The 56832-nt window shown below is 27.6% G+C and carries 77 protein-coding genes and 1 CRISPR repeat array (1 of these 78 only partly in view); of the genes, 61 read left to right on the top strand and 16 right to left on the bottom strand.

Annotated elements, in window-relative coordinates:
* Together ACTG45_RS21635 and ACTG45_RS21630 are read left to right on the top strand one after the other, a co-directional pair.
* Positions 1-289: the 3' portion of a hypothetical protein gene (locus ACTG45_RS21635; RefSeq protein WP_479920415.1), read on the top strand. 359 nt of this gene lie to the left of the window's left edge; the window shows 289 of its 648 coding nt (coding positions 360-648); its start codon lies beyond the left edge, outside the window; it ends in the stop codon at positions 287-289.
* Positions 290-420: 131 nt separating this feature from the next.
* Positions 421-1479 carry a toxic anion resistance protein gene (locus ACTG45_RS21630; protein WP_479920414.1) on the top strand — a complete coding sequence of 353 codons (1059 nt, stop codon included), beginning with the start codon at positions 421-423 and terminating at the stop codon, positions 1477-1479.
* Positions 1480-1715: 236 nt separating this feature from the next.
* Here ACTG45_RS21630 and ACTG45_RS21625 read toward each other — a convergent pair whose 3' ends face one another.
* Positions 1716-1916 (bottom strand): hypothetical protein, encoded by a 201-nt coding sequence (locus ACTG45_RS21625; protein ID WP_479920413.1) that lies wholly within the window; start codon positions 1914-1916, stop codon positions 1716-1718.
* A 421-nt stretch (positions 1917-2337) separates the two neighbouring features.
* Here ACTG45_RS21625 and ACTG45_RS21620 point away from each other — a divergent pair, with 421 nt between their 5' ends.
* From ACTG45_RS21620 to ACTG45_RS21590, 7 genes are all read left to right on the top strand, one after another.
* Positions 2338-2856 carry an FxLYD domain-containing protein gene (locus ACTG45_RS21620; protein WP_227831825.1) on the top strand — a complete coding sequence of 173 codons (519 nt, stop codon included), beginning with the start codon at positions 2338-2340 and terminating at the stop codon, positions 2854-2856.
* A gap of 157 nt (positions 2857-3013) precedes the next feature.
* Complete coding sequence (locus tag ACTG45_RS21615) at positions 3014-3409, top strand: hypothetical protein (protein ID WP_479920412.1); 396 nt, start codon at positions 3014-3016, stop codon at positions 3407-3409.
* 305 nt (positions 3410-3714) lie between these two features.
* A complete protein-coding gene (locus ACTG45_RS21610) occupies positions 3715-5076 on the top strand; it encodes a jacalin-like lectin (protein ID WP_479920411.1) in 1362 nt (453 codons plus the stop codon).
* Positions 5077-5426: 350 nt separating this feature from the next.
* The gene (locus tag ACTG45_RS21605; RefSeq protein ID WP_479920410.1) at positions 5427-6236 is read left to right on the top strand and encodes a LytR/AlgR family response regulator transcription factor; all 810 of its coding nucleotides are present in this window, start codon (positions 5427-5429) and stop codon (positions 6234-6236) included.
* Between the two features lie 291 nt (positions 6237-6527).
* Positions 6528-7151, top strand: a complete 624-nt coding sequence (locus ACTG45_RS21600) for a TetR/AcrR family transcriptional regulator (protein WP_479920409.1) — start codon at positions 6528-6530, stop codon at positions 7149-7151.
* 6 nt (positions 7152-7157) lie between these two features.
* Positions 7158-7526 carry a hypothetical protein gene (locus ACTG45_RS21595; protein ID WP_479920408.1) on the top strand — a complete coding sequence of 123 codons (369 nt, stop codon included), beginning with the start codon at positions 7158-7160 and terminating at the stop codon, positions 7524-7526.
* Positions 7527-7958: 432 nt separating this feature from the next.
* Positions 7959-8251: a CRISPR direct-repeat array (repeat unit 32 nt; unit sequence ATCGTTTTATATTAACTAAGTGGTATGTAAAG).
* Positions 8252-8654: 403 nt separating this feature from the next.
* The gene (locus ACTG45_RS21590) at positions 8655-8810 is read left to right on the top strand and encodes a hypothetical protein (protein WP_021382811.1); all 156 of its coding nucleotides are present in this window, start codon (positions 8655-8657) and stop codon (positions 8808-8810) included.
* Positions 8811-8835: 25 nt separating this feature from the next.
* Here ACTG45_RS21590 and ACTG45_RS21585 read toward each other — a convergent pair whose 3' ends face one another.
* A complete protein-coding gene (locus ACTG45_RS21585; RefSeq protein ID WP_021382769.1) occupies positions 8836-9204 on the bottom strand; it encodes a helix-turn-helix domain-containing protein in 369 nt (122 codons plus the stop codon).
* A gap of 171 nt (positions 9205-9375) precedes the next feature.
* Between ACTG45_RS21585 and ACTG45_RS21580 the strand changes: the two genes are divergently transcribed.
* From ACTG45_RS21580 to ACTG45_RS21565, 4 genes are read left to right on the top strand one after another with little or no spacing between them, the layout of a single operon-like run.
* A complete protein-coding gene (locus tag ACTG45_RS21580; protein WP_021382755.1) occupies positions 9376-9537 on the top strand; it encodes a hypothetical protein in 162 nt (53 codons plus the stop codon).
* Positions 9538-9568: 31 nt separating this feature from the next.
* Entirely contained in the window at positions 9569-9784 is a 216-nt protein-coding gene (locus ACTG45_RS21575; protein ID WP_479920407.1) for a hypothetical protein, read from the top strand.
* Positions 9785-9813: 29 nt separating this feature from the next.
* The gene (locus tag ACTG45_RS21570) at positions 9814-10815 is read left to right on the top strand and encodes a conserved phage C-terminal domain-containing protein (protein ID WP_479920406.1); all 1002 of its coding nucleotides are present in this window, start codon (positions 9814-9816) and stop codon (positions 10813-10815) included.
* 12 nt (positions 10816-10827) lie between these two features.
* Positions 10828-11061 carry a hypothetical protein gene (locus tag ACTG45_RS21565; RefSeq protein WP_479920405.1) on the top strand — a complete coding sequence of 78 codons (234 nt, stop codon included), beginning with the start codon at positions 10828-10830 and terminating at the stop codon, positions 11059-11061.
* A gap of 11 nt (positions 11062-11072) precedes the next feature.
* On the opposite strand, the gene ACTG45_RS21560 is transcribed toward ACTG45_RS21565, so the two are convergent.
* Complete coding sequence (locus tag ACTG45_RS21560) at positions 11073-11261, bottom strand: hypothetical protein (protein WP_223195725.1); 189 nt, start codon at positions 11259-11261, stop codon at positions 11073-11075.
* A 584-nt stretch (positions 11262-11845) separates the two neighbouring features.
* Between ACTG45_RS21560 and ACTG45_RS21555 the strand changes: the two genes are divergently transcribed.
* The 10 genes from ACTG45_RS21555 to ACTG45_RS21510 all read left to right on the top strand — a co-directional run bounded on the left by ACTG45_RS21555 (position 11846) and on the right by ACTG45_RS21510 (position 15373).
* Complete coding sequence (locus tag ACTG45_RS21555) at positions 11846-12160, top strand: hypothetical protein (protein ID WP_074179536.1); 315 nt, start codon at positions 11846-11848, stop codon at positions 12158-12160.
* Positions 12147-12362: a hypothetical protein gene (locus ACTG45_RS21550; RefSeq protein WP_407963950.1), complete on the top strand. Its 216-nt coding sequence runs from the start codon at positions 12147-12149 to the stop codon at positions 12360-12362. The genes ACTG45_RS21555 and ACTG45_RS21550 overlap by 14 nt, the downstream gene beginning before the upstream one ends.
* Positions 12363-12387: 25 nt before the next feature.
* On the top strand, positions 12388-12663 hold the full coding sequence (locus ACTG45_RS21545) for a hypothetical protein (protein ID WP_407963949.1): 276 nt from the start codon (positions 12388-12390) through the stop codon (positions 12661-12663).
* A gap of 15 nt (positions 12664-12678) precedes the next feature.
* The gene (locus tag ACTG45_RS21540; RefSeq protein WP_407963948.1) at positions 12679-12849 is read left to right on the top strand and encodes a hypothetical protein; all 171 of its coding nucleotides are present in this window, start codon (positions 12679-12681) and stop codon (positions 12847-12849) included.
* A 30-nt stretch (positions 12850-12879) separates the two neighbouring features.
* Positions 12880-13017 carry a hypothetical protein gene (locus ACTG45_RS21535; protein ID WP_407963947.1) on the top strand — a complete coding sequence of 46 codons (138 nt, stop codon included), beginning with the start codon at positions 12880-12882 and terminating at the stop codon, positions 13015-13017.
* 11 nt (positions 13018-13028) lie between these two features.
* Complete coding sequence (locus ACTG45_RS21530; RefSeq protein WP_407963946.1) at positions 13029-13574, top strand: sigma-70 family RNA polymerase sigma factor; 546 nt, start codon at positions 13029-13031, stop codon at positions 13572-13574.
* Positions 13575-13603: 29 nt separating this feature from the next.
* Positions 13604-13750, top strand: a complete 147-nt coding sequence (locus ACTG45_RS21525) for a hypothetical protein (RefSeq protein ID WP_407963945.1) — start codon at positions 13604-13606, stop codon at positions 13748-13750.
* Positions 13751-13760: 10 nt separating this feature from the next.
* Positions 13761-14000, top strand: coding sequence for a hypothetical protein (locus ACTG45_RS21520; RefSeq protein ID WP_407963944.1), 240 nt, complete (start codon positions 13761-13763; stop codon positions 13998-14000).
* 107 nt (positions 14001-14107) lie between these two features.
* Positions 14108-14548, top strand: a complete 441-nt coding sequence (locus ACTG45_RS21515; RefSeq protein WP_479920404.1) for an RNA polymerase subunit sigma — start codon at positions 14108-14110, stop codon at positions 14546-14548.
* Positions 14549-14740: 192 nt separating this feature from the next.
* The gene (locus ACTG45_RS21510; RefSeq protein WP_479920403.1) at positions 14741-15373 is read left to right on the top strand and encodes a hypothetical protein; all 633 of its coding nucleotides are present in this window, start codon (positions 14741-14743) and stop codon (positions 15371-15373) included.
* A 228-nt stretch (positions 15374-15601) separates the two neighbouring features.
* Here ACTG45_RS21510 and ACTG45_RS21505 read toward each other — a convergent pair whose 3' ends face one another.
* On the bottom strand, positions 15602-16333 hold the full coding sequence (locus ACTG45_RS21505) for a hypothetical protein (protein WP_479920402.1): 732 nt from the start codon (positions 16331-16333) through the stop codon (positions 15602-15604).
* A 203-nt stretch (positions 16334-16536) separates the two neighbouring features.
* Between ACTG45_RS21505 and ACTG45_RS21500 the strand changes: the two genes are divergently transcribed.
* The 38 genes from ACTG45_RS21500 (at position 16537) to ACTG45_RS21315 (ending at position 48075) form a co-directional block, all read left to right on the top strand.
* Positions 16537-17676 (top strand): Fic family protein, encoded by a 1140-nt coding sequence (locus ACTG45_RS21500; RefSeq protein WP_479920401.1) that lies wholly within the window; start codon positions 16537-16539, stop codon positions 17674-17676.
* A 25-nt stretch (positions 17677-17701) separates the two neighbouring features.
* Positions 17702-17890, top strand: a complete 189-nt coding sequence (locus ACTG45_RS21495; protein WP_223195814.1) for a hypothetical protein — start codon at positions 17702-17704, stop codon at positions 17888-17890.
* Positions 17891-18143: 253 nt separating this feature from the next.
* On the top strand, positions 18144-18824 hold the full coding sequence (locus ACTG45_RS21490; RefSeq protein WP_479920400.1) for a BRO family protein: 681 nt from the start codon (positions 18144-18146) through the stop codon (positions 18822-18824).
* A gap of 14 nt (positions 18825-18838) precedes the next feature.
* The gene (locus ACTG45_RS21485) at positions 18839-19381 is read left to right on the top strand and encodes a hypothetical protein (RefSeq protein WP_223195816.1); all 543 of its coding nucleotides are present in this window, start codon (positions 18839-18841) and stop codon (positions 19379-19381) included.
* Between the two features lie 3 nt (positions 19382-19384).
* The gene (locus tag ACTG45_RS21480) at positions 19385-20029 is read left to right on the top strand and encodes a tyrosine-type recombinase/integrase (RefSeq protein ID WP_169470307.1); all 645 of its coding nucleotides are present in this window, start codon (positions 19385-19387) and stop codon (positions 20027-20029) included.
* A 203-nt stretch (positions 20030-20232) separates the two neighbouring features.
* Entirely contained in the window at positions 20233-20685 is a 453-nt protein-coding gene (locus ACTG45_RS21475) for a helix-turn-helix domain-containing protein (RefSeq protein WP_479920399.1), read from the top strand.
* A 219-nt stretch (positions 20686-20904) separates the two neighbouring features.
* Positions 20905-21462, top strand: coding sequence for a recombinase family protein (locus tag ACTG45_RS21470; RefSeq protein WP_021382804.1), 558 nt, complete (start codon positions 20905-20907; stop codon positions 21460-21462).
* Positions 21463-21470: 8 nt separating this feature from the next.
* Positions 21471-22208 (top strand): HNH endonuclease, encoded by a 738-nt coding sequence (locus ACTG45_RS21465; RefSeq protein WP_479920398.1) that lies wholly within the window; start codon positions 21471-21473, stop codon positions 22206-22208.
* Positions 22209-22439: 231 nt separating this feature from the next.
* Positions 22440-24179 carry a hypothetical protein gene (locus ACTG45_RS21460; RefSeq protein ID WP_479920397.1) on the top strand — a complete coding sequence of 580 codons (1740 nt, stop codon included), beginning with the start codon at positions 22440-22442 and terminating at the stop codon, positions 24177-24179.
* 22 nt (positions 24180-24201) lie between these two features.
* Positions 24202-25479 (top strand): phage portal protein, encoded by a 1278-nt coding sequence (locus tag ACTG45_RS21455; protein WP_479920396.1) that lies wholly within the window; start codon positions 24202-24204, stop codon positions 25477-25479.
* Positions 25457-26221, top strand: coding sequence for a minor capsid protein (locus tag ACTG45_RS21450; protein ID WP_231301563.1), 765 nt, complete (start codon positions 25457-25459; stop codon positions 26219-26221). Before ACTG45_RS21455 ends, ACTG45_RS21450 begins: the two co-directional genes overlap by 23 nt.
* Before the next feature lie 58 nt (positions 26222-26279).
* Positions 26280-26882 (top strand): DUF4355 domain-containing protein, encoded by a 603-nt coding sequence (locus ACTG45_RS21445; RefSeq protein ID WP_021382802.1) that lies wholly within the window; start codon positions 26280-26282, stop codon positions 26880-26882.
* Positions 26883-26902: 20 nt separating this feature from the next.
* Positions 26903-27826, top strand: coding sequence for a hypothetical protein (locus ACTG45_RS21440; protein ID WP_479920395.1), 924 nt, complete (start codon positions 26903-26905; stop codon positions 27824-27826).
* A gap of 11 nt (positions 27827-27837) precedes the next feature.
* Positions 27838-28119 carry a Rho termination factor N-terminal domain-containing protein gene (locus ACTG45_RS21435; protein WP_169470313.1) on the top strand — a complete coding sequence of 94 codons (282 nt, stop codon included), beginning with the start codon at positions 27838-27840 and terminating at the stop codon, positions 28117-28119.
* Positions 28112-28483: a phage head-tail connector protein gene (locus ACTG45_RS21430; protein WP_479920394.1), complete on the top strand. Its 372-nt coding sequence runs from the start codon at positions 28112-28114 to the stop codon at positions 28481-28483. The genes ACTG45_RS21435 and ACTG45_RS21430 overlap by 8 nt, the downstream gene beginning before the upstream one ends.
* A gap of 11 nt (positions 28484-28494) precedes the next feature.
* The gene (locus ACTG45_RS21425; RefSeq protein ID WP_021382798.1) at positions 28495-28842 is read left to right on the top strand and encodes a hypothetical protein; all 348 of its coding nucleotides are present in this window, start codon (positions 28495-28497) and stop codon (positions 28840-28842) included.
* Complete coding sequence (locus ACTG45_RS21420) at positions 28842-29198, top strand: HK97 gp10 family phage protein (RefSeq protein WP_479920393.1); 357 nt, start codon at positions 28842-28844, stop codon at positions 29196-29198. The genes ACTG45_RS21425 and ACTG45_RS21420 overlap by 1 nt, the downstream gene beginning before the upstream one ends.
* Before the next feature lie 8 nt (positions 29199-29206).
* Complete coding sequence (locus ACTG45_RS21415) at positions 29207-29656, top strand: phage tail terminator family protein (RefSeq protein ID WP_479920392.1); 450 nt, start codon at positions 29207-29209, stop codon at positions 29654-29656.
* Complete coding sequence (locus ACTG45_RS21410; RefSeq protein ID WP_479920391.1) at positions 29657-30712, top strand: phage tail sheath subtilisin-like domain-containing protein; 1056 nt, start codon at positions 29657-29659, stop codon at positions 30710-30712.
* Between the two features lie 19 nt (positions 30713-30731).
* On the top strand, positions 30732-31172 hold the full coding sequence (locus ACTG45_RS21405; protein WP_479920390.1) for a phage tail tube protein: 441 nt from the start codon (positions 30732-30734) through the stop codon (positions 31170-31172).
* Between the two features lie 15 nt (positions 31173-31187).
* Complete coding sequence (locus ACTG45_RS21400; protein WP_479920389.1) at positions 31188-31604, top strand: phage tail assembly chaperone; 417 nt, start codon at positions 31188-31190, stop codon at positions 31602-31604.
* 26 nt (positions 31605-31630) lie between these two features.
* Positions 31631-31780: a hypothetical protein gene (locus ACTG45_RS21395; protein WP_227483663.1), complete on the top strand. Its 150-nt coding sequence runs from the start codon at positions 31631-31633 to the stop codon at positions 31778-31780.
* Positions 31781-31783: 3 nt separating this feature from the next.
* Positions 31784-35170, top strand: a complete 3387-nt coding sequence (locus ACTG45_RS21390; protein WP_479920388.1) for a phage tail tape measure protein — start codon at positions 31784-31786, stop codon at positions 35168-35170.
* Positions 35171-35180: 10 nt separating this feature from the next.
* Positions 35181-35813 (top strand): LysM peptidoglycan-binding domain-containing protein, encoded by a 633-nt coding sequence (locus ACTG45_RS21385; RefSeq protein WP_479920387.1) that lies wholly within the window; start codon positions 35181-35183, stop codon positions 35811-35813.
* Positions 35814-35827: 14 nt separating this feature from the next.
* Positions 35828-37582, top strand: a complete 1755-nt coding sequence (locus ACTG45_RS21380; protein WP_479920417.1) for an XkdQ/YqbQ family protein — start codon at positions 35828-35830, stop codon at positions 37580-37582.
* Between the two features lie 14 nt (positions 37583-37596).
* Positions 37597-37929, top strand: coding sequence for a DUF2577 family protein (locus ACTG45_RS21375; RefSeq protein ID WP_223195831.1), 333 nt, complete (start codon positions 37597-37599; stop codon positions 37927-37929).
* Positions 37922-38356, top strand: a complete 435-nt coding sequence (locus tag ACTG45_RS21370; protein WP_479920386.1) for a DUF2634 domain-containing protein — start codon at positions 37922-37924, stop codon at positions 38354-38356. The genes ACTG45_RS21375 and ACTG45_RS21370 overlap by 8 nt, the downstream gene beginning before the upstream one ends.
* Positions 38349-39401, top strand: a complete 1053-nt coding sequence (locus tag ACTG45_RS21365; protein WP_479920385.1) for a baseplate J/gp47 family protein — start codon at positions 38349-38351, stop codon at positions 39399-39401. Before ACTG45_RS21370 ends, ACTG45_RS21365 begins: the two co-directional genes overlap by 8 nt.
* Position 39402: 1 nt before the next feature.
* A complete protein-coding gene (locus tag ACTG45_RS21360) occupies positions 39403-40020 on the top strand; it encodes a putative phage tail protein (protein ID WP_479920384.1) in 618 nt (205 codons plus the stop codon).
* Positions 40021-40803, top strand: a complete 783-nt coding sequence (locus ACTG45_RS21355) for a phage tail protein (protein ID WP_479920383.1) — start codon at positions 40021-40023, stop codon at positions 40801-40803.
* A gap of 17 nt (positions 40804-40820) precedes the next feature.
* Entirely contained in the window at positions 40821-42236 is a 1416-nt protein-coding gene (locus ACTG45_RS21350; RefSeq protein ID WP_479920382.1) for a hypothetical protein, read from the top strand.
* An 18-nt stretch (positions 42237-42254) separates the two neighbouring features.
* The gene (locus ACTG45_RS21345) at positions 42255-42602 is read left to right on the top strand and encodes a hypothetical protein (protein WP_479920381.1); all 348 of its coding nucleotides are present in this window, start codon (positions 42255-42257) and stop codon (positions 42600-42602) included.
* An 11-nt stretch (positions 42603-42613) separates the two neighbouring features.
* On the top strand, positions 42614-42784 hold the full coding sequence (locus ACTG45_RS21340) for a hypothetical protein (RefSeq protein WP_479920380.1): 171 nt from the start codon (positions 42614-42616) through the stop codon (positions 42782-42784).
* 133 nt (positions 42785-42917) lie between these two features.
* Complete coding sequence (locus ACTG45_RS21335; protein WP_479920379.1) at positions 42918-44564, top strand: glycine-rich protein; 1647 nt, start codon at positions 42918-42920, stop codon at positions 44562-44564.
* A 152-nt stretch (positions 44565-44716) separates the two neighbouring features.
* Positions 44717-46648 carry a glycine rich domain-containing protein gene (locus tag ACTG45_RS21330; RefSeq protein WP_479920378.1) on the top strand — a complete coding sequence of 644 codons (1932 nt, stop codon included), beginning with the start codon at positions 44717-44719 and terminating at the stop codon, positions 46646-46648.
* Between the two features lie 81 nt (positions 46649-46729).
* Complete coding sequence (locus ACTG45_RS21325; RefSeq protein ID WP_479920377.1) at positions 46730-47020, top strand: hypothetical protein; 291 nt, start codon at positions 46730-46732, stop codon at positions 47018-47020.
* Positions 47021-47278 (top strand): phage holin family protein, encoded by a 258-nt coding sequence (locus tag ACTG45_RS21320; protein WP_479920376.1) that lies wholly within the window; start codon positions 47021-47023, stop codon positions 47276-47278.
* Positions 47278-48075: an N-acetylmuramoyl-L-alanine amidase gene (locus ACTG45_RS21315; protein ID WP_479920375.1), complete on the top strand. Its 798-nt coding sequence runs from the start codon at positions 47278-47280 to the stop codon at positions 48073-48075. Before ACTG45_RS21320 ends, ACTG45_RS21315 begins: the two co-directional genes overlap by 1 nt.
* A 118-nt stretch (positions 48076-48193) precedes the next feature.
* Here ACTG45_RS21315 and ACTG45_RS21310 read toward each other — a convergent pair whose 3' ends face one another.
* The 12 genes from ACTG45_RS21310 to ACTG45_RS21255 form a co-directional block, all read right to left on the bottom strand.
* Positions 48194-48559 (bottom strand): hypothetical protein, encoded by a 366-nt coding sequence (locus ACTG45_RS21310; RefSeq protein ID WP_479920374.1) that lies wholly within the window; start codon positions 48557-48559, stop codon positions 48194-48196.
* Complete coding sequence (locus ACTG45_RS21305) at positions 48559-49365, bottom strand: ParA family protein (RefSeq protein ID WP_169470166.1); 807 nt, start codon at positions 49363-49365, stop codon at positions 48559-48561. Before ACTG45_RS21305 ends, ACTG45_RS21310 begins: the two co-directional genes overlap by 1 nt.
* 365 nt (positions 49366-49730) lie before the next feature.
* Positions 49731-50174, bottom strand: coding sequence for a hypothetical protein (locus tag ACTG45_RS21300; RefSeq protein ID WP_169470167.1), 444 nt, complete (start codon positions 50172-50174; stop codon positions 49731-49733).
* 464 nt (positions 50175-50638) lie between these two features.
* Positions 50639-51343 (bottom strand): DUF4367 domain-containing protein, encoded by a 705-nt coding sequence (locus ACTG45_RS21295; protein WP_479920373.1) that lies wholly within the window; start codon positions 51341-51343, stop codon positions 50639-50641.
* A complete protein-coding gene (locus ACTG45_RS21290; RefSeq protein WP_169470168.1) occupies positions 51336-51878 on the bottom strand; it encodes a sigma-70 family RNA polymerase sigma factor in 543 nt (180 codons plus the stop codon). Before ACTG45_RS21290 ends, ACTG45_RS21295 begins: the two co-directional genes overlap by 8 nt.
* A gap of 239 nt (positions 51879-52117) precedes the next feature.
* Positions 52118-52300 (bottom strand): hypothetical protein, encoded by a 183-nt coding sequence (locus ACTG45_RS21285; RefSeq protein ID WP_169470169.1) that lies wholly within the window; start codon positions 52298-52300, stop codon positions 52118-52120.
* Between the two features lie 27 nt (positions 52301-52327).
* On the bottom strand, positions 52328-52939 hold the full coding sequence (locus tag ACTG45_RS21280; RefSeq protein ID WP_479920372.1) for a hypothetical protein: 612 nt from the start codon (positions 52937-52939) through the stop codon (positions 52328-52330).
* 385 nt (positions 52940-53324) lie between these two features.
* Entirely contained in the window at positions 53325-53714 is a 390-nt protein-coding gene (locus ACTG45_RS21275) for a hypothetical protein (protein ID WP_479920371.1), read from the bottom strand.
* A 254-nt stretch (positions 53715-53968) separates the two neighbouring features.
* Positions 53969-54118 carry a type I toxin-antitoxin system toxin gene (locus tag ACTG45_RS21270; protein ID WP_479920370.1) on the bottom strand — a complete coding sequence of 50 codons (150 nt, stop codon included), beginning with the start codon at positions 54116-54118 and terminating at the stop codon, positions 53969-53971.
* Positions 54119-54239: 121 nt separating this feature from the next.
* On the bottom strand, positions 54240-54974 hold the full coding sequence (locus ACTG45_RS21265) for a GIY-YIG nuclease family protein (RefSeq protein ID WP_479920369.1): 735 nt from the start codon (positions 54972-54974) through the stop codon (positions 54240-54242).
* A gap of 18 nt (positions 54975-54992) precedes the next feature.
* Entirely contained in the window at positions 54993-55793 is an 801-nt protein-coding gene (locus tag ACTG45_RS21260; RefSeq protein WP_479920368.1) for a GIY-YIG nuclease family protein, read from the bottom strand.
* A 19-nt stretch (positions 55794-55812) separates the two neighbouring features.
* Positions 55813-56832, bottom strand: a 1020-nt coding sequence (locus ACTG45_RS21255) for a RepB family plasmid replication initiator protein (RefSeq protein ID WP_479920367.1), incomplete at its 5' end; no start/stop codon positions are given.

The raw sequence follows: 56832 nt of genomic DNA, 5'->3' as shown, positions 1-56832 counted from the left end.
AAGTATTTTATCTGACATTAAAAATCCTTACCACAGAATAGTCGTAGAAAATGCAGTTATCCTTGACTCATTTGTGAATGAATACAACAATATAAAAGACTATTTTAAAACTGAAAAAGAAGAACTTGATATATATAACGAAATAAAAATATCTTTAATTAATCTTTTAAAATTTACTGATAATATGGCTAATCGCTCTAAAAGAGAAATGGTTTTAGATGAAAAAGAAATATTATTAAAAGATATTAAAAAATACAATAGTATGTTAAAAGAATATACAAAGCTATAATATATATAAGTGATATTTTAAACTTGAATAGTATTAATGTTTCAAAGGATGTTAAACAAACATATAAAAAATAGTATCAGTAATGAAGATTTTTTCTCATTTAAAGAAATTATTAAGGGGTTGTTATTTTAGTGGATTGTTTAGAAAAAATAAAAGAAGAGTATGATTATATATCTATAAAAGGCAAGGATAAAATAAATTTTAATGATAAATATGAAATAGATTTAAGAGAAAGTGAAGAAGTAAAAACTATATTAAAAGAAATAAATATAAATAATATAGATAATATACTTAAATTTGGAAGTGCATCTTCAAAGAGTGTTACAGAAATATCTGATGGACTGTTATATTCATTGAAAAATTATTATGAAATTGACATAAATGAAGTATTAAATAAATTAGACAAAGTAATAAATGAATTTGATTTTGATGAACTAAAAGAATCTAAGAAATCAAATTTTTTTAAGCAAATATTTAAAAAAAATAAATATAAATTAGATAAACAAATAAGTAAATATACAGTGATAGTAGATGAAGTTGATAAAAGCTATTTTATATTAAAAAAATATGAAATAGATTTAAGAGATCAATTAAAAAAAATGAACATGTTATACGAATCAAACTTTGAATATTGTAGTAGCTTGGAAAATTATATATCAGCAAGTGGAATTATTTTAGAGGATTTAGACAAAGAATTGTCCCTAGAAGTAGAAAAAACACAGTCTTATGAAAAAGTGGGATTTTTAAAGGAGAATAAAGAAATCTTAGAACAAAGAGTTTATGATCTAAAGATAACTCGAAATATATCTTTGCAGAATATAACATTAATGGAGCAAATTCAAAATTATAATTTCGAGTTAATAAATTTAATAAAATCTTCTCTTATAATTACACTACCTATTTTTAAGCAATGCTTAACGAATTCAATATTATTAAAAAAACAGGAAATTTTGTCAATAGGAATAAATAGCGTGCAGAAGTCAACAAACAAATTTTTTATGAAGAATAAAGTAAGCACATCTAAGAATAATTTAAAAATAATTGAGAATCAAACTGACTTATATTCACTATATAAAAAAATAATGTGTGGCATAGAAGAATATAAGAAAATAAAAGTTGAAAATAAAACTAATATTGAAGATGGCTTTTTTAAATTAGAGAATTTAAAAGAAGAAATGAAGTCCCAGTAATTTTGTAGTAATAAAAATAATAGTAGAATAAAAAATTGGTATAAATATAATTTATAAATAACATATATTTTAAAGTTATTATATAAGTTTTAAAATAATTTATAAATAACTTTATATTTTTATCTAAGCAATTAAATATCTATGGTAAAAATGTCCTCATAATCTGAATAAACAGATTGAAAGGACATTTTTTATATAGGAAAAATGGCTAAATTTAAAAACTAATACAAATAAATTTAATTATTTTGTTTCTGGAAGTATCTTAACAAGTTAATAACTACAATTACAAATGAAAAACCAATATATGCTTTAACTAAAATCGTTAAAATCGGTTGTATTGAAATATTTTTTATTCCTATAATCCAAATCAAAAGCAAAAGAATAATTGCCACAATATACATATATATATTTATAATTTTTAATGAATTCTTTTTCATAAATATCATCTCCTGTATACTAATCTTATATATTTCAACGTACTTAGGATAGGTTTTTGGACAGAAATTTAAAAAGATTTATATGTTTTTCATTAAAAATTATGTAAGCACGAAAAATGTCTAAATAAGTATTTATAAAATTTCCAATTTTATGTAAATAAGATTTGATTTAAAAAAATAATTTAGATAAATATGGATACAGAAAAATTTAAAAAAATAATAAAATTTTCTAAATAATAAAGCTTAAAAAAGAACAGTACAAAAGTCAGTCAATTAAGGACAAGCATCTATTAAATATAACAAAATATATAAGACATACCTAAAAAAAAGTCTTTAGTAGCATGATATTACAGCTTTAGACATTAGATATATACTATAATATGATTGAGGTTATCATAAAATAATTAGAGGGGGAATTAAAATGTCAAAGATGATCAAATGTAAAGCATGTTCAAAAGAGATAGCATCTAATGCTAAATCATGTCCTAATTGTGGGGCTAAAAACAAAAAACCATTTTATAAAAGAGGTTGGTTTATAGTTATAGTAGTATTTGTTTTATTATATGCTATTGGTACTAGTGGAAGTGGTGGAAATGATGATACTGCTAAAGGAAATGATGATGGAACAAATAAAACAGCTAGTGTAGATAAGCCAGAAGAACCTAAGAAAGAAAAATATGAAATAGTTGGAGATATAACATCAGAAACTGATAGTATGGCAACATATATAAAAGGCGTTATTAAAAATAACAGTGGTAATGATATATCATATGCACAAGTAACATTTACTTTATATGATAAAGATGGAAACCAATTAGGTACTGCAATGGATAATATAAATGATCTTAAAAAAGATGGTACTTGGAAATTTAAAGCTATGGGAATGAATACAGATGGAGAAATTGCATCTTATGAGTTATCAGAAATAACTGGTTTCTAGATTAATAAAAAAGATAATTAGAGTAAAATTGTTTTATATTTCTCTACTTAAGTAGAAATGATGGAAAGCTATGAACTATAGAAATGAAACTCTATTTTTCATAGCTTTTTATTAGATAAATAGGTTGTAAATAAGATAATAATAGGAGTGATTTTCAATGCTGATAAATTATTACGATAGGGGTTATTTCAAACAAATTTATATTACAAGTATTCTTGTGATAATATTTTCGATAATATGTGCATTTAAGGTAACTTTTTTATTCTTATTACTTGCAGGTTTTTATCTTGAACAAACATATAAATTTTTAATAAAATATAAAAATAAACTTTATATTTCAATTACAGATTATGATATTTTGATCCATAATAAGTATATTTTTAGAGGTAAAAATGCTAAAAATCATATCAAATTTAAAGACATAGTAGGTATAGATAAACAAGATAATATTATTGAAATTTTTACGAATGAAAACTCTTATTGTATATATTTGAAAGCTTTAAGCATTGAGAGTGAAGAATATCTAATAAGTAGACTAAAATCATTTTTTTAATACCATATTCTATATAAAAAATAATATTAATATATTTCATATTAACTAAATAAAAAGGAGCTGTTGCATGAACAATTATAAATTGATGTGTAACAGCTTTCTTTCTTGTGTAGATTAGCTTATTTTTAAGAAATAAGTTTCATTATAAGTGTAACAGATAATGAGGCGCACGTAATTGATTTGAATTGTATTTGTCTGACCCCATATTCGCTGTTTATTCCGCCAAATAGGTCATCTGTTCCAAACAATTGAATTTGATTGATGGATTTAATAAAATTATAAAAAAGAAAAGGAGGATACTTTATATGCCAGATTTGAATTTGAAAAAAACTGTTTTAATTGATGCCAAGGCATCGGGCGCTATTGAATTTGATGACTTCCGTGAGTACGAGGAACTCAGATGTACATTTCCTAATGCAATTTTTATTTGCTATGGAGAAGCTATTGATCTTATAGGTACTTGTTATGCCCAGGTTGACTTTCCTATGCATGGAAAATACCGCGGAAATGAAGCACACTTTGAATTTTTGCCTGGAGAACATATTATTAAAATTACAGGAATGATAGCAATGTATTGGAATAAATCGTTTATTTTCAATCTGACTTTTCATACTGATATGGGGCGTGACGTCGGAATAAAAAATCAACAGAACGGGCGAACAGTTCAGGGGAAGCCTTTTACAATTGAATTTGACAAAGGGTATGCTTTGGCGTGTCTATTTGGAAAGACAGCATCACCAATAGAAGGTGGTAAGACTTTACCTAATTACTCATTTTTATCTGCAATAGGAGCCTATCAAAGACGTATAGAATGTATCACACAAGCGGAATTTACTGTCTATGCACAAGGAGTAAAAGCCCCTGTGGCGGAGTGGATGATGGATCACACTGGAGTATGTGCAACAGTCGGTCATTATACACCATCAGGACAATGGGTTGCTGATACTGATACTTATCGTTTTGGTTGTCATGGCAGTGTTCCAGCACCAGAGGCAAGGTATATTGAAACAGGACATGGAAGTTTGGAGGCCGCCATTATACTTGCTTGCGGTGAACCTAATGCGAAAAGAGCTAATAATGATTTTATTACACCAAGTGACGATTGTGGAATTGTTTACTTAAAGGATGGTGTATGCCATCAAATGACGAATCGCCTGATGTCAGTTACCGGAAAGGTTTTTCCTGCTGATAAAGTTTGGTGTTCCAAGTATAGCATTTGGAAATTCGGTTTATTCGGATATGGATGGACTGAATGGAGAAATTCCTGTTATTCTAAATTTGATGAAGTGTATCTTGCTGAGAAGTTTGAAGAAAATGTAAGTGCCGCTAATTTGATGTCTTCAACTGACGATCCATTGACTCAAAAACTGATATCTTTAGAGGACAAGGGTCATCAACTGGATATTGCGATTATAGAGCGTACCAAAGTGATGTTGGAAGACTGCTTTGGAAGTAATCTGAGTAAAGAAAAGACAAATTCATTGATTCAAGTTGCTTCTCAGCAAAATAAAAGTATAGATTTATTAGAAGAAATGGACGAAGAAGAAAAGAGTAAAGTCTTTGTAGAAGAAATGAAGAGTACACTTCGAGCTTTCAATGAAATTTTAGGTGCAGAGGATTTCAAAAAATTCTTTTATGTATCTCTGGATGAAATTTTAAATAAGTAGAATCAAATAAAAATGGACTAGATAAGAATCTGGTTACACAGTATACTTTCAAGGTTCGGGAACAAAAAAAACAGAGTGTATCCCGTTTGAGGTTTGGGTGAGCTACACTCTGTTTTTAACAAAATTATAATTACGATATTGAATTCGATAGAGGCTATTCAAGCTAAAGACTGTAAAAGCCTTCCAGTAGGAATGAGGATTCTTCTATGAAAGATATCTTCTTGCCCCAAAGATGATGAGTGACATTTCTTACGAGTTTCAAAGTAGCAAAAATATTTAAACTATTTGCAAAGAAATCTAATCTGCGACAAAATAGTAATTGAAATATTTAATCAGAAGGAGGGTGTTCAATGGAATTGACAATGGAAAATGTGGCGGAGTACACTGAGTATATGCTTCGTGAATATTATCACCTCAACACAGAGCCGTTCTTTTCTGCATTGGATACTGATGTCATGTGGATTGGTCCAGGCAATTTGTTCGTGTTTGGTGAGGCGGCAGTAAAAAGTTACTTCAAAGATGGATTTATCATGCCGAATATAGAGATGGAGAATACTGAATTTTATGAGCTACAGCCCGAAAAAGACAGCAGTATCGTAGTCGGGCGTTTTTCCTGCCACACCGAACAGGACGCTGATAAAGTGGCAGCGGCCAATCAAAGAGTGACGATTCATTTTAGACAGTACAGCGAAAAAAAGAGTGTAAAAATAACACATATGCATGTATCAAACGAGTGGAACGAGTTGGTGGATGACGAGGTCTTTCCTTTCAAGGTCAGCGTACAAACGTATCGCTATGTACAAAAGCTGGTGACGGAAAGTGGTGTGAAAAAGTGGTACAAAAAAATAGAACTGCGCAACGACATGGGTCTACAGTATATTGATCCAAATATGGTAGTATATGCGGAAGCGATTGGTAAGTATACAGTTGTTCATTTTGTGGACAAGATAGTAACGATTAAACGGCTTATAGGCGAAGTAGCGCTATTATTCCCGGAAATCTTTTGTAGGCCACACAGGGGGTATCTGGTTAACTGTGAATTCATTGTCTCTGTGGAACGCTATAGAATTACCATGGTTACAGGCACAATGATTCCCATCCCAGAAAAAAGATATTTTAAGGTGCGGGAGGAAATTGCTGCGATTATGCATAAGGTATGACACTTTAAAGAGGGCATTTGGAATAAAAAATAACATATAAAAATCCAAAAAGGAGTTGAATTTAAAATTTGATTAGAAAAAAATCAATTTTAAGGCAACCCCTTTTTTACAATTAAAATTTAAAAATAACTTATTAATCGAATCATATTGTATTTATGTGGATTTGTTTGATGCTGGTTTTTGTTTTCGGCATTTCAATGTGATAACCTAGTGCTCTTCTTGACAAGTGAGCAGTTGTTAACTATAATTATAGTTAACGATTGCTCACTACATTTATTTATGGAGGTTATTATGCCAAAAAATGAAAAACGTGATACAAAGAAAGTTATTTTAACAGTTGCACTAAGATTATTTTCTGAACGAGGCTATGATGGGGTTGGTATTCGAGACATATCAAAAGAAATAGGAATACGAGAGAGTGCTCTTTATAAACACTATAGTGGAAAGCAAGATATTTTTGATTCAATTCTAAAAGACATTGAGCGTCGTTACCAAGAAGAAGTTTCTACTATCCTACCTGAAAACATGACCAATATTTTCTCAGAAGAAAATGATGTAAGAGAGGAATTATTTCGTATTAGCATTACAATGTTTAATTTCTATCTCAAAACGGAGTATGGTTCTCAACTGCGTAGAATGTTGACATTAGAACAGTATAGAACTTCTGAAGCAGGTAAGTTTTTTAGGGAATTAATAATAGATAAAGGTTTAGATTATATATCAAATGTGTTCACTAGTTTAATAAATGATGGAGTTTATATTCATGCTGATCCAATGGTAATGGCCTTGCAGTTTTATTCACCTTTATATTTGCTGTTATCAAAATACGACAATCAGCCTGAAAAATACGAAGAAGCGATATCCTTTTTAGAAAGACACATTACGATATTCAATAAAATCTATTTGAAGGAGTGATAAACGATGAAAGGAATTGGAATATTGGTAGCAGAGTGGTTTATAACTGGTTTAATTGTTTATGCAGGACTATCTGGTAAGCAAATATTATTTATTAATGGACCTAGATCAGCTGTTATTACTTTGGGAGCAATCGGATTTGCAATGTGCATGATTATGCCAACAATCGGTAAATTTATCAGCAATTCACCTGCTCACCCACTCACAATTATGGGGTATATTTTTGGTGCAATAGCATTACTAACCACAGTAACTCAAATATTCAAATGGAATATTCCTATCATCTATGACCCAAAAACTGCACTTTTTGTAGTTGCTGGATGCATTGTCATAAAGTCAATTATTGGCAGGTTTGCACTGTTTATAGTTAAATAAATGGCTGTAACGCTTTTAAATAATAATCTTAAAGATTTACTGTTTTATATTAACTAAGTGGAAAACAGAGTGGTTTTAAACTACTCTGTTTTTATATAAAGTAAAAATAGAAATATAAATTAAGAAAGAAGTGCATATATAAGTTATAAAATAAATTAAATAATAAGTTTTATAAAATGTATAGATAAACTTAAATAATTTTGTTTTTCTATATTTAGTTTAATTAACAAACTAAAATTTTTATTAAATAAACTATGATATAATAAATATATAAATATGTAGTGTGCGATATTTCGAAAATAAATGTTGTAATGATTGTAAACACTGAGTTGTAATGTGTTTTTGAAAAATATCAAAAAGCACTACTTGTGGCTCACTGCAATTTTTAATATTTAGTCTTGCTGAAAGTATTGAAAATGACAGATTTATTTTGGGGTTTTATATTAACTAAGTGGTATGTAAAGAAACTTAAATAATCGACAGTATATCCACCTTCAAAAGTTTTATATTAACTAAGTAGTATGTAAAGTTGTCCACCTTCAAAATAAGCAATACTAGTAATATCGTTTTATATTAACTAAGTGGTATGTAAAGCAAAGTAATTTGCTAAGGTACAAAGAGTATCAAAATCGTTTTATATTAACTAAGTGGTATGTAAAGACCGCTAAAATAGGTGCAGTAATTCCCATTGTCATTGTTTTATATTAACTAAGTGGTATGTAAAGAGGATGTAATTTTTTATCATCAATAAATTCCTTTTGGGTTTTATATTAACTAAGTGGTAAACAGAGTAGTTCTAACTACTCTGTTTTTTATTTGTAAATTTAATAAAATTAAATAAATGGTAAAAATTGGAAGTTGATTATTGCAAAAATAGGTACTATACTTGTAGTATAAAGAAGATATATATCGAAATAATACATATAAACTACGTACGTAAAACAATTTTAAAATAATCATAATCTTTAATTTCAAATTCATCTTAGAATATGACATGCACAAGTAAAAAATATAGATTATATTAGTTTCAAGAAACTTTAAATTGGGGGGAAGGGAGTAGTCTATTGTTTTTCAGAAATAAGGACGTTGTAAAAAAATCAGAATATTTTGAATATAGGGGTGATTCTTATGGAAAATTTGAAACTTGAATCAAAAGTGAATTACACTAAGAATAAGAAAAGAGTTGCTATGTCTATCAATCAAATGAAAGAAATTTCTAAAAAAGATTATGCATTTTTAACAAATTGTATAGAAACATTTTATATGAAAATAAAAGAGGTTTGATAAATTTTCAAACCTCTTTTTATTGCTATTTGTTTTTCTTTTGCAATAGTTCTATCATTTTTAAGATAGCATCCCTGTCTTCTTGTTCTAATTCATAAAGCTTGTTAGTTATTTCTTTTACATCATCATCAATTTCTAAGTCAGCTAAACAATCTTTATAAATTTCACCTTTTCCACTTCTTAGCCACTCCTCATTTACTTCAAATTCTCTGCATATGTCGTTAATACTTCTTTCTGTCAAAACTCTTTTCCCTTTCTCCAATAAAGAAATTTGATCTTGTGATAAGAAAATTCTTTCTCCAAACGCTCTTTGCGAAAGTCTTTCAAGAGTTCTTAACTCATTTAATCTTTTTCCAACTTCTTTAACTTTTAATTCTTTTGAAACTTCTGCCATTTTTAAAATCCTCCTCTGTCATTACTATACTATAAGCGCACGACTTTGTCATTGGAAAAATAATTATAACGACAAAATCATAATAAAAATAAAAAATATATTGATTTTTAACGACAAAGTAGTTATAATTAAAATAAGTTGAACGACAAAGTAAGTGAGGGAGGGTGAAAAATGATTTGTTCAAACAAAGAGAAAGTAGAAACAGCTTTGATGATAGATTATTTAAAAAAAAACGAACCAAGCGAATGGAGAACTATAGAAACAATAATCTCTAGTACATACGCATTGAGTAATTTCAAAAAGGAAAATAAAGACATTATGAATCAGAAATAACAACAGTAAATACTTAAAGGGAGTGGTAAGTTTGAAAATTTCAGATTTTAATAAAGAACATATAAATAAAGCAGTTCAATTACACGATACAAGGTTTGATACAAAGGTTAATTGCATCATTACGAAAGTAGAAAAGAATGAAATACTAGTCATGTATTATGAAAAAGAGACAGATGAAATAACATATAAAACTTTGACTAAAGAAGATCTAATACTTGATGACTATAAACTTAAGTTATTATCTTAAAATGTAATTTGTGAAAGGAGGTGAAAAATTTGAGATTTAATGTACATGGATTTGACCAAAAAATGGCTATTGAATTTGGTTTATCTAATGATGAACTTTTAATTTTAAGACACTTTGAGGATTTTGTTTACAGTGGAAAAATGGACCATTTTTATGAAGATGGGTACATATTTTATTGGGTGAATTACGAAAAGTTTCTTAATGATTTACCCATCTTAAATATTAATAAAAAAAGGCTAGGAGAAATTATGATTCATAATCTAGGAGAACGCCCTTTTGATTTGGATGAAAGAATAGAAACTTTTTCAGAAAAGACAAAAATTAAATTTGCAAAACGGAAATATTTAGGAATCCTAAAAAGCAAAACATTAAAAAATTCAGATATAGGAGTTAGGAGTTACTTTTCGTTTACAAAGAAATTTTATGAACTTAAATTAGATATAACTGATTCTGATTTGGATATAAACAACCATGTAGTAAAAATACCACTAGGTTGTGGTAAAAATACTACAACCCCTGTGGTAAAAATACCGCAACCCTTGGAGTATTTTTACTACAACAAAGATTATTCTATTAATGATTATTCTATTAATGATATTAATACATATAGTCTTGTAGAACAAACAGAAGACAAAGTGATACATAAAAGAATTATTGATTATTTGAATGAAAAAGCAGATAAATCCTTTAAGAGTACGACTAAAAAAACAAGAGACTTAATTAATGCGAGACTAAAAGAAGGATTTGTTGAAGAAGATTTTTACAAAGTAATAGATAACAAAGTGCATGCATGGTTAGAAGATGCTAAAATGAGCGTCTATTTACGCCCTGAGACGTTATTTGGCAACAAGTTTGAGTCTTACTTAAATGAAGTGCCACGAATGGCTAAAAATGGAAATGAAAGTGTCAAACAAAATAAAGAAGTGAGTAAAAATAAATTTGCCAATTTTGAGCAAACATTTACTCAGTATAGTAACAAAGAGTTAGATGAAATTATAAAGAAAAGTCAAAAGGCAAAATTTGAAAAATGAGAGGTGCATTAAATGAATGAGAAAATAGAACTTACTGAAAAAGATTTACACTGCATTGCGAGACATTTACAAAATGAAGTGATGCAAATAGCGTTTCGAGGAAATAGAGAAGCCGCTACATCTTGCGAAGTTTGTGATTACTTAGAAGAATGTAGAGACAATTTCACTCATATAGATACTTTTATAAAATTAAGTAAGATAACAAATGTAAAAATTGTAACAGTTGGGCATTTCTTACCTAAATAAAACTTTTGAATCTATAGCTTACGAACTTTTTTTAAAATAGGGCAATCTTCCTCTGAAGACTTACAAATATGGCTTTTATCACAATCAGCACCCATAAATTTAGCTCCAGAAGTTATAGGCGTAGTTTCATATATACAACAAAATGAAACAGTTTCATTTATGACAGGACATTTTTTATTTATAGATCTAGAAAAACCCATATTATCACCACCTTTGTAATCAAATTAAACATATTGGTAGTATGTTTAATTTAAATATAACACATAAATTATTACAATATAGAATGAACTCTAATTTAAACTGCACGTAAGAATCTTAATTTTAAAATTGATAGAACAATATAAAGAATGAGAGATGAAAAACAGATTAAATTAAATATAAAAAGCTAGCAATAAAAATAATAGTTTTGAAAAGAGAAAATAGGATGAAAAACAGGAAATTTTATAAAATAATAAATTTGAGCAAAATTCAATATTGAAAAATATAGAAATTCAATATTGAAAAAGGGTCATTTTTCAATATTGAAATTAAAATTTGACAAAGTATTGAAAACCAATATTGAAAAAATTTAAAGAATATAGCAATTGCAATGCCTATAGAAGACGATTACATTACACGAAAAACACAGGTTTAAAGAAGTTGTCAAAAACCATTAAAAAAATGGTAATGGGAGAGAGAAAAAATAAAATTAAAAAGTTTTATAAAAACGTTATTAAATTATAGCTAAAGTTTATTAATTAATTTCCTCGTAGGAAAAATAACCTTTAATAGAAAGAGGTACAAAATGAAATTAGAAAATATGTCAAAAGAACAAAAAATAGCGATCCTACCTATAAATGAAGCGATAGAAAAAACTAAAGAAGATGAAAAAGATATAAACAAATACTTAAGAGAAATAAAAAACTGTAAAGAAATAAAAGTAAAAATTATAAGAAAAAACGGAAGCAAAATAGATGTTACATTTGTAAATAAATATATGAAACAGTGGTTGGATGAAGAAATTGAGATTTTAATTAATGTCATGAAAAATGAGGTTGTTCAGTTAAAAAAAGAATTGCTTAAAATGAGAGAAGCAGGTGAGAAAAATGAACAGAATTAGTATCACACAAGCACTAGCAAAGTTTGATAGTTTACTAGATAAATACGATAATTTTCCAAGCTATGTGTATACGCTTGAGTATAGAGGCAAGTTCTATGAATGGATAAAACAACTTGAAAGAAAAAATGAACTAAAAAAATTTAGGATAGTTAATGCTATAATTTTTGAGCTAAATGGAGAAGAAGCACCATTTTGGAATTAAAAAATGCATTAAGGAAGGAGAGTACATGATATTTAACATTGTAATTTTGATATTATGCTTTGATGCAGTTTTCAGCATTAGAAACAATATTAGATTGAGAAAAAGTATTAAGTTAATAGAGGAAGATGTAAAAGAAATTAATAGTTTTAAAAATAGTTTATATAAAAGTGCTAATTCATCATTAAATATTGCAGTCAGAATAAATAGAGTTTTTAACGACGCAACTAAGACAGTAGAAAATACTAAAAAGATAGAGAATGAATGTCAAAAGATATATGAGCAATTAAAAAAAGATATATAAAAAGGGGTATGGTTCATGAAGAAAATATCACATATGAACATATTAGAAAAAACAGAATTCATTAATAAAATAGCATCAGAAATAAAATCTGAATCTAAGTCAATGAGTAGATATGAATCATTATTAAAAGCAACAGAAGTAGTAAAAGAGATAGAGAAAAGAGAAGAAATCATGTATGAAAAATAGTAGTAAATAAGAATAGAAAATACGAAGAAAATGGAGAAAAAAACTTTTGCAAAAGTTAGAGCTAAAACTGTTAATTCACTCGATTATAAGCAAAAGGAAGAAAATAGCAAAGATAAAGATAAGGAGATTGGCTTTCAAGTATTAAATGACGAAGATATACCATTTTAAGAGGTGATTATATGAGAAGTCTGGAAGAAATAAATAAATTAGTTGAAGATAATATAAATCTTGTACACTTTATTATAAATAAACATTTTAAATGTTTTCTAAGAAAATATCCATCTTTGAAAGAAGATTTATTTCAAGAAGGCTCTATAGGATTGTATAAAGCAACATGTTGTTTTGATGAAAATAAAGGAACATTTTCTGCAATAGCATGGCCATATATATTAGGACATTTAATGAGATTTACAACTAGATATGTTAAAAAACATTATAGAAATGATATAGATAGTTTTGAAAAATGTATCTATAGGAATGCTTATGGTGAAGAAATAAGAATAGAGGATAGATTAGCTGGTAATGAAAGTATAGATATAGAAAGTGTTCATGTTATTAAATCTTGCATAAAAAGAAGTGAGATAAAAGATATACAGAAAATAGTTTGTTTAAGAGAAAGAGGATATACTCAGAAAGAAGTAGGTAAAATGCTTGGAACTAACCAAATAACAATATGCAGAAGACTAGGAAAATTAAAATCTGAAATTAATATACTAGGAAAATAATATAAATATTTAAGTTTATTGGAGGTAAAATGAAGATTAAAATAGTTGGCGGTAGGGAAAATGAGTGTCCAGTATGTGGTGGAAGTGTATTTAAACTTAAAACAACCATAGGAATAGTTTGGCAATGCAAAGACTGTGGTTGTATGTATCAAGACTTTGAATTTAAGAAAAATTAAAGGAGGAGAAATGTTAGATTTTTTAAAAGAATTAATAATTGAAGAACTTATAAAGACAAATAGAAAGATGAATATTTTAGACACAGAAGAATTTGAAAAAGAAGTAAGAGAATTAGACATAGGAATATTAATGAGATTATATGAGCCAATGGTGTACTTACATTGTATGAGAAATGGAAATAAGGAACTTGAAAAAATGGAGGTAGAAGATTTTTTAAGAAATGCTGGTGTAGACATAGAGGAAAAGTAATCTTATTCAAAAAAGAAAGAGGAGCATTACTTCACGCTCCCGCTTGTCAAAATTCTAAAGTTGTCATCACAAAATAATTATAACATAAATGGGAGTGTGAAGTAATATTGGCCAATAAAAAAGATATTTTGTTTAGTAGTGCAGAGGGCAAGTTATATAGCTATAAAAAAGCAAAAGCAGAAATTGAGAAGATAGGTATTGATATAGAGATAATAAAGAATGGTTATAGAGGATGCAGTGGTATTGAAATTAGAGAAAAATCAAGTAAAACATATGACACTAAAAGTGTAGTTGAGATAGAAGTTGAAGAGAAAGAAAGGAAAGTATCATTAAAAGAAAAAGAGAAAAGGCATAAGGAATTGCTAGTTGAAAAAATAGATAATGCAATGAAGATATTAAGTGAAGAAGAAAAGAAAATAGTCCAATATAAGTATTTTTCAAATAACAGAACATCTTGGGAATATGTTGGTAGAATGATTGGTTTTTCAACAAGTAAGTGTAAACAAATGAGAATAGAGATTATAGATAAGATAAAAGGATTGCTTTGAAATTTTACATTTATGAGAAAACTAAAATCAACTTGATTTTTTATTAAATTAGATTATAAAACAATCAATATATAATTAGTTAGATACAATAAACTTATAGATAACTTATAGTTATCTATAAGTTTATTGTTGACTTATGCTATGAAACTTGATATTATGTGAATAGATAATAATATTAAGGGGGATATAAATATGAAAAAGGCATGGTTATTTAGAGCATTACCAAATAATATTGATAGAATGAAAGAATTTAAAGCAAACAATTTGATAGGAGTTGGTTGGGATTATGTAGAGGACTTATCAGGTAAAGATATAAATGATATAGGAGAAATACTTAGTAAACGTGATTATAAAAGCCCTAGATCAATGTCTAGTGATAAATCAACATTAGATATAATAGCAAATAGAATGAATATTGGAGATATTGTAGTTGTTCCACATGTGGATCTTGTGTATATAGGTGAAATATCAACAGACTATAGATATGATGAAACTAAAGCTACTGGTGAAGGATATCCTCATCAAAGAGGTGTCAACTGGATTGGAGAGCCACTTTTAAGAAATAATTTAACATTAGATTTAAGAAGTTCACTAAAAGTACCAAAAACTTGTGCAGATTTAACTCATAGGTATAAAGATATCCAAATAGCACTTGGAGAAGTTACTGAAGATAAATTAGATGAAAAAGAGTTTATAACTGTAGAGTACCCAATAAGACCAGATGTAAATGTAAAAATAGAAATACCTAAAGATTTAAAGAAATCAGAGTCTGTAAGAATCGGAGAATTTATAAAAACTATATTTTTTGATGATGTTGAGGACTAAATTACACTGAAAATACTGTAGGCTAATTTGTGTTTTCATGAAAGAGTGCGTTAAAGGAACTTTTAAATGTCTAAGTCAGTATAAGATAAATTAAATTATGGTCTAAAATTTCAAATTTTAGACCATAATCTTATGTTTTTAGATAGGCCTAAAATATTTAGATTAGAAAATAATCAATTTTAAGACATCCCTATTTTATTTATAATTATGTACATTTTACACTATCAGTTAATTAGAATTATTTTTATTCATATTTAAACTATTCAAATTGTTTTCCCAGTTTTTTATCTCCTTCTTAATGTCTTCACTTAAAGTATCACTTGAAGACACTTTCTTTAATTTATCATTCAAAGATTTCTTTTGTTCTTCTGAAAGATCTGTTTTTATTGTAGGATCAATAATATCTATTACATCTTTTATATCAAAATCAACAAATTTGCATAATTCATCTAAATGATCAATTAAGAATTCTATATATTCATATGACCATTCCTTATAACTTTTTCCGTTTTTTAACATAAACTCATTAACTTGGTAACTTTGATTGGCTAATTCAAAGAATGAACCTGAAGGATCCATTATGTCATTTATAGAGTTTTCATAGTTAACAATATTAATTTGTCTTATTAATTTCTCTTTTTCTGTTAAGTTACTATAATTTTTGTTAACAAAAGCAACTAATCCAAATTCAAAATTTAAAATTGAATCTTTACGCTGTTTTATTGAATCTTCTCCAAATTCTCTAAGACCTTCTAAATTTTTATCAATAGCCTTATCTCTAATTTCTGTTAATTGTTCTATACTTAAATCTTCTAAGTTTTTAGGCACTATTTCTTCATTATTTTTAGTAATTTCTTTTGATTTATCATTTGTATTTCTATTATTGAAAATAAATATAGCAGTGAATAAACTTAAAACTATTACTAAGATAATTAAACTTATATTTTTCTTATTTAGCATAGTAATCCTCCTTTATGGTAATGTATATATAATTATAACGAAGAATGAATTGATTTTTAGACACTTTTGTATAATCTTTAAAAATTTTATATATTCAAGATTGCAATTAACAGAAATAAAACTATAGCTCATAAAATAAACAATTAAAAATAGTGTAAAAAACAATACTTTTTGTTAATATTAATAAATAAAGATAAACTAAGGTGGTGATTAAACTGACAATAGAAGAATACAAAAATAAATACTCTACTGGAGATAAAATTATACTTTCCTTAAAGAGTTTTGATAATAAAGAACTATACTATCATGAAACTTATAACATATTAAATTCAATAGATGAAATAGATAGATTAACATCAAGCAAGATATTTAAAATAATAGAAGATAAAAATGATTTAGCCTTAGAGTCTTATTATTCTAGTGTAATAGAAGGTGCTTTTTCAACTAGAAAGATTGCAAAATCTATAATTAGAGGAAAGATGAAACCAAGTAATAAAAGTGAGTACATGATTTACAATAATCATAGAGCCTTAGAATATGGATTAGATAATTTAGATAAATTATATAGTCACAAATTTATATATAATTTACATCATATATTGGGTGAAAACTGCTTAGATTCAGAAGAATATGAGTACAGAACTGAAAAAGTATATGTATGTGATTCAAAAGGTGAGATTATACATACGGGACTTGATCCTTTGAAAATATATGACTTTATGGATGAATTAATAACTTTTATGGAAAATAGTAAAGTAAATGATTTAGTAAAGAGTACAATAATTCATTTCTACTTTGTATATGTTCATCCTTTTAGTGATGGTAATGGAAGAACATCAAGAGCCTTATCATATCTATATTTAATTAATAAAGGATATGATACTTTTAAAGAGTTTTCAATATCATATATGATATCTAAAAACAGAACTAAGTATTATAAGGCTATACTAGATGTAGAGAATAAAGGATATAATTTAACTGTATTTATAGAGTTCATGCTAAAGTCAATAATACAGTCTATAAATGAAATGAGAGACATGCATGATAGAAAGTCTTTAGAGAGTGTATTAAAAGAAGAGTTGTTTGAAAATGATATTACTCTATCAGCAACAGAAGAACATATATTAAAATATATTTGTAGTAAAGATAACTATTCTATGACATTAGAAAATTATATTAAAAAGAATAAAAGTAGATACTTAAAGGCTGGAATAAAGGAAATTGAATTAGTTAACCAGTTGATGGAAGTGTTTAATAATCTTGAAGAGATAGAGATTTTATCTAGAGAAAAGGATGTATATAAAGTTAATGAGAAGTACTTAAAAATGCTTGATATAGACTAATTTAGATAATCTAGAGAGGAAATATATGAATAATAAGAAAAAGGCATTCTTAATTTCTGGAGCTATAAATATAATTTCATTAATTATTGTTTTTGCATTATTTCGTTATAATATTATAGAAAATAGTACAAGAAATATGATAATAACTGTGATTTTAATTTTTATTTTTGAAATTATAAAAATAAAAATACTAGAGAAATATTACAACCTATAAACAAAAAATATCTTTCTTAAGAGCATATTGTAAAGTATGCTCTTAATTTAATTGAATAGATTTAAATGTAAATAATGTCTTTTTTGTAGACGATTTATGTACGATTTATGACCGATTTGTGTACGATTTGTGTCTTTTAATCATGATAAGATTGTATTGTGATAAAAACATATTTAATAAAAAATGGCTTGGAATTTATATTCTGGGTCTTTTTTTATACAAAAATTTAATAAATAATTTAGGAGGAAGTAGTATGTTGAAAATTTTACAAGAGAAGAACATAAGAATGATATGGTCAAAAGATGGTAGTGAAGTTTGGTTTCATGCTGGTGATGTAGGTGAAGAATTAGGTGTAATTCAAATTAACTCTACTCTAAGAAACATAAATAGTAAATATAAAAAGAAGATTACTAATGAGTTTTTAAAAGTGCATGATATGCACTATTCAAATTTTAAAGAGTTATATAGAACTGGTGAAATATTTATAAAACCTCATGCAGTATACAACATAGCTTTTAGGAGTAATAAGCCAGAAGCAAAATTATTTACTGAATGGACTACAGAGGTTATAGACCAAATTAGAATACATGGTTATTATATTGCTACAGAAAAAGACCAAGAATGGTTGGATATAAGAACAGAAGGTAAAAAGGTAAGAAAAGATTTTACTGATGAAATACAAGAGTTTGTTTATTATGCTATTAGTCAAGGTAGTAATAAGCCTCAAATGTATTATAAACATTTTACTGAACTTGTAAGAAAAAAACTAGGAATCCCAAAAGATGTAAAAAGAGATGAATTAAATCAAAGTGAATTGTTTGATATACAAGCACTTGAAAGAGTCATATCTATGAAGTTGCCTAAGTTAATAGACAAAGATATGAACTATAAAGAGATATATATGAAAATTAAAGAATTAATAGATATAATTTAATGCTATCTAAATAGATGGTATTTTTTTATGCAATAAAACAAGTATTTTTAAAAGAGGTGTTTGAAATTAAACGAGATATAACAGAGGAAATTTTAAGTGCTGCATATATACCAGATAATCTAAAGTATTATGACAATGTAATGAGAGAAACTCCAGGTATGTATGGAAGGGAATGTTCTTTAGATTTTATAAAGAAAAAACAAGAAAAACTCCTGAAACTAAAAAAGAAGGTTAAAAGTAACTATCATTCTAAGATTGATAAGTTAGATTTATATTTAAAAGTTTTAGAAGAAAGTATAATTGACGAGTGTGATCATGTTGAGTTGGTTACATTTAAGTTATATTTACAGTTAGAAAATGTGGTGAAAGTAACTAGAACTGTAAATGACTTAGGATTTAGAATAAAAACCAGTACTTATTCAAAAGAGAGAAGATACACTACAAATGATATAACCTCTATAATTACAGATTCTTTTGCTAATGTAGATGAAGATTTAAAGATGTTAGTACAAGAAAGGCAGAGAAAAAATTATTATGGGAATAAGGAGTGTTTTTAATGAATGGAAGCACATAAAGGACAAAAAGTTAATCCTATAAAAGATATTGAAGATGTCTTTAGACTTTTAAATTTTTTAGAGGAATGGAATGAAAGAAATTACTTGTTAGCTCTATTTGGAATGTGTACTGGACTTAGAATAGGGGATATATTAGCACTTAAAGTTGCAGATGTAACAGATGTAAAATTAGATAAAAAAGGGAAGAAGATAAGAGTATCTAAGGATTGGATTAGAGTTATAGAGGAAAAAAGAGATTATGACAGAGAAGTTTTCTTATCTGATGTAATAAAGGGTGCTATAGAAAACTATACTCAAGATAAACTTGGAGAAGAATTTTTATTTAAAAGTAATAAGAGACAGAAATTTAATAGACCCATCCAAACAAGACAAGCAGGAAGAATAATAAAAGATGCAGCACAAATAGTAGGAATAAAAGAAAATGTTGCGACACACTCTTTAAGAAAGACATTTGCAAGGCATATTTATGATGAGGAGGAAAATAAGACTTATGCATTAGAACTTATAAGAAAGATATTAGGTCATAAGACAATAGAAGTAACAAGAAGATATATTGGAATTGATAAAGAAGAAGAAGTAAAAGCAATAACTAAATTTACTAATAAATTAAAGAAAAGAAAAAGAGATTAACATTATTATAAATTAGCTCTAAATTTCATATGTTACGTTTTTCAGCAATAGGACATTACAAAAGTGTAAAGGCCTTTAATAATAGAATTTCCAAAGAATAGAATAGATTTATTAAGAAGTCTGAAAATCACTATTAGAGGACATTTTTTTTGATATTAAACTAAATGTAGATATATTAAATATTGGAGTAAAGGAGTGATTTCTTGAGTGAAAAAGATGTTGAGATAGTTAATACAGGATATAGAAGATTAGAAGAATTAAACCAAGAAGAATCAAAGTTAGTATCTCTCTTGATTTCAGGCTTTAACGTTACAGATGCTGCTAACTTAATTGGTATCAGTAGACAAACTGTTTATAACTGGATGAATAGGGAACATGTTAGGAAAGAAATGGACAGGCGTAAGCAAGAGCTGGCAAGCCAGGGAAACTCAATAATATTAAAAGATATAGAATCCTATGTTAATAATATTAAGGCATTGGCCAAAGATAATAGTGATAAGAGAGTAATGTTAGCAGCCAATCAATATCTTATAAATCGTATTTATGGTAATCCTACAAATACAGTTATTCAAGAAGAAAATGGTAATGGTATGGAAACTGGTGAAACAGAAATAGAAGCAGCCATAGCTAAGATAAGAATAAGAACAAAAAAATAATTCTTAATAAGCATTATTTTAATTAAAAAACTACCATTTTACAAATATTTATTGTAAAAATAAAGCATAGTGTAAATTTACATTTGAAAAGAACTTACTTTTGTAAAAATAGAATTTAAAAACGGATTAATTTACAAAAAGCATGATAAATATTTGATTCTATTTTTACAAACGTGATATACTTTATTTATAAATAAAATATATTGGGGGAATTGCCAAATGGTAGTAGGTTATATAAGAGTTTCAACAATAGAACAAAATGAAGATAGACAAATAGTCACAATGAAAAATCATAGAGCAGAAAAAGTTTATCAAGAAAAAATAAGTGCCAAGGATATTAATAGACCACAGTTAAAGGCTATGCTAGATTTTGTAAGAGAAGGCGACACAATAGTTGTACATGATTTTAGCAGACTTGCTAGGAGTACTAAAGACTTATTGGATATAGTTGAACTTCTAGAAAAAAAGCATGTAAAATTAATAAGTGCTAAAGAAAACTTAGATACTAATACATCTGCAGGAAAGTTGATGCTTACAATGCTTGGTGCAATATATGAATTTGAAAGAGAAAACATGCTAGAAAGACAAAGAGAAGGTATCGCAATAGCTAAGGAACAAGGTAAATATAAGGGTCGTAAAGAGGTTAAAATAGATAATTTTGGTAGTTATTATGATAGATATAAGACTAGACAACTTAATAAAACTCAATTAGCAAATGAACTGGGAATAAGTAGGCCAACCTTAGATAGATTAATAAAAAGTTATGAAAGTAACTAGGCGGAAATATGAATAGTTATAATCTAAGTGATTTATTAAAATATATAGAATTGTTGGATGAAGGTAAATATAGTATACATGAAGTATTAACTAATGTTCCCACCATAGCAAATGAAATTGAACTAAAAGAACTTGTTAAGTTCATAAAACAGAATGAATTTATATCTAAGGCAATAGATAAGTATATAGTATTTGCAAACTCAAAGCTATGTTTATATAAATACAGTGAGATGAAAAAAACTAAAGAAGCAAAAAAAATACAGGTCACATATGAAGATCTTAGGCAAGAATTTACAAAGAAAAGCTTTAGAACAGAATTAAAATTAAAACTTGGCAGTGCTTGTAGTAATTGTGGCAGAATTGAAAACATAGAATATCACCATATAGTTCCTCTTATAAATGGTGGAACTAATAAACTTAGTAACATAGTTCCTTTGTGTGTAGAGTGCCATGAGAAATCACATGACAAGGAAGGATTTAAAAGTAGAGGAGGAGGTAGACCTAGAGCAACGACTATTGATGAAGCAGAGCCAATATTAAAAAAATATTTCAATTTGGAAATAGGAGCTAGAGAGTGTAAAAAATTAATAGGAATATCAGTAAATAATAAAAGTACATGGTTTAAATTAACAAAACAATATAGGGAAAAACATAATATAGACAAAAGTTTTAAAAATAATATAGATTTATTGAAGTCTCAAAAAAATAGACTTGAAACTTTGAATCAAGGCAGGGCAAGTTCATAGAACTATGCCCTTATTTAGTTCAAATTTTAATAGGGGGTATCCTTCTATTTCATAAAAAGTATTTTTTATAGAAAATGAGTTCTGGAAATTTTCTAGCAAAATTTAAAAACCAGAGATACATCTTGAAGAAGGTGATTTTATTATAGAAAAAATTATATTGTTCATTTTATTAATTATATTATTAACTGAACCTAAAAAGAAAATAGAAGAGATAAAAGGATGTAAATACCAGTGGATAATTTAGAAAGAAATATACAACTTATATTTAGTTATCTAGCAAAGACTTTTATAAGAAATGGAGCAGCAATAAAAGATGCTGAAAATGAAGCAAATGTACTTATAAAGTCTAATGCAAATAATCTTTTTGGTGTTAATGGTCTTGCCTATCAACTTGGGAAAATAAATTTAGAATTTTTCTGTATGTACTTTATGCAAGATACCTATCTCCCAAAGGAAGATAATGCTGCTGCACCTATAGCTAAAGTTCATCATGAGTTATGGGAAGATATACAAGAATCTATAATTGGAGATGGATCACAACAATTAGGAAGAATTTATCCAAGAGGTACAGGTAAAAGTGCATTTGGAGATTTGGCAACAACTGTATGGTCACACTGTTATAAACATAAAATGTACACATTAATTTGTTCAGATATAGGTTCTACAGCAGAAAAATTTGTAAAAGATATAAAGAATGCTTTGCTTGAAAATGAGTATATCAAAAAAGCATTTGGAGTACTTTTAAATGACAATGATAGAAAATACATTTGTAATAGTACTCAATTAGAATTAACTAATAAAACCTTTATTGAAGCAATATCATCTTCATCACCAATGAGAGGAAGAAAATACAATAATAATCGTCCTGATCTTATCATACTTGATGACTATCAGTCAGAGGAAAATGTTAGAACAGAAGATGCTAGAGAAAAAAAGTTTAAAAGATTTTCTGATGACGTAAAATATGCTGCACAAAAACCAGTTATAAGAAATGGTAAAACTATAAAAAGAGGAACTACATTTATAGCACTGGGTACTTTACAACACAAAGAATGTTTCTATAGTAGGCTAAAGAATTTACCAACATGGAAGTTTAAATGTGAAAAAGGAGTTTTAGTTGATAATGTAGATGAATTATTTAACTCTGGATTATGGCTAAAATTCAAAGAACTATTATTTGATTTTAAAAATACAAATCATCTTGAAGATGCTAAAGAGTTTTACTGGGATAATGAAAAAGAAATGAAATTTCCTATATTGTGGCCAAGTTTTTGGGATTGTTTAGATATGGCTTTAAGTTATTATGAAAACCCAACCTCTTTTAAACAGGAAGTACAAAATGATGTAAATTCAATAGGTGAAAAATGGTTTAAAACAGTAAGAACTGAATCTAGGGAATGTATTGAAACACATAACTTCAAAAAGACAATGCTATTATGTGATCCAGCATCTGCTGGTGGGTCTAAACATGACTATAGTGCTTTTCTTGTTGGGAGTGAGTCAGATAATGGTTTACTATATGGGAGATTAGCAGAACTAGCTAAAATAAATGCTAGAACTGATTTTGATAAATATATAGACCATATGATTTATTTATTAAAAGTGTATCCAGATATAACACATGTTTATATAGAAAAAAATACATTTAATGGTGCAGATGCTAATCAATTAGAACTTAAAATAAAAAATGATGATGTACTTTACTACAGAAATATAGAAATCATCAATGAACATCAGAAGAAAAATAAGGATGATAAGATATCTACTTTAATACCTGTTTTAAATAAAGGTCAAATGATTTTTGCAGAAGAAGATAAGGCATTTATACAGCAAATCCTTGATTTTACAGGACAAAAGTACTCTCTACATGATGATGCACCAGATATATCAGCAGAATTTATAAATAGGATTTTTAATATTAAAGTAAATGAAAGTATTACACTATTAGATAGAAGAAATTTAGGTCTTTGATTGTATGGAGGTGATGCATTAAGTGGAAATAGATTTAAGTTTATTAAGAGAAATATATGAGGACTGGAGTTTAAAAAAGCAAGAATACAACACTATGTATAAGTATTATAAAGGTGAAACAGATGCTATTAGTAACTATAAAATGGTTACCAAGAGATCTAATAATAAAATAAACACTAATTTCTTAAAAAAGTTTATTAATGAAGAAGTTGCTTATTCATTAGCAAACAAAATTACCTATACAAGTAGATTGGGTGATGAGAAGATTATAAATGACTTAGAATACTATACTTGCCATTGGAGTAAAAAGCATGATTCAGAATTATTAAGATACACACTACTATTTGGATTATGCTATGAACTTTACTATGTAAAAAACAATGAAATGAAAGTAAGAATAATAAAACCATCAGATGGATGCCATTATGAGAATGAAGACGGAGAACTTATTTACTTTTTAAGAGAATTCAAAAAAGATTTTAAAGATGATATTTATATAGATGTATATGATAAAGAATACATATATCATTTTGATTCAAATTTCAAAGAAGTTGAAAGCCCTACAGTAAATAATATATTTGATGGCAATGTGCCAATATCAATTTGCAAAAGAAGTGAAGAACTAGGAAAAAATACAATATTTAATGATATAAAAGGGTTACAAGATGCTTATGAAACTAATTTAAGTGATATAAGTAATGAAATTAGTGATTTTAGAAATGCTTATTTAACCTTCTCTGGATGTAATATTAAAGAAGAAGATTTGCCAAGGATGAAAGAACTTGGAATACTTCAAGTTAATGGAGATGGAAAAATAGAGTGGCTTATTAAAGACATGAATGATACATTTGTTCAAAATACACTATCTTCAATAAAAGAAAATATGTATGAAATTACATCTCATATAAATCACAATGAAAAAATGCAAAGTAATACATCAAGTCTAGCAGTTATAGCAAGATTAATCAGTACAGAATGGATTTGTAGCCAAAATAATGATAGTATTGCAGATACTTTATTTAATAGGTACAAATTATTGTGCATTTGGCTTAATAAAAAATATGGTTTTGACTATGATTATAAAGATATTAAGGCTAAATTTACCCCTAAGATACCACGTGATGATTTAGTTGTAGCAAATATATTAAGTCAACTTGGAGATAAATTATCTACTGAAACCGGATTATCTCAACTAAGTTTTATTGATAATCCTCACGCAGAAATGGAAAAGGCTAAAAAAGAACAGGAAATAGTTTCAGAGGGAGAGATTTTATTAGATGAATCAAAAGATTATAACTAAATTGACTGAAGATATATATAAATCTGCTGAAAATAGAACAAAATCATTTTATAAGTATCAAAGAGAAAATAGAGATAAACTTTTAATAGAAGTGGCTAAGATACTGCTTTCACATGATATTTTCAATGAATATCTAGATATTAGCATTAAAGATAAGAAAAGATTAAGAGCAAAACTTAATAAAATTATAAATGAGTATTCAAATAATTATGATGAAGAAATAAAAGATATAGAAAGCATTTTATCTGATTCATCTAGAAATAAGTATTCAAATCTAGTGATTTTATTAGGAGTAATAGTAAAAATTAGAGACATGAATAATCTTAACAGTAAAATTATAAATAAAATAGTAAACAACAAAGTTGATAGTAAGCATTGGAGTGATAGGCTTTGGAATAATAAAAAAGGTATAGAAGAATCTCTTAAAAAAGAAATAAAGAATTTTTTAAATGGAAAAACTTCTGTAAATAAAATAGAGAAAATAATAAGAGATAAATATTCAACTGGAGCAAGTCAAACAAGAAGGTTAGTAGAATCTGAAGTATCTAGATGCCAAAATGAAGTGAATGAGTACTTCTTTAAAACCCAAGGTATTATAAAAGTAATGTACTGTGCTGATTTAGATTCTAGAACATGTAATGATTGTAGTATGTATAATGGTCTAACCTTTTATGTAAATGAATCAAGACCTTCATTACCACAACATTGTTATTGTAGATGTGAATATATACCTATTCTTTAACGCATATTGATTTGATATGTGTATTTGTTATGTTTAAATTTATAAAAAGGAGAAAATTATGAAGAAAAAAGAAATGATAGAACTACTGCAAAATATAGAAGAGGAATCAGAAATAGATTCATTATTGGAAAATGTAGATTTATTTAAATTAAAAGATAAAAAAGAACTTACATTAGATGATTTTAAGGCTTTGATTTTAAATGATACTAATTTTAAATCTTTTATGGATAGCGAAAAAAATAAATATCATAGTGAAGCACTTGAAAACTTTAAGAAAAAAGATATGCAAACACTTATAAATGCTGAAGTTCTAAAAAGGACTTCTACAAATGAAACAGAGGAACAAAAGGCTATAAGGGAACTAAATGAAAAATTGGATAGATTAGAAAAAGAAAAAAGACATACAGAAATGATTTCTAAATATAAGGATATTTTAGTTGAAAAGAAAATACCTACAAACTTAATTGAATATCTACTATCTGATGATGATGAAAAAACAAATGCAAATATAGATATCTTTGAAAACTCAATGAAAAAATATATTCAATCTAGAGTAGATGAAAGGATTAAAGATGGTTCATATACGCCACCTGGAAAAGAAGGCGATAATGAACTATCAGAGGTTAGAAAGCAGATAAAACAAGGTTTAAATAGTTTCTAAAAAAGAGGAGGATTTTATAAATGGCTAATGTATTACAATATGTAACGCTTTTTCAACAAGAATTAGATTCACAAATAGTGGTAGGTTCAACTACTGGATGGATGGAAAGAAACTCTGGTCAAGTTATATATGATGGAGGTAGAGAAGTAAAGATTCCTAAGGTATCTATGGATGGTTTAGGAGATTATGATAGATCTAAAGGATATGCTCCAGGAGCAATAACACTTGAGTATGAAACTAGAAGAATGGAAATGGATAGAAGTAGAGAGTTTATGCTTGATTCAATGGATGTAAATGAAACAAACTTTGTTGTAAATGCCTCTTCTGTAATGGGATTATTTCAAAAGCAACATGTTATACCAGAAATAGATGCATATAGATACTCAAAGATATTTTCAGAAGTTTCTAAGGTTGATGAACGTGTAAAATATTCTTATGAAGTATCTGCTGCGAGTATTTTAAGTGAATTAAAATATCAGATAGCATCAATTCAAGATTCAACTGGTGATATACCTCTTATTATTAGTATGTCTAGTATAGTGGCAAGTATCTTAGAACAGTCTACTCAACTTGATGATATTGAATTTGGTGATGGAGATATAAAAAGAATTGTAAAATCTATAGATAATGTACCTATAATAAAAGTTCCATCAAAAAGAATGAAAACAGAATATATATTCATGGATGGTAAAACATCTGGTCAAACAGCAGGTGGATTTAAGGAAGGAGCAAAAGCACTAGATATAAACTGGTTAATAACTCCATCATCTGCTCCAATTGCAATATCTAAGACAGATAAACCAAGAATATTCACTCCAGATCAAAATCAATCAGCTGATGCCTATAAAATAGATTATAGAAAGTATCATGATTTATGGCTATTAGATGAACCAATAAAACTTTGTAGAGCATGTGTAAAACAAGCAAAGGCTACTCAAGAGTAGAGGTGAAATAAATGTTTGTATTAAAAAAAGATAACGTTATTAGACTTGCTAATAATGAATATGAAAGTAATAATCTAGTATCAAAGGGATTTAAAATATATTTAGAAGAAGTAACTAAAGAGAATATTGATAAAAAAGAGGAAAAAATCGAAAAAGTTAAATCAATCTCTAATGATTTGTTTAATCTATCTAAACCAGAACTTATGGAAATTGCTAAAGGTAAAAATATAAAGGGATATTCAACTAAAACTAAAGAAGAATTAATCCAATTACTAGATGAGTACAATGCTTGATAGTATTAAGTTAATTTTAGGAATAGAAAATGATAGATATGATAAATTAATAATCCTTTATATAAATAAAATAAGTGAAATGGTTTTAGAATATTGTTCTAGACAGGAATTAAGTATAGCACTAGAAGGGTTTGTGGAAGAAAAAATAATATCAATATTATCTTCAAGATTTGAGGAACTTAAGAAAAACAGTGGACTTGATAATCTAGAAAAAAACTTAAAAGCTATAACTAGAGGTGATACAAAAATAGAATATAATACTTTAACATTGCAAACTGCTGAAAATAGTATGAGTTCATCATCTTTTTTAACTGATGCTGATAAAAAATTTCTAAGTCCATTTTGTGTTGTTAATATGTACTAAGGGGTGATTAAGTGACAGAAGCAGATATATTAGAAATGACCTATCTTGATAAAATGACTATTATCAGAAAGTCAAAAGGTTGGAATCAAGAAACATGTTCTAATGATTTTAGTAATATTATTATAGCTGAGGATATCCCATGTGCAATTTCAAGAAAAGAAGAAGCTATTGTAAATGGTGATATTGGAGCTATAGTCATAAATAGAAAGTTATTTTGCAGACCAGAAGTGGATATAAAAACAGGCGACACTATAAATGCAACTTATAGTCATGGAGAAGAAGCTATATTTAAGGTTTCTAAGGCAAATATATATCCAAGCCATATGGAAATACCTATTACAGAAGCGGAGAGAATATAATGGGAATAGATAATTTAGGAGTTTTTGAAGCATTAGCCTTAGATTTAAAGTTAAATGCATCAAATTTCAATAGAAAAATCAAGAAGTTTACAAAAGCAACTGGGCAAGAACTAGCAGAAAATATAAGAGATGAAACACCTGTGAGAACTGAAAAATTAAAAAATGGATGGGAAGAAAATCAGCCTGAATATGATACTTATATTGTTGAAGATAAGGTTGAATATGCTACTTTAGTAAATGATGGCCATTCAACTAAAAATGGTGGCATTGTCCCTGGCTCTTTTATGGTTGAAAAGGGAATTGAAAAAACAAAAGAAAATATGACAAGCGCAAAAGCAAATTTATTTGATTGGTAGGTGATTAGTTGCTTACAAACAGAGATATTATAATAGCAGTTAATGAAAGAATAGAAAATGAGTTTAAAGATACAGATATTTTTATTAATGAGGATAATATACAAGGCTTTGAGGAGGCTTGTTTTTTTGTGCAACTTTTACCTGTTTCTAATAATATTGCAAATAAAGTTTTAGATACTAAAAAGATATTCATAGATGTTGAATATTATCAAAAGGCTAGAAAAAATAAATTAAATTTATATGACATACAAAGTAGATTAGAAAAAATATTTAATAGAAGCATTAGAGTTAAAGATAGGAGTTTAACTATAGAGAATATATCTCCATCAATTGTAAAAGATTCTGTAGGGTATAAACTAACTTTTCTAATGACTGTATCTTATTTTGAAGAGGTTTACTTTAGTAAAGAAACATATGAAACTATGGAAAATGTAGATTTAAAGATAGGAAGTGATTAAATGGGTCTACCAGAAATTAATATTTCTTTTATCCAAGCAGGAAAAACTTTTGTTAAACGTTCTGGAGGTATTGTAGCACTTATTTTAAAAGATACAAAGAATACAGGATTGATTGAAATACAGGAAATAGAAGATATTCCAAATGGCTATTCTGCTGACAATTTAGACTATATAAAGATGGCGATGAGAGGAAATATATATCCTCCAAATAAGATATTAGTCTACGCATTAGATGTAGATGAATCAATAGATGATGCTCTAGACTTTCTTGAAACTTGTGAATTTAATTACCTTTGTATGCCAGAGGAGACAGATCAAGAATTGCCTAAAATCAAAGCATGGATTAATAAGATGAGAGAAGATAATAAAATAAAGGTTAAGGCTATAACTGCAAATAATGTAGCAGATTATGAAGGTATAATAAACTTTACAACAACTGATATTGAGATTGATGGTAAGAAATATACTTCAAATGAATTTCTACCAAGATTAGCAGGTTTTATCTCAGGAACTCCATCAACTCAGTCTATAACATATGCAGATATACCAGAAATAACTAACATACCAAAACTAACAAGGGTTGAAGCAAATGCAAAGATAAATAATGGAGAGTTAATTTTAATAAAAGAAAGTGGCTCTATAGTTGCTGCTAGAGGGGTAACATCCTTTACAACAATTACTGATTCAAAAGGTGATATATTCAAAAAGATTAAGTTGGTTGATACACTAGATCAAATTCATAACGATATTAAAAAAATAATTGTAAAAAATTATATAGGAAAAACACCAAACACTTATGATAATAAGTGTTTACTTATTGTTGCAATACAATTATATCTTCAAGAATTAGAAAAAGATGGTTTAATTGACCCAGGTTCAACAATAGAAATTAATTTAGATGCTCAGAGAGCATGGTTAAAAGAAAATCATATTGATGTATCTAATATGGAGGAACAACAAATAAAAGAATGTAACACTGATACAATTGTATTTTTAAAAGCAAAAATTAAATTAATAGATGCTATGGAAGATGTTTATTTAGACATCTCTATGTAGTTAGTTTGGAGGTTAAAATTTGAAAGCAAAAATAGATCCAAGTAGAATAATATCTGGAACATTTGGAGAATGTTGGATAGATAACAGGCAAATGACGGCTGTAAAAGGCTTAGAGGCAAAAGTTGAATTAGAAAAAGAAGAGGTTAAAGTTTGTGGCCAATTAATGGTTGGACAAAAACTCATTGGAGCATCAGGAAAGGGCTCTACAACTTTATTTAAAGTGAGTTCTCTATTTGGAGAATATGTTGAAGGTATGCTAAGTGAAGGAAAAGCATTCAAATTTACTATAGTAAGTAAATTGAATGATCCAGATTCATATGGATCAGAAAGAATTGCACTTTATGGATGCATGCTTGATGATTTAACTTTAGCTGATTGGGAAGCAGGAAAAATGGGAGAAATAGAGGTTCCATTTACATTTGAAGGCTTTAAATATTTAGATAAAATCAAGGAAAAATAGGAGAAAATTTATTATATGAATACAGTAGAAAAATTATTAAATATGGATGCAGGTAAATTAAAAATGCCATCTAGTATATATGAATTATATTGTAAAAAATTAGATGACACTTTAGAAATTGAATGTAATGCCATTGATCCAGAACGTTTTGACGAGATAAGAGTTAATTCAATGGATGTTGATAGTGGCAATTTAGAGAATATTAATGTTTACGAACTTAAGGTGAACACAATACTTGAATCATGCCCAATGTTTAGAAATATGGAAGTTGTAGAAAAGTTCGGACTAGTAACTCCTAAAGACCTTATAAAAAAGTTACTATTAGCTGGAGAAATTGATAATTTATATGAACAAGTTAATAAGGTAAATGGTATAGATGCAGAGGGCGATAGAAAAAGACAGAAGGAAAAAGATAAAGAAATAAAAAACTAATTAAAACGGATGGAAAAGTCAACTTAATGTACTTATTATTTAAGTATAAAGGAATAATGCCATCCGTTTCTTTTCACATGCTTAAAGGTGAAACAAAGATTGTTAGTGTTTTTATGGACCAAGAGTTGGATGAAAGAAAAGAAGAAATAAAATCTGGTGCTGGGAGGTTGTTTTAATCTATGAGTTCTAGTACAAAAGTTTTACAGGCAGTAATAAAAATGAGAGATGAAGCAAGTTCAACTTTAAGAAGAGTAGCAGCTAATACTAGGGCTTTGCATGATTCATCCTCTCAAGCATCAAGAGCATTAAACAATGTCCAGAACAATTTAAAAAGTGTTGGCACAAGTGCATTAAAAGCAGGAGGACTTATAACTGCTGGAGTCGGTGGAGCATTTGCTGCTGCAACAAAAGTTGGAACAGAATTTGAAAGTGCTATGTCTCAAGTTAAGGCTACATTTGGAAATTCTTTAAAACCAGGTGATTTTGAAGCTATGTCTAAGGCTGCTAGAGATGCTGGAAAAGCTACAACTAAAACTGCCGCTGACTCTGCTAATGCACTTCAATATATGGGACTTGCTGGATGGGATGTTCAAAAATCAATGCATGCCTTAATGCCAGTACTTAATTTATCAGAGGCAGCCTCTATGGACCTTGGTTTAGCATCTGATTTAGTAACTGATAGTATGAGTTCTATGTGTTTAGAAGTTGATAAAGTAAGTAAAAGTGGCAAAGTACTAGCTGGCGCTGGATTAAGTGAGTACTTAGATAAGGTTGCAAATGCATCTACTAAATCAAATACAAACATACAACAGTTAATGGAAGCATTTAATGTTGCAGGAGGTACATTTAGTAACTTAAAAGTTCCATTATCTGAAGCAACTGCTATTATGGGAATACTTGCAAATAGAGGAGTTAAAGGTACAGATGCAGGGCATGCTTTAAACTCAATCATGATAAACCTTACAACAGGTGCAGGCCAAGCAGGTAAAGCAATGAAAAAACTTGGAGTAAGTGCATTTGATAATCAGGGTAAATTTAAAGGTATGTCAAATGTACTTAAAGAAGTTGCAAATAAAACAAAAGATATGACTGATAAACAGAAAAATTATTACTTATCAGCTATAGGTGGAAAAACTCAATTAAAAACGTTACAAAAGTTGCTTGATGGAGTTGGAAATGAGTATGATAGTTTAAAGAAAAAGATAGATAACTCAAAAGGTGCCTTAAAAACAATGTCTGATGTAATGAAGGACAATACTAAGGGCGGACTTGCAACCTTAAAGTCAGCGCTTGAAGAAACAGGAATCACTATTTACTATCAACTAAAGCCAGCAATAGCATCTGTAGTTGATAATTTAACTAAAATGACGGTTTGGTTCAATAACTTAAGTGAACCAATAAAAAGAGTTATAACCAATGTAATGCTTTCAGTTGGAGCATTTGGTGTACTTTTATTAACTATAGGAGCAGTATCTTTAATTGTTTCAAAGGCTATAGGAGTATTTAGTTTCTTTGTTCCAATAATACTAAAAGCAAAAGTTGCTTTCAGAGCTTTTGTAATCGGGATGAAGCCATTAAGTGCAGTATTTTTGGCTATAATGGGTCCTATAGGATGGACTATAACAGCTATAATTGCATTGTCAGTAGCATTTACTGTTGCTTATGCTAAGTCTGAAGTCTTTAGAAATAAAGTTAATTCATTAGTAAAATCATTTGTAGAATTTGCAAAACCTATAGTAAGTTTTTGTATGCCTGCACTTAAACAATTAGGAGAAAAATTTAAAGAATTATTATCTTCACTTGGACCATTATTTGCATCTATATTAAATTTAGGTAGTGTGATAATGAAGGTATTAGGGCCTGTCTTAATTGGTGTAATAGGGTTTCATATAGCAAAATTAGTTTTAATTTTATCTACTTTGGCAACGGCATTTAGAGCTGTTGTAGATACTATAACTAATGTATTAAATGGTCTAGCATCTATTTTAAGTGGTATTTTTGATTTAATTATAGGGATTGTCACAGGTGATAGTAAAAAAATGATGGATGGAGTTAAACAAATATTTGATGGTGGAACTAAAATTATAAAATCAATTTGGAAAGGTTTCATAGATTTTATAACTGCTCCAATAGAAGCAGTAGCGGATATTGTAGATAGTTTATTTAAGGATAAAGCGAAATGGCTTACAGATAAATGGAGAGATTTAAGAACCTTCTTAGAAAATCCAATTGAAGCAACCGCAAAAATATCTACTAAAACAAATGTGAATATACCTGGAAGTAAAGCAGCAGATGCAGCTGGGAAATCTGCACCAAATACAGGTGGATTAAAACAAACAATGGCAAATTTAAAAGGTTCATTTAGTGATTTTAAAACTTTTATTAAACCTATGACAGATTCTATAAGTCAAGGAGTTGAATCTGGAAAAACTAAATTTACAGAACTACAAAATAAAATATTAAATGATGTTAAACCTGCACTAAAAGTATTAGAAGATTCTGGAGTAAATCTAAAGAATAAATTTAAAGAATCATTAACTTCAATAAAAGACAAATTTAATGAATTAAAAGATATACTAGTTGGAAATATCAAGACAAATATAGATAATCTAGTAAAAGCATTTGAACCTTTAAAGCCACACTTAGATAATTTAAAAGAATGTTTTGATAAGGTTAAACAGGCGATTACTGATTTTTTTACTCCAGCTAAACAAGTTGGAGATACAGTAGACCAGGTAAGCCAACCAATGGATAATATGAAAAAGTCTACTGATGGCATAAAGTTAGCATTTCAAAACTTAGGTCAAGCACTTGCACCTGTTAAAGCTTGGTTTCAAGGATTTTTGCCTTTCCTATCACAAATAGGGCAACAATTATTACCAGCTATAGGAATAGCAATAGCTGGTGTTGTTGGTGGAATAATTTTAGCATTTATATGGTTTTTAAATACATTAACAGCAATAATAACAACTGTTTCTGGAATTATAAACGGAATTATATCTTTTATATCTGGAATTATAAATGTTGTAATGGGACTTATAACAGGAAATGCTGATCAGACAATGGATGGCCTTAAACAAATATTTGATGGCGGAGTAGGTATAGTTAAATCTATATGGAATGGTTTGGTCGATTTAGTTAGCGGAATACTGGAACCTGTAATAGATCTTGCTGATTCATTTTTTAAAGATAAAGTTAAAGGTGTAAAAGAGACTTGGAATAAACTTAAAGAATTTTTTAAACACCCAATTAAAGGAACAATAGAAATATTTAAAAAAGGTCCTAGCTTACAAATAGGAAAAGGTGCAGATGCTGCTGGCGGTCCAAGAGGAGCATTTGGTATAAATAGAGTTCCTAGAAATGATTATTTAATAAGAGCACACGAAGGAGAAAAACTTTTAACTAAACAAGAGGCCAATCAATATAAGAGAAATAGTTCAAATGGAAGTTTATTTCTTGATAAGTTAGCAAATACAATAATTATAAGGGAAGAGGCTGACATAGATAAAATTGTAAAAAAACTAAACAAAAAAATATCTCTTGCAAATGTTGGAGGAGTTCTTTAGGAGGTATCTGATGGAAATATGGTTAAGGCAAGCAAATAATGCATTTAGATTCCCTATTCTACCACCTTCTTTTGAAATAAATGGAAATGCAACAATAAATACATCCAATATATTAGGAGTTGGAGATATTGCAGTATTTGGAGGATTAGGACTTAAAACTATAGAACTATCATCTTTTTTCCCTAATCAAGAATATAGTTTCTGTAATTATAATGGATTCCCAAAACCTTATGACTGCGTAAATTTAATACAAGGCTGGATGAAAGAGGGATTTATATTGAGATTTATAATTACAGAAACTAATGTAAACTTTGAATGTATCATAGCAGATTTTAATTACAAAGAACAAGATTGTTCAAGAGATGTTTATTTTACCTTAAGTTTAAAAGAATATAAAAGAATAAAAATATCTAAGGTCAATGCTAAGGATGGCGATTTATCTTCTAGTATTGACCTACCCATTACAAAAGGATTTGAGACTAAGCAAAAAACTCACAAGGTCATTGAAGGAGATACTCTTTTTAAGATAGCTAAGAAATATTATGGAAATGGTGACCTTTGGCAGAAAATTTACGAAGCCAATAAGGATAAAATTAAAAGCCCAAACATAATACAAAATGGATGGATTTTAATAATTCCATAAAAGGATGGTGATTTATAATTAATAAAATCAAAATAAAAGTTCATATAAAAAACGGAAATATATATAATATAACTGATTTAGTAGACAAATGTACTTGGTCTGGAGATTATAGATCACCATCAAGAACACTTGAATTTTCTATAATTCAATCAGCATCTGATATTAACTTTAGGCAAATAGATATTCCAGTAGCAAGTACAATTTGTTTCTATGTAGATGATAAAGAGATATTTAGAGGCATGATAATAGACAAATCTCTCGATTCAAGTAATAACAGTATTGATTTTACTGCAAAAGATATGGGTTTTTTACTTTTACAAAGTGAAGTTTCATATAATTTTAAAGATAAATTAGTTGAAGATATTGCTAAACAAGTTTTTGTAGATAATAAACTCCCACTAGGCAATTTACCTAAGACTAATGTTAAATACACTAAGATGTTTATTGGTGTAAATGGATATGACACTATAATGAGTGTTTATACAGAAGCAAGTAAAACAACTAAAAAAAAGTATATGATAGAGTCTAATCTTGATAAATTTAATGTCATTGAGAAGGGTGTAGTTACTTTAAATATAACATTTGAAGAAGGTTTTAATCTTATCAATACAACTTTTTCAGAAAGTATGGAGAATGTTAAAAATAAAGTACTAGTTGTTGATCAGTATGGTAATAAGATTAGTGAGAAGATAAATGACTCTATATTTAAAGACGTTGGAGTAATTATGCAAAAGGTGATACAACAACAAGAAAACAGTACTATAGATATAGAAAGTGAGTTTAAAGGAATCGAAAAGACTTGCTCTTTAAAAGGATATGGTGATATAAGCTGTATAACTGGCAGAGGTGTAAAAGTAAAAGATTCATATACAAAATTAATAGGACTTTTTTATATAGATACAGATAAACATATTTGGCAAAATGGAGATTATCAGATTGAACTTGAACTTAACTTTCAAAATATTATGGATGAAAAATCTGCTGGCCAAGATGAACAAAAAGAAGATGGCAGTTCAGAGTATACTGGAGGAACAGAGTTTCCTGCTGAATTTACTGCCTATTGTCCTAGAAAATCTGAAGGTGGAGATACAGATTGTAGAAAGAAAAAATTAGACCCTTCTAAAAAAACATGTGCCGCCCCTATGGTTGGTGCTTTCAAACAGTCTTACTATACAAAAGATTTCTTAGATAAATATCCATTATTAAAATATGGTGATGAAATACAGTTAGTTACAGGAGTTTCAAATCGAGATGGAACATACAAAGTAAATGATGTTGGCTCTGCAATAATTATAGAAAAGGATGGAACATATCATATAGATATTTTATTTGGAAATGTGGAAGATATGATGGCTTTTGGAAGAAGAAAAGGAAAAATAGTAATAGGTGGTTATGCTGGGAACATGACAGAAAGAGCAAAAGCAGTAATAGCAGAGGCAAAAAAACATCTAGGAAAACCATACAAATGGGGTGGCAATGGACCAAGTAACTTTGACTGTTCTGGACTTATGGTATATTGCTTTAAAAAGGTTAATGTTAATTTACCAAGAACATCTAGTCAACAATCTAAAGTTGGTAAAAAAGTAGAACAAAATAATTTACAAGCAGGAGACTTATTATTTTTTCATAATCCAGTTAGTCATGTTGGTTTATATATAGGTAACGGAGAATTTCTACATGCCCCACAAACAGGCGATGTAGTTAAAATAAGCAAAACAAGCAGTAGTTATTACACTAAAAACTTTTCTACAGCTCGAAGAGTTTTATAAAAAGAGGTGATATAATGGCAAATCCAATCAATGAATTTATTAAAATAATGAGAGAAGAAGGTAAATTTCATAATGAACCTTCTTTTTTTATTGGTAAAGTTAAAGATAAATTACCAGATTTAAAAATAGAGATAAATAATCTTTTATTGGAAAAAGAAAATCTTTTAATAGATAGTTGGATACTTAATAGCCAGATAGAAACATTTGAAACAGAAATAAATCAAGAACACAAACATAATATAAAAAACCCTTTTACTAATAATCTTGAAACTGGAGATATGGTAATAATGTTTAAAATAGGTGAAAAATTTGCTATTGTAAGTAAATTGGTGAGTCTAGATGAATAATACTATATTCCCTTTCATGGGTGTTCCAGAGGATTATACTTCTCCATCCAATGAGGAATTACCTATTTTTAAAGAATTTGCTTGGGATTTTGAAAAAGATGAAAAGATAATTGAAAATGGAGACTTTAAAGTAGTTGAAAGAAATGAAGCAATCAAGGTATGGATTTATAAAACAATAAGGACAGATAAGTATGTTCATTTAATATATGAGTGGGATTATGGAACAGATATAAAAAATCTAATTGGACAAAAGTATACTAAAGGTCTTACCGAAAGCGAAGCAAAAAGGTATATACAAGAAGCCTTATTAACTAATCCATATATATTAGAAGTTAATGTAACAAGTACAGAATTTAAAGATGATAATTTATCTATAAGTTTAAATGTAAAAACAATTTATGGAGAGGAGGAGATTACGTTTGTATAATGGCCAATCATTTAGTGCCTTAAATAATAGAACTTTAAATAACATAAATCTGCCTCTTTATAAAGGTCAAGGATCTTCTCTTTATAATATAGTTTCTCCAATAAATTCAGAACTTGCACAGTTATATATAGAGCTTTCTTATATACATAAGAGAGTTTTTATTCAAGATAACTTTGACGATTTTCTTGATAGAAGAGTCAATGAATTTGGAGTATATAGAAAGTTAGGCACAGAGGCAATAGGTGAGGTAACATTTGAAGGCAAAATCGGAACTCAAATACCAAACGGAACAATAGTATCTCATAGTGATTTACTATTTGTAGTTATTAAAGATATTACAATAGATGAAGATAGTAAGTTAAATGTAAGCCCTATACAGGCTTTAGAGGTTGGTATTAAGTATAATTTATCAGCTAACACAGAATTTAAACTTATAGAAGAAATAAATGGAGTAACTAAAATTTATAATGAACTGGACCTAAAGGGTGGAGCAGAAATAGAAACAGATGAAGAGTTAAAAGAAAGATTTTATAAAATACAGAAAAATCAAGCCACAAGTGGTAATAAAGCTCATTATGAAGCTTGGGCTTTAGAAGTTGAAGGAGTTTATAATGCTAAAGTAATCCCTAGATGGAATGGTCCAGGTACAATCAAGATTTTACTTTATGGTCAAAATAATCAATCTGTGGATAATGAAATTTTACAAAGATGTACTGAACATATAGAAGAAGAAAAACCAATCGGACCTGTTGTTACAATTGTTACGCCTAGCATTTTTGATGTTAGCATTAATGCAACTCTAACACTTGAAAGTGGATATGATATTGAATCTATAAAGGTTATGTTTTTAGATATTATAAATTCTTATTTAATAGAAAATTCAAGAGAGATTATTTATATAAAAGTAATGAGTTTATTAGCAAGCATAGAAGGGGTGCATGATATAAAAAATCTACTTATCAATGAAGATATTAAAAACATAATAGTTGATGAAGAAAAAGTTCCTGCTGTTTCAAATGTTACATTTAATATCGAGGTGAGTTAAATTGAAGTTAATTGATCACTTACCAAGTTTTGCAAACAATAAAATTGACATACAAATTCAAGATGCACTTGAAAATGAACTTCTAACATTACTTGATGAAAAGAATGATTTATTAGATCAGTTTTTTATAGATACAGCAACTTGGGGACTTGATGACTGGGAAGATCTATTAAAAATAAAAACAAATTCTAAGTTGGATTTCGATACTAGAAGAAGTAATATAAAAGCTAAAATGCGTGGCAAAGGTACAACTACAATAGAAGTAATAAAAGCCATATCAGAAGCTTATACAAAGACTAATGTTGATATAGAAGTATTTAGTAATCTGTTTAGTTTTACACTTAGTTTTATAACAAATAATTGTAGTTATAATACTATTTTAGAATTGGATAAGAAAATAGAAGAAATAAAACCATGTCATCTTGAACATAAATTTGAGATGATTTTATTCAATAAAAATGACATGTTTGCAGGTTCTACAATGAATACAGGAGAAACAGTTACAATATACCCATATGCACCAACAAACTTTGAAAGCTTTGGAGAATTAACTATAGCTACAGGTAATGATAGGAGTATGGAAAAAGTAACTTTATACCCAAAGCAGGAGGTGATATAGTTGGCAGAACAAAAATATTATACCCTTTTAACAAAGGTAGGTAAGGCATCTATTGCAAATGCTACCGCACTTGGTAATAAAGTAGATTTAGTTAAATTGCAACTTGGCGATGGAGCAGGAACAGAATATAATCCAACAGAAGAACAGACAACACTTAAAAAAATAGTTTGGGAAGGTTCTGTAAACAATGTAAAAGTAGATGAAGAAAATCCAAACTGGATAGTAATAGAAACCGTAATACCAGGTAGCGTTGGTGGATTTATGATAAGAGAAGTGGGTATATTTGATTCAAAAGAGCAATTAATTGCAGTATCTAAATATCCCGAAACATATAAACCAACAGCTGATAGTGGGAGCGTAAAAGATTTAGTTATAAAAATTATTTTAGTAGTATCTAACACTTCAAGTGTAAATTTAAAAGTAGACCCAACTGTTATACTAGCAACACTTAAAGATATACAAGAGTTAGACACTAAAATTGATACAACTAAAGCAGAGTTAACAAGCAACATAGAAATTGCTAAGACAGAGATTAACACTACGATAGGTGATACAACACTACTTGAAACAACAGATAAAACAAATATAGTTAGTGCATTAAATGAGGTAAAAACTAGTGTAGATAGTATAGAAACAACAGCAGAGAAAACAAGTATAAAAGATACAGATAACTTATTTGAAAGTGATAATGTTGAAGGAGCATTAAAAGAAGTAATGCAAGAGATAAAAGGGAATAAAACTAGCATTATATCTAGTATAAACAGTAACTTGATACCAATGTAGAAAGGAAGGTGATTTAAATGGGAGATTATAATGTTTATAGAACTGTTAGAAAAAGAAAAGGTTATTACTCTGAATATGATATTCATTCGACTACTTGCTCTTATACAAGAGAAAGTCCTTATAATACTACTTATTATGGTAGTTACAATTTAAGCAAATATAAAACTATTTCTATAACTGAAACTAAAGAATTTAGAATTAAGTCATATGAAGTTTATGGTTATATAAATGACAATAGAGTTGTGTATGAAGGTTATAATATGTACCAGTACACTACTGTTCAAATTGTCCCAAATCCATCTATATCCATAAATAATGATTTAGGTGTAATTGGCGATGCTTGCAGTATAAAATATAATATTTATGATGGGAATCCTGATGTTAGTTTTAAAATAACTGTAAAATTAAATGATGTCGTAATAAGTGAAAAAAATAATACAGTAGATTCTAATTATACTATAGATTTAACTGATGAACATTTATCTAATTTAGTATTTAATTCTGTAAATAATATAACTATTGAGCTTGGTACTGTTGCTGGTGGTAAAATGTTAGATAAAACTGTTACATTCACAAAAGGCAACACTAAACCAAAATTAAATATATCCTCTTATAACTCAACTACTGCAACATTTACAGCAATAGACACAGATAATAATTTAAGTAAAATAGAGCGGTTCATTGATGATGTATTAAAAGAAACAATAACAACAGATTTAACAGCAGAAAAAACAATAAACTATGAACTTACAGACAATGCAATACACACATTAAAAATAGTTGCTACAGACGCAGAGAATGCAACTGCTGAGAAAATTTTGAGTATAAGTAAAGAAATTATGCCACTTCAAACTGATTCAACTTTACAAGATATATCAAATAAGTTAGTAGAGATTGGAGAAGGGTTTAGAAATGGGAAAACAAGTATTATAAATACTTTAGCATTAAAGAATATAGAAGCAAATTTAAATAATACATTAGTGGAGTTATCAGAGAAGATTAAAACGAGTTTTGATAGTTCAGACGCTAGTGTGCAAGAGTTGCAAAATCAAATTACTACTTTAAACAACCAACTTAGTCAAAGAAAAAGGTGGGCTAAAGGTACTTATGACCAAAGCACAATTAAATCTGAAACTACTAGAATAACAATGAATTTACCATTTAAACCTTCTATTATAATAGTAAATTGTGGAATTACATTCAGTTGGCCAAATTCATCTGCATCATATTGTTATATTAAGTTTGTAACTAACCTTAGTGAAAGCGAGGCTTATAGACCTGATAGTAAAAGGTATGATGGAAAGGTGATGGCGAATATTACAGATGTGAGTTCTAGTTCTTTTACATTAAAACTTACAAAAGTTAGAGATGAAGGTATTTACGACTATAGCACTCTCTATGGTACGAATTTTACTTGGCTGGCTATAGAATAAAAAACAAGGAGAATAAATATGAATAGAAATAATAGAATAATTTACGACCAAACAGGCAAGATATGGCTTCAAACTGGTGAAACAATGGGAGATATACAAGAGTGGTCAGAAATAATAGAATTAAATTTCATAGATGTTGAATTTGGTAGTATAGACTATAGTAAACAGTATATAGAGTCTATAAATCCATTAACAAAAGAACCTATTATCAAAGATATAGAAATTGTTTTAACAGATGAACAAAAGAGATTAAAAGCATTAGAAGAAGAACTAAGTATGTTAAAAGAAGAAAATAAAAATAGAGATAGTGAGATAGTAAACACAGCATTTGAAGTAGAAAATATCAAATTAAATAACAATTTATAGGAGGAATCAATATGTATAACTTATTAAAATTAATGATAGAACAAAAGAACTATAGTACTAAAGAGGATTTGCAACACAAGATTGATGTATTTTATGCAGTAAATAGGATTACAGAAGAACAATATTTAGAATTAACAAGTTTATTAAATAAAGAAGAAACACAAGTAGAACCAACAGTATAGGAGGTTCTTTTTTTATTTCTAAAGATATATAAATTCATTTGCATTTTGCCTACACTTCATCTACACTTTGCAGACGTTTATGGTTTTAAAATTAGGTACAATAAAACCATAAATTTAGAAAGAGGTGGATTAAATGGCAACAGTTTATGAATTTAATTATACAGGAAGTGAACAAAGCGTAACGTTAAAACCTGGTAAGTATAAGTTAGAATGTTGGGGTGCTAGTGGTGGTGGAGTTGGATATTATAATCATGGTAAAGGAGGTTATTCTTCGGGTGAACTTACATTAATGAAAGAAACTATTTTATATATTTATACTGGAGAAAGTGGAAAAATTAATGGAGTAACATCAATCATGTTCAATGGTGGAGGTTGGGCTAGTTGCTGTGGTGGTGGTGCGACCGATATAAGGCTTATTAATGGAACTTGGGATAATAAACAAGGTCTGTTATCTAGAATAATTGTAGCAGGAGGAGGAGGGGCTTGCTATACAGGTAATAAAGAGTTTTTTGGTGGTGATGGAGGTGGATTGCTAGGAGGTAATGGCATAACAGAGATGAGTGGTTATTATCCTGGCGGAACACAATATGAAGGAGGAAGGGGCTTTCAAGCTGCTGCTAGTGGTACTTTTGGCATTGGTGGTACTAGAAGTGACTCACTATATGTTAGTTGTGGTGGAGGGGGTGGTTGGTTTGGAGGTGCTGGTAATACTAGTGCTACTTGTTCTGGCGGTGGAAGTGGTTATGTGTTAACTAAAGATAGTTATAAGCCAAAAGGATATATCCCTACATCTGAATATTGGCTAGAAAATGTAGTTACAACAACTGGAGGAAGTAACCCATTAGTTATTGGTCATGATGGTCGTGCTAAAATAACACTATTACAAACATTACCATTTTTAACTGTATCCTCATATAATTCAACTACAGCAACCTTCAAAGCAGACCACACAGACCCTGCACTACTAACTAAGATAGAAATATTTATAGATGATATATTAAAAGAAACTATTACAACAGATTTAACTCTTGAAAAAACAATTAACTATACATTAGAAGATAATGCCTTGCATACATTAAAAATAGTCGTTACAGACAGTGTTAATGTTACAGCAGAAAAAATTGTAAGTATAAGTAAAAATATAATACCATTAGATGATGATGCCAGCCTACAAGATATAACAAAAAAAATCAAAGAAATGAAAGAAGGACTTAAATCTGGTAAAACAAGTATTATAAATACTTTAGCACTTAAGAATATTAATTCAGATTTAAATAATACATTAGTTGATTTATCAGAAAAGATAAAAAATTCTTTTGATAGTTCAGATGCTAGTGTACAGAAATTACAAAATAGAATAACAGAATTAACTAATCAACTTAGTCAAAGAAAAAATTTCGCGACAGGAACTTATACATTTACAAAGGCTGATGCTAGTAATTTTAACATAAGTATGAATGATAATAAAGGAACTTCTAAAACACTTTCTATACCAATTAATGTTAGTTTCTCTACAAGCCTAATCGTAATAAGTGGAGCAACTTTTGACACTTCTTATGGTTCACCTGTTTATTTTGATAATGTTTGTGATTCAAATTTTTATAATTTTGGTTATGATTCTAGATATACTAATAAAGATCCAAGAGCTGTGGGGATTCTTAATGTATCTAAAGATGGATACTATTCATTAAATCTTACATTATATAAATTATCTATATCTGAGACAGTTGGAATATGGGCAAAAGAAGGAAGCACACTCACTTATAAAATCTATGGCTAAATATAAAAAAAGAACCTATATTATAAATGTTTCTTTTTATTACTAAAATACATAAAATCATTTACATTTTGCCTAAACTTTATTTACATTTAGCAGATTTTTATAGTTTGAAAATTATTTATAATAGAACTATAAAAGAAAGAGGTGATTTTATGAATCCGATTGTTTATTTATTTGAAAGACAATATCCTGGGACAGAAACTCCAAGAGGTATGCAAGTAAATTTAGTACCTGGGAAATGGAAATTGGAATGTCAAGGCGCTTATGGTGGATATGAGTTTGATGAACGCAATGGAGAAAAAAAAGATGATGCCCTGTTAAGTAATGGTGGTTATGCTAAAGGGGAATTACTATTATCAGAGCCTTCTATATTGTATGCATATGTAGGTCAAATTGGTTCTGACACTAATTTTGGAGGCCAGGGAACTGGTAATTTAGTCCTTGGAGGAAAATATCCTTACTATACACATTGGTATGTAGCAGGAGGATCAACTGATATAAGATTGGTAGGAGGAAATTGGGGAAATTTTGATGGACTACACTCTCGTATAATAGTTGGTGGTGGTGCAGGTATGGGTCCAGATGCTGGTGGTGGCGGTGAAATTGGTAGGTCAAAAAGTGGAGTTCCTATTACTTCTGCTACACAATCAGTAGGTGGAACAAACTCTTATAATGCTAGTTGCAATGGAGATTTTGGTAAAGGTGGATTATATGGTGCTACAAACAATGATGATAGTAGAACGAATGTGCCTGGTGGTGGTGGATGGTATGGCGGAGCAGGTAATCCTTGGAATTCCAATTCTTCTGGGGGAGGCTCAGGGTATGTATTAACCTCTAATAGTGCTAAACCAGGAGGATATATTCCTACATCTAAGTTTTGGATGAATAATGTTGTAAATACTCAAGGTGAAACTACTATTTATAAAAATAGGATAGAACCTTATGCAAAAATAACTTTATTAGATACGCTTGCACCTACTTTATCAACTTCAATTCCTTTAAATTTAGGATATATTGAAAATAATAATATATTAAAATATTCATTTGCATTAACTACTAAAACAGAAAATACTGTTACTGTAGTAGAAAAACTTAATGATGATATATTAAGTACAAAAACAATGTCTGCTGGAAAATATGAAACTACTATAGATAATTCTAGGATAATAGATTTATCTTTAAATTCTTTAAATACTATAACTATAACCGCTACAGATAGTACCAATAAGACATCAGAGCTAATATTTACTTTTACAAAAGTGAATTCTAAACCTTCTATATTGATTAATTCTTATAACTCTACTTCTACTACTTTTATAGTATCCGATTTAGATAATAATTTAAACAAAATAGAATGGTATTTAGATAGTGTGTTAAAAGAAACAATAACTACAGATTTATATGCAGAAAAAACTATTAACTATGAACTTACAGATAATGCAATACACACGTTAAAAATAATTGCTACAGATGAAGAAAATACAATTGTTGAAAAAGTCATAAGTATAAGTAAAAATATAATGCCAGCAGGAGAAGATGCTAATTTAAATGATATAACAGCTAAAGTGGGTGAAATCAAAAATGGATTAAAAAGTGGAAAAACATCTATTGTAAATGTATTGTCATTTAAGAATATAGAAGCTAGTTTAGATAATTCTTTTACAGAAATCTCAGAGAAGATAAAAACTGCTTTTGATAGCGGGGATGCTAGTATTGATGAGTTAAAAAATAAGATAGTTGAGAAAAATAATTTAATTACACAGTTAAATAATACTATAGCAAGTTTAAATGATGTTATAAATAGTTCAAAATTAGTGACAGGCTATTTTTGTTATAAAACTGGTAAAATTACTTTTAGTGCTAGTTTAAATAAACCTATAACATTTGCAATGGCTCTTTTATACAACGATAATACTTATGCTGGTGGAGCCATATATTCTAATGGAAAGAGTGTTGATGTAGGTGTTTATGGAGGTTCTTTAATAACTGTTGATGGAAATACTGCACAAATAAGATTTAATCTTAGACCAACAGATAGCGACAAAGGCAAAGAATATCCTATTTATTTTTATGTTAAAGCATAGAAATAGTTAAAATTTATATAGTAAAATTAGAAAGGGCCAATATTTAACTAAGCCCTTTTTTAATACAAAAAAGGGGGATACATGGAAGAAATAAGAATAAACTTATTATGCACAGTAGCAGGAGTTGTAATATCCTACTTAGCATTTAAAAACAACTCAAACAGAAAAATACAAGACGAAACAGAAACAACTACAAAATTAGAACAACAAATAACTTTTTTATGTGAGAATGTAAGAGATATAAAACATGATGTAGCTAAGTTTAATGCTAGTTTTTTGGATATAAGTGAAAGAGTTGTAAAAATAGAGGCAAGCACAAAACAAGCACATCACAGAATAGATGAAATTATAAGTAGAATTGGAGGAAAATAAATGGATAATTTAATAAGTTTCATACCTGAGCAATTATTTTTATTGGTAGTTTCTCTTAATGTATTAGGATTTGGATTTAAGAAATACAAACAGTTAGATAATAAATATATTCCAGTTATATTACTTGTATTAGGTATAACATTTTCCATATGGATGTTAGGATTTAAACCAACTTCAATCTTACAAGGTATTTTATGTTGGGGAGTAGCAATAGGAGCTAATCAAGTTTACAAACAACTAAAGGATGGTGACAAATAATGAAAATTGCAATAGTACCAGGTCACACACTAACAGGAAAAGGAACAGGAGCAGTTGGTTATATAGATGAAGGTAAAGAAAATAGAATACTAACAGATTTAATAGTAAAATGGCTAAAATATGGCAACGCAACTATTTACACTGGTAAAATTGATAAGTCCGATAATTATCTTTCTGAGCAATGTCAAATAGCCAATAAACAAGACATAGACTTAGCAGTACAAATCCACTTTAACGCAAATAGTACAACCTTAAACCCTATGGGAACAGAGACATTATATAAAACAAATAATGGGAAAGTATATGCTGAAAGAGTTAATTCAAAATTATCAACCATATTTAAAAATAGAGGAGCTAAAATAGATGTAAGGGATCTTTATTGGCTTAAACATACCAAAGCACCAGCAATATTAATCGAAGTATGTTTTGTAGATAGCAAAGCTGATACAGACTATTATATTAGACATAAAGATATAGTTGCGAAACTAATAGCAGAAGGTATATTAAATAAAGACATAAATGCTAAAGGAGAAAATAAAATGTATAAACATACAGTCATTTATGACGGAGAAGTTGATAAAATATCAGCAACAGTAATTTCTTGGAATTATAAAAAAGAAGAATGTTTAGTTTGTGATATAAAAAATTACAAACCATATCAAACTGAAAATTTATATGTTGTTGGAACAGGAGCATGTAATAAGATAGACTCATTGAGCAAAGAAAAATATACAACTCTAAAAGGTGATGATAGATTTGGTACTCTTCATAAAGCCTTAAATTTTATAAATAAATAGATTAATTTACTTAATATACAATGTATAAACTATTTTAATTTATACATTGTATATTAAATTATATAACAATTTATTTTTATACTTATTTATCAATTTTATATTTAATTTAAATAATAACTTATTTTCTAGGTCCTTTATTTTTATTTCTTTTATCGTACTCCTTTGCTATTTTATCTATGTTTAATTCTTCTGGTAAATGCTCTTTAGTTGCCCTTACATTAGCCCTAATAAACTCATTTATTACTTTATTTAATGTAGTCTTTTTAAGGTGTGCTATAGTCTTTAATACTTTCAAATCCTCATCATCAATATATAATGTAACTTGTCCTTTTTTAGTCTTTTTATTTTCTTTTAAGTCTAATAAGTTTATCCCTGGAAGTTCTGTATGTTCATTAAATTTATTTTCAATTTCTTTATTGATTTCATTTTTATAGTCTTTTCTAGGTATAGATATTTCTTCCTCTTCTAATTCAAATTTACTCATTATAATACCCCCTTATTAGTAAGTTCTTCTATTAAATCATTTAATTCTTCTCTAACTTTATGAGCCTTTTTTATCTTTCTACAATAGTCATCTATACTTAACTTATTTAGCACGCAATTTTTTACTATAGTGCTTTCACTTATTTTTACATCTGATAAATCTTCTTTTATACTATCGAACCTATCAAGATAATCCATAAATATATCGCCAGAAGTTAACTTTCTTGAAGTAAAAGAATTTATTACAACAGCTCTTTTTGCTTCGTTAGTTTCTCCCATATCTTCTAGATCTTCATTATATTTTTGATAGAACAGTTCACAACCTCTTATACTTGCTATATCTTGAAATTCAAGAGGTGTAATAATACTGTCTGAAATAAATAGAAAATTTCTAGCAATCAAGTCATATGAAGGAGACAAATCTATTAAAATATAATCATAATTTTTAAGAGTAGAAATATTTTTCTTAAACCACTTAAAAGCGACTTTTTCTCTACTAGTTTTTATAGTCAAATACTCTGATAAAACAGATAAAGATAAATCACTTGGTATTAAGTCTACATTTGGATAATCTTTTAATGGAGATTTTATTATTAATTCTTCTGCACTTATATCATCTTTAAATGCATCTAGAATTGTTTTTTTATTATGTACTATTTTATATATGAATTGTGTAAAGTTTGCTTGGGTATCTCCATCAAGTATAAGTATTTTTTTGTCTTTTTTTGATAAATTAAGAGCCATTAGATATGCTAATGTCGTTTTCCCAACCCCACCTTTTACATTAAATAAACTTACTATTTTCATTTTAATCCTCCTGTGAGTTCTATTGATATATGATATTATATCACACTTCCGCCTACATTCGGGATTTTTATAAAAAAATTATCTAAAACTTATAAATAAATTATTATATACTTTATATAATAATTTATTTATAAGTTTTATGCAATCATCCAAAGATAGCACAAATATAAAAGGAATAGATATTCTCTATTCCTTTTATATTTGTGCTATATGTAAAATTATCCTAAGTTTACTACTTTTTAAAAATATCAATTACAAGTATAAATATTATTATTATTAATAATAAATTAGCAGACTGAATTAATATAATTGGCTATTCAAGATATATTATTTATAGTCACCTCATCTTATGTATGCAATATTTTTTAATATCTTCTTTCACTACTTATTATATTTTTGCTTTCAGAATTTGCTTTTATTGTAGAATAAACTCTGTAGTATCCTCTTCCTATAGTTTTTGACTTAGAAAGAGAACATGTACTACTTCCTGAAGCATTCCAAGTTTGAATTGTTGACCATGTTTTTCCATTATCATTACTTTTCTGTAACCTAGCAGTAACTGATGTACTTGTCACATTTGATGAACCTCTAACAGAACAGATTACTCTAGCTGTACTACCTGAAATATTTAAAGTACAAGTACCAGACTTAATATAAGACATTTTTACCATAGTATCATCTATATAGTTTACAGCTGAATATTGTTCAATATTCTTGTCTTTATATTCATCAGCAAATATAGGTATCGCAATTGCTGATGAACATGCTAAAGCGCACATACTACTTATAATCATTTTTTTCCAAACCATAAAATCACCCCTTCATTTGCTTTTTATTATTTTTTACTTAATATATAACGAATAATGAAGTGATTTCTGGACACTTATATAAAATTTTTTATTAAATTTTTATTATGATTCCAAAATAGATATTCATAGCTATAATAGTCATAAATATCTAAAATACTATATATTGTAACTATCCCCCAATAAACATATATAAACTTGTAATTATATTATAAAAACCTAATTTAGATCCGGTTTTACTAATAAATAGACTCTTTCAATTTTAAATCATTTTTCTAGTATAAGAGGCTTATTGCTTTGCTTTGCTTTGCTTTGCTTTGCTTTGTCTTAATTATAATAGCTAAGATATATTTGTATTTGAATTATACTCAATTTTTTAAACTATAAAAACCACCTCTTTTTCTTATACATTTTTATAACAGCAAATATATAACGAATAAAGAAATGGTTTTTGGACACTTAAGAAATTATTTTATGCTTTTAGCCATTTTTAATAAAATATTTTTATATAATTCTAAATTCTTATTATTTTGATAATCTACATTTAACAGATATATAAAGTTGTTGTCATTCCAAAATACTTGTAAGAAAGTTTCTTTTTCTATATATTTTGCCTTATACCCATTTATAAATATATCTTTAACTTTTGCATTTTCTGTATCTAATATAATAGAATTCGCATCAATTTCAGTACTTGTATATTCTATTCTTATACCTTTTTCATTTTCATATGCAATCATAAAATTATCAACTCTATCTACTTCTTTGAATCCTTCTGGGATGTATCCTGGTTCTTTAATCTTAAGGTTTTTGATTTCAATATTTTCTTTATTTGAAAATACAAAAGAAGTTAAATCTTCATATACTCTTATTACCAATTCATATAAGCGTGTACGCAATGCCTCACTACTCATAGTAACAGTAAATAAACTAGCTAACACTATTAAAAATATAATAGCTATTCGCTTTGAATAGAAAACAATTTTATTTGTAAGACTACTTCTTTTTTGCTGCTTAATGAGTTTTTTCATCTTTCGTTCAAAACCTTTTGAAAAAACATGATTTAATTCATCATCTGAAGGAAGGTCATCAAGAATAATTTTTGTCGCGATTGGGATACTTTTTTGAAGCATATCATCTGTAATATCAAAATCATCTTTTTTATTACTCAATATTTCCAACCTCCATTTCTTCTAATATTTCTTTTAATTTTTTTCTAGCACGTTGAATCCTCTTATATACATTCTCCTCCCCTAAATTTAATACCTTTGCTATTTCTTTATTTGAAAAACCATACTGGAACTTTAAAGAAAGTACTTGAAAGTAACTTTCATTAAGTTTTGCAAGTGCTATAGCTAAATTACTTTCACATACTTTATCTTCTATAGAAAAATTTATCGCCCTGTTTTTATACTCTTCTTCAATATCAGATACTTTCTCTCTTTTTCTCTTTCTGTAAAAGTCTATAGCAATCCTTTCTACTATTATAACGATAAAAGCCTTCGTTCTTGGACTATCTACTTCATCAATTTTATCTATATTTTTAATTATTCTTAGAAAAGCATTATGTACAGCATCTTCTGCTAAATGATCATCCTTTAATATTTTATTTGCCACATAAAACATTATCTGTCTATATTTTTCATATATCTTTTCAAACTTGATTTTATCTTCTTCAAACTCAAGCATTGATAAATAAATTAACATTTATAATTCCCCCAAATTAAATATCTCAAATCAATATTTTAGAGTCTAATTATAACATAAATGTATAATTAACTCTACTTAAATAGAATATAAATATGCTTAAAAAGCTTATTTAAAGGTATATAGTAAAAAACCCTTATAATCCATAAAATAGATTATAAGGGCCTTAACTTTATAACTAATTCTCAAAGTTAAATTTTGAAATTAATTATTTTTGTACATATTTAATTCTATAAAAATTAATCTTTTTTTGTTTTGATGTAATAGTATATAAATAAAAGTACATATGCTAAAGGTATTAAAAGTAATATTTTTAAATCAATATTAAATGTATTAGTGTAAAATGATAATGCAAGTGATAATAATACAATTATCAAATTTGGAATTGTTTTTAAAAAAACTTTATAAAGTCTTTTTTTCATATTATTCCTCCTAAAAAAGCATATCTTTTAAGTTTGATAGAACCAATGATCATATCTATAAGTATATGTTGCACCCTGAAAATTCCACTTATCCTCTATATATGATAAAACAATTCCATAATTAGTATTTATACCATCCATGTTAATTGTTATTATCTTTCCAATTGCCACTACAGCAAGCCCTACCCAAAGTTTTGGTAAAAAACCTCCAAAAGTAGATGCAAGATCTGCTCCAGCTTTTATTTTCTTTAATGTCTTTCCACTTACATAAATATATAAATAGTTTTTACCATTTTTAGTAAAAGTTCTGTATTTGTTATACCCATTTATATATTTCACACGAGAATTTTGATTTACTTTCTTAGCATAATCATCCACTTCTTGATTGATTTTATCCAATTCCTTTTGAGTAAATTGACCTGTTTTAATTAAGATTTCATCAATCTTTTCATCTGAAAAAATTTTATCCTCAGGCCAGTAATTATGTAATTCCTCTACTTCTTTGTCAGACAACTCTATTTTCACATTATTATCTGATTCTGTTTTTTCCATTGCATTTGCTGTAATAGCAAGTGGTAAAGATATTATCACAGTTGCCATCACTGTTGATAAAAGACGATTAATTCTTTTGTTATTCATTTAAATCCCCCTAACTATAATAAATTTAAGGTTTTAAAATTAACCCTTTACATATATAACGTATTTAATTTTGTTTTTTGGACACAAGTTTTAAAAAATTTATATTTTTAAAACTTATGAAAATATAACAAAAGATACTTGATTTGAGAGAAGTGTTTTTAATATTATTATATTTCAAACTTAACGCAGTTAAGGTTTTGTAATTATTTATATTTGTTATTTATAAAATTAATTTTAATATAGTTCAGTTTTTAATTGACTTCATACAAAAACAGAATATAACTTATATAAAAAGTTATATTCTATTTTTTATACTAATTTAAAAATAATTTTAATTATAAATTATTTTTAAATTTATAATATCTTTTTTCATCACATTCAATTACTATTTTTTCTTTAAATTTATAGTTTCTTCATTTCTATTCCAAGATATAATTACTTTATAACTAGATTCTCTATTTGAATAAAGACCTGGTCTTTGTATTTTTATTGCCTTTTCTCGACCTGCTTCTAAAACTTCTCCATTTACAATTACAACTGCATCTTTACCATCTATAAACTCATATGAATAATCGAATTTTTGGTCAAATACTTTTTTACTATCTTTATATTTTATTTCTAGTTCTGATCTTTCTTCAGTAGTTACGAACTTAGCTGTCCAATGCTTAGATTCTCCAATAAAAATATTTTCATCATGTGTTTTAGTTTTATTAAATATAAGAATTGCAAAAAATATTAAAACTATAAAAATACCTATAAAAAGTTTTTTTACCATATCAATTCCTCCTTCGAATAAGTATCTGTATTATATCATTGAAAGGATTTATTTTTATCTTTTTTCTTAATTTTCATAATATTTTAACTATTATAATTTTAATATAATATATTTATTATTAATAACTCTGGAACAGGTATTTTGGGCAATCCAATATAAAATTGTATCAAAATTAAGTTTTTGTGCTATAATAAAAGCAAGAGAACTATATTCTATTTAGCGACAGAATGGAGTTCGTAACTTAAAATAAAAAATTATTCGAACTTTTTGAACTTGATTTTTAAATCAAGTTCCCAGCCACTCTTGCTGGAGTGGCTTTTTACATGTCTAAATAATTTGCAAATTAAATAAAATATTAGACTAGCTATAACGCCAGCCAATATGTTTAGTAAAAAGTTATCCATACTTAGCCACCTCCCTTCAACATTGTTGGGAGGATATCTTTTGTTGTACGGACTCCACTCTTTTTAGAATATATTTTTTTCTCTTGCTAGATTTAATTATACCATATTTTTCAATATCTAGTTAATAACTTGTACTACAATAATCATAAAGCTTGTTCCACTCGCAATCAACGTCAACTACCTTAAGGATGTCATTAACTTGACTATTTAAATCTTCAATGTTTTCTTCAGACATCAAAGGATCTTTTATGATTTCATTTAAAAAAATGCTATCAATAACTAAACATACATTTTCTGATAAATATTCACGTTTCACTGAGATTACTGTTCCAACTGTACTTTCTTTTAGTGTCTTATATGCTACACTCAATATACATGGCTCTAAATCAATTCCTTCTAGTGTTGTTTCAAAAGAATATTTTATTTTTATATTTTCATTTCCAATAAATATTTCCTCATTGCTGCTTATCTTCTTTAATTTTCTCATTATACGTAACATCTTAGCATTTACTTCATAGTTTATTCCATATCTCTTTGATGCCAAACTTGACATCAAGTCTCTTTCTGAATAAATTACCCATTGACTATTATAGAAAAATGATGTTTTAGCAATATCCATTTCTCCTTTTCCAGCAATATTAAATTTAGGCTCTAATTTATTTATTAAGTAGATCTCATAAAAATCCATAGTATATTTATTATCTAATTCCATATACTCAAGTCTTAAATTCTTATTACACCAATTTTCTGTTTTATTACTTAAATGACTAGCATGCCTATCGCAGATATTTTCTGTTTTACCAACATATAAACATTCTTCTGTATCTGGATTAATGTATTTATAAACATAATGCATCTTCATTTTCTCCAATCCTTAATCATCATATTTACATCCCTTATATATTTCAAATAATTCTTGCCATGTATATCCAACTTCTAATATGTGAAAAATATCCTCTATTTCTTGGAAAATCTCAGCAATTTTATATTCAAATGTTGGCATTAATTCAATTAAATTAGCAAAAGATCTAATCCTAATCTCTAATGTTATATCTATAAGCATTTTTTTATTTGTTGATGTATATTCTTTCCATCTAGGATAAATTGAAATCAAAGAACAACTTCCAAAACTTTCTAATGTTTCAAAATCATATGATATCAAATTAATATCTAATTCATTCTCACAAAATTCTATATCCATATTTTCAAAGTTGTAGAGCACACTTAAAACATTATTTTCATATGACATTTCAATCTTGGCATTTAACTTTTCAATTTTCTTTAAAAAATTAATAGATTTTTGACTTACTTCATATTTCATATCTATCTTTCTTTCTCTGAATCTTCTTTTTCCCTTTGTTTTCTCCTTGAAATCTTCTTCTGAATATGTACTCCAATTTTCTTCCTTGTAATCAAAAAAGATGTGTTCAGTATCCATATCACCTTTACTTAATTTATTAAATATTGGGTTTAATTCATTTATTAAATAAACTTCAAAAAAATCCATATTATATCTACGTGGAAGTTCAATATATTTTAGTATTAATTCTTTAGTACACCAACCTTCTTCTTTATTACTCAAATGAGATGAATGCCTTACATATATATCTTCTGTTTTTCCAACATATAAACATTCTTCTGTATCTGGATTAATATATTTATAAACATAATACATTTTTTATTTTCTCCAATTCTTACTTATAGTAATATCCTTCTTCATTTACTAGACCTTGATCAAACAAATTTCTCCTAACAGTTTCAAGTCTGACAGGATCTTTGCTATAATCAATTTCTCTTTCTTCTTTGACATCTTCATCATCCCAATATTTATCTAATTCTTCTTTAAACTTTAAATCATCTTTTTGATGAATTATAACTTCACTTATTTTATTTGAAAGTGTTGATTTGAAAAAATCATAATTCTTTGTATTTATAATGTCAGTATTATCTCTTTCAAGTGCTATGGCAATAGATTTATTAAAAGCATTCAGATAAACATCACTCTTGAAATCAAACTCTTTAAAATCTTCTCTAAATAGTTTAATTGTTCCTGTTGTAAAAATATTTTCATTTGGTATATAAAAACCAAAAGATACTTCATTATCCTGTTTCTTTTTAGGTATATAATCTTCAACCAATATATCTTTATCAAAATATTTTCTAGGTTCATAATCTATCACAGAAAAAATTATCTCATCTATTTTTCTATTTTTTCTTTTTTCTTCTTTTATTGAAACAACCATGTTGCCTTTTTTATTTATCTCATTCATTGCTCTTTTTAGAACATTTTGCTTAAAATATTTATACTCTGGATATACATTATCTTTTAATTTCAAATAAAATCTTAATTCATCTAATTTATATTTTATCTCCACTTCCTTATTTTCTCTGCTCCATAGCCTAAATAAAGTGTATAATCTCTGAGTATATGCACCTCTAAAATTAAATAAAACTGATAAATTAATAGCTGTATATCCATTTTTCTTTTTCTGCATTTTTACAAAATCAGTTATATGATTGTATAGAACTTCATGCATCATAATTGTATAGATTTGGTCTGTATGATCCAATTCATATGTATTAATTAAACCACTTCCAAAAGTTTTTAACTTGCCAGTTGTCTCTTCTATGTAATCAAATTCCAGGACACTCTGTTGAAACATGTTCAAAATTTCTTTTATATTTTTATGCTCATAATCATTATTATTTTTCAT

Source organism: Clostridioides sp. LIBA-7602 (assembly GCF_056688945.1).
This window is presented reverse-complemented; position numbering and strand designations above follow the sequence as displayed.

Bases quoted from the DNA above. Each gene is read 5' to 3' on its own strand.
- ACTG45_RS21600 (WP_479920409.1), top strand. From the start codon at position 6,528: ATGCCAAAAAATGAAAAACGTGATACAAAGAAAGTTATTTTAACAGTT.
- ACTG45_RS21465 (WP_479920398.1), top strand. From the start codon at position 21,471: ATGAATAGTTATAATCTAAGTGATTTATTAAAATATATAGAATTGTTG.
- ACTG45_RS21490 (WP_479920400.1), top strand. From the start codon at position 18,144: ATGTTGAAAATTTTACAAGAGAAGAACATAAGAATGATATGGTCAAAA.
- ACTG45_RS21505 (WP_479920402.1), bottom strand. From the start codon at position 16,333: ATGCTAAATAAGAAAAATATAAGTTTAATTATCTTAGTAATAGTTTTA.
- ACTG45_RS21290 (WP_169470168.1), bottom strand. From the start codon at position 51,878: ATGTTAATTTATTTATCAATGCTTGAGTTTGAAGAAGATAAAATCAAG.
- ACTG45_RS21305 (WP_169470166.1), bottom strand. From the start codon at position 49,365: ATGAAAATAGTAAGTTTATTTAATGTAAAAGGTGGGGTTGGGAAAACG.
- ACTG45_RS21420 (WP_479920393.1), top strand. From the start codon at position 28,842: ATGGGAATAGATAATTTAGGAGTTTTTGAAGCATTAGCCTTAGATTTA.
- ACTG45_RS21610 (WP_479920411.1), top strand. From the start codon at position 3,715: ATGCCAGATTTGAATTTGAAAAAAACTGTTTTAATTGATGCCAAGGCA.
- ACTG45_RS21595 (WP_479920408.1), top strand. From the start codon at position 7,158: ATGAAAGGAATTGGAATATTGGTAGCAGAGTGGTTTATAACTGGTTTA.
- ACTG45_RS21525 (WP_407963945.1), top strand. From the start codon at position 13,604: ATGAAGATTAAAATAGTTGGCGGTAGGGAAAATGAGTGTCCAGTATGT.
- ACTG45_RS21620 (WP_227831825.1), top strand. From the start codon at position 2,338: ATGTCAAAGATGATCAAATGTAAAGCATGTTCAAAAGAGATAGCATCT.
- ACTG45_RS21540 (WP_407963948.1), top strand. From the start codon at position 12,679: ATGAAGAAAATATCACATATGAACATATTAGAAAAAACAGAATTCATT.
- ACTG45_RS21315 (WP_479920375.1), top strand. From the start codon at position 47,278: ATGAAAATTGCAATAGTACCAGGTCACACACTAACAGGAAAAGGAACA.
- ACTG45_RS21530 (WP_407963946.1), top strand. From the start codon at position 13,029: ATGAGAAGTCTGGAAGAAATAAATAAATTAGTTGAAGATAATATAAAT.
- ACTG45_RS21535 (WP_407963947.1), top strand. From the start codon at position 12,880: ATGGAGAAAAAAACTTTTGCAAAAGTTAGAGCTAAAACTGTTAATTCA.
- ACTG45_RS21330 (WP_479920378.1), top strand. From the start codon at position 44,717: ATGAATCCGATTGTTTATTTATTTGAAAGACAATATCCTGGGACAGAA.
- ACTG45_RS21375 (WP_223195831.1), top strand. From the start codon at position 37,597: ATGGCAAATCCAATCAATGAATTTATTAAAATAATGAGAGAAGAAGGT.
- ACTG45_RS21300 (WP_169470167.1), bottom strand. From the start codon at position 50,174: ATGGTTTGGAAAAAAATGATTATAAGTAGTATGTGCGCTTTAGCATGT.
- ACTG45_RS21565 (WP_479920405.1), top strand. From the start codon at position 10,828: ATGAATGAGAAAATAGAACTTACTGAAAAAGATTTACACTGCATTGCG.
- ACTG45_RS21470 (WP_021382804.1), top strand. From the start codon at position 20,905: ATGGTAGTAGGTTATATAAGAGTTTCAACAATAGAACAAAATGAAGAT.
- ACTG45_RS21590 (WP_021382811.1), top strand. From the start codon at position 8,655: ATGGAAAATTTGAAACTTGAATCAAAAGTGAATTACACTAAGAATAAG.
- ACTG45_RS21510 (WP_479920403.1), top strand. From the start codon at position 14,741: ATGAAAAAGGCATGGTTATTTAGAGCATTACCAAATAATATTGATAGA.
- ACTG45_RS21585 (WP_021382769.1), bottom strand. From the start codon at position 9,204: ATGGCAGAAGTTTCAAAAGAATTAAAAGTTAAAGAAGTTGGAAAAAGA.
- ACTG45_RS21445 (WP_021382802.1), top strand. From the start codon at position 26,280: ATGAAGAAAAAAGAAATGATAGAACTACTGCAAAATATAGAAGAGGAA.
- ACTG45_RS21350 (WP_479920382.1), top strand. From the start codon at position 40,821: ATGGGAGATTATAATGTTTATAGAACTGTTAGAAAAAGAAAAGGTTAT.
- ACTG45_RS21320 (WP_479920376.1), top strand. From the start codon at position 47,021: ATGGATAATTTAATAAGTTTCATACCTGAGCAATTATTTTTATTGGTA.
- ACTG45_RS21275 (WP_479920371.1), bottom strand. From the start codon at position 53,714: ATGGTAAAAAAACTTTTTATAGGTATTTTTATAGTTTTAATATTTTTT.
- ACTG45_RS21390 (WP_479920388.1), top strand. From the start codon at position 31,784: ATGAGTTCTAGTACAAAAGTTTTACAGGCAGTAATAAAAATGAGAGAT.
- ACTG45_RS21555 (WP_074179536.1), top strand. From the start codon at position 11,846: ATGAAATTAGAAAATATGTCAAAAGAACAAAAAATAGCGATCCTACCT.
- ACTG45_RS21485 (WP_223195816.1), top strand. From the start codon at position 18,839: ATGGTATTTTTTTATGCAATAAAACAAGTATTTTTAAAAGAGGTGTTT.
- ACTG45_RS21580 (WP_021382755.1), top strand. From the start codon at position 9,376: ATGATTTGTTCAAACAAAGAGAAAGTAGAAACAGCTTTGATGATAGAT.
- ACTG45_RS21615 (WP_479920412.1), top strand. From the start codon at position 3,014: ATGCTGATAAATTATTACGATAGGGGTTATTTCAAACAAATTTATATT.
- ACTG45_RS21345 (WP_479920381.1), top strand. From the start codon at position 42,255: ATGAATAGAAATAATAGAATAATTTACGACCAAACAGGCAAGATATGG.
- ACTG45_RS21605 (WP_479920410.1), top strand. From the start codon at position 5,427: ATGGAATTGACAATGGAAAATGTGGCGGAGTACACTGAGTATATGCTT.
- ACTG45_RS21440 (WP_479920395.1), top strand. From the start codon at position 26,903: ATGGCTAATGTATTACAATATGTAACGCTTTTTCAACAAGAATTAGAT.
- ACTG45_RS21325 (WP_479920377.1), top strand. From the start codon at position 46,730: ATGGAAGAAATAAGAATAAACTTATTATGCACAGTAGCAGGAGTTGTA.
- ACTG45_RS21495 (WP_223195814.1), top strand. From the start codon at position 17,702: ATGAATAATAAGAAAAAGGCATTCTTAATTTCTGGAGCTATAAATATA.
- ACTG45_RS21435 (WP_169470313.1), top strand. From the start codon at position 27,838: ATGTTTGTATTAAAAAAAGATAACGTTATTAGACTTGCTAATAATGAA.
- ACTG45_RS21430 (WP_479920394.1), top strand. From the start codon at position 28,112: ATGCTTGATAGTATTAAGTTAATTTTAGGAATAGAAAATGATAGATAT.
- ACTG45_RS21450 (WP_231301563.1), top strand. From the start codon at position 25,457: ATGAATCAAAAGATTATAACTAAATTGACTGAAGATATATATAAATCT.
- ACTG45_RS21335 (WP_479920379.1), top strand. From the start codon at position 42,918: ATGGCAACAGTTTATGAATTTAATTATACAGGAAGTGAACAAAGCGTA.
- ACTG45_RS21400 (WP_479920389.1), top strand. From the start codon at position 31,188: ATGAATACAGTAGAAAAATTATTAAATATGGATGCAGGTAAATTAAAA.
- ACTG45_RS21395 (WP_227483663.1), top strand. From the start codon at position 31,631: ATGTACTTATTATTTAAGTATAAAGGAATAATGCCATCCGTTTCTTTT.
- ACTG45_RS21520 (WP_407963944.1), top strand. From the start codon at position 13,761: ATGTTAGATTTTTTAAAAGAATTAATAATTGAAGAACTTATAAAGACA.
- ACTG45_RS21280 (WP_479920372.1), bottom strand. From the start codon at position 52,939: ATGAATAACAAAAGAATTAATCGTCTTTTATCAACAGTGATGGCAACT.
- ACTG45_RS21410 (WP_479920391.1), top strand. From the start codon at position 29,657: ATGGGTCTACCAGAAATTAATATTTCTTTTATCCAAGCAGGAAAAACT.
- ACTG45_RS21270 (WP_479920370.1), bottom strand. From the start codon at position 54,118: ATGGATAACTTTTTACTAAACATATTGGCTGGCGTTATAGCTAGTCTA.
- ACTG45_RS21340 (WP_479920380.1), top strand. From the start codon at position 42,614: ATGTATAACTTATTAAAATTAATGATAGAACAAAAGAACTATAGTACT.
- ACTG45_RS21625 (WP_479920413.1), bottom strand. From the start codon at position 1,916: ATGAAAAAGAATTCATTAAAAATTATAAATATATATATGTATATTGTG.
- ACTG45_RS21285 (WP_169470169.1), bottom strand. From the start codon at position 52,300: ATGAAAAAAAGACTTTATAAAGTTTTTTTAAAAACAATTCCAAATTTG.
- ACTG45_RS21260 (WP_479920368.1), bottom strand. From the start codon at position 55,793: ATGTATTATGTTTATAAATATATTAATCCAGATACAGAAGAATGTTTA.
- ACTG45_RS21545 (WP_407963949.1), top strand. From the start codon at position 12,388: ATGATATTTAACATTGTAATTTTGATATTATGCTTTGATGCAGTTTTC.
- ACTG45_RS21480 (WP_169470307.1), top strand. From the start codon at position 19,385: ATGGAAGCACATAAAGGACAAAAAGTTAATCCTATAAAAGATATTGAA.
- ACTG45_RS21265 (WP_479920369.1), bottom strand. From the start codon at position 54,974: ATGCATTATGTTTATAAATACATTAATCCAGATACAGAAGAATGTTTA.
- ACTG45_RS21370 (WP_479920386.1), top strand. From the start codon at position 37,922: ATGAATAATACTATATTCCCTTTCATGGGTGTTCCAGAGGATTATACT.
- ACTG45_RS21550 (WP_407963950.1), top strand. From the start codon at position 12,147: ATGAACAGAATTAGTATCACACAAGCACTAGCAAAGTTTGATAGTTTA.
- ACTG45_RS21560 (WP_223195725.1), bottom strand. From the start codon at position 11,261: ATGGGTTTTTCTAGATCTATAAATAAAAAATGTCCTGTCATAAATGAA.
- ACTG45_RS21310 (WP_479920374.1), bottom strand. From the start codon at position 48,559: ATGAGTAAATTTGAATTAGAAGAGGAAGAAATATCTATACCTAGAAAA.
- ACTG45_RS21385 (WP_479920387.1), top strand. From the start codon at position 35,181: ATGGAAATATGGTTAAGGCAAGCAAATAATGCATTTAGATTCCCTATT.